A 56,974-nucleotide genomic window follows, 5' to 3' on the forward strand; every position below is an offset into this window, starting at 1 on the left:
CAACGGCCCCGAACCCGGACCCGCATACATCCGACCGGAATTAACCTCCGGCGGTAACGCCCCGAAGTCAAACACCTGTTCTCCTCAGTTGGCCGCGATCGCTGGCGGTCGCGGCAGTCGCATCGGATCAGTGGTGGCCGTGGTCACGGCTTCGTAAGCAATTGCCACCCGTAGGTCGCTGACCGCCCGGAATCACCGACTCAGACCTCACGGTCTGCCACCCCAGTCGGCGGGCTGGCCGGCGCATTCCGCCGATCCCTTGTCCGGCGTCCAAATGTGGTCTCGTACCACGCTTCTCGGACACCCGGGTCAGGAACAACGTGCACCTTTAGCCTCGATTGATCCCCTGCTGTCAGCAACCGAGCGACAGTTCACGGTCTTCCCGAACTGTCGCTCGTCCATGAGATTAGTTCGTTATCGTGGGCACGCCGATACGCGACGCCAACTGTTCATTCCAGGCCAGCCACTGTTCACTCCCAGTCGACTGCCGTTCATTTCGACGAACTGATTGTTCATCCGCGGTTTGCTTTCAACGCGGGTCGGATGTCAGTCCTCTTCGAGAACCAATGCCATTTCCGGGCAGGAAGCCACACCGTCACGAGTCAGCTGCTCGTCCTCGGGCCGCACCTCGTGCTCTTCGAGGATCGAATAGCCCGAGTCGTCGATCGGGAACAGCTTCGGATCAACGGCGTAGCACTGGGCGTGGCCAACGCATTTGGATTGTTCGAGACGAACCCTCATCAGGTTTCCTCCCTACCCGGCTCGGCTGAGTGATCGAGACGGAGATCAGCCGCTCGCTCGAGTGTAGAAGATCCTCGCGGAGCGCGACCGGCCGCCGTAAACCGGCCAGCGGTCGGATTCGTGTCCCTTTGCGACACATGCGATATTGGGGTTCAGCGAAAATCGGTGCCGACGACGTCCCCGCCGCTTCGGTTGCCGAGATCAGACAGACATGCGGAGAGCCCATGAGCACTCCTGGCGAAGGCCAGCAAGCCACGTTCCACCTGCCACGGCTCGATTTCGAGAAGTTGCCCATGGCCCTGGACCGGGGCGTCGGGTGGAAAACGCTGCGGGACGCCGGGCCCGTGGTGTTCATGAACGGCCACTACTACATCACGCGCCGCGAAGACGTGCTGGCCGCGCTACGCAATCCCAAGGTGTTCTCGTCGACGATCCTGCAGCCCCCCGGGCACCGATTACCGGTGCTGCCGCTGGCGTTTGACCCGCCGCAGCACACGCGTTATCGGAAGGTGCTGCAGCCGTTCTTCAGCCCGCTCGGTCTGAGTAAGTCCCGCCCGGTGCTGGAGCGCCATGCCGCCGAAATGATCGCTGCGCTTGCCGCGCAGGGCAAGTGCGAAGTGATGGCCGACTTCGCACACCTGTACCCGTTTCAGGTCTTCATGGACCTCTACGGCCTGCCGCTGGAAGATCGCGATCGGCTGATCGATTGGAAGGACGCCGTCGTCAACGACAAGCCCTACATCACCCAGGATGACATCCAGAAGAGTGAGCTGCTGCTGACGTATCTGGCCGATGCGATCCAGCAACGCCGGCAGAACCCGGGAACCGACATGCTGTCGCAAATCATGAACAGTGACGGCGATTTCAGCGATCTGGAACTGCTGGGCATGAGCCACCTGCTGGTGCTGGCCGGCCTGGACACGGTGACGGCGGCGATCGGATTCTGCCTGTTCGAGCTGGCGCGCCGACCACAGCTGCGCGAGTTGCTGCGCGACAACCCAAGGCAGATCCGGGTTTTCATCGAAGAGATCGTCCGGCTGGAACCTTCGGCGCCGGTGGCGCCCCGGATCACCACCGAATTCGTCAACATCGGCGGGATGACTTTGCCCCCTGGGACGTCGGTGCGGTTGTGCATGGCCGCGGTCAACCGAGACGACAGCGATGCGACGTCGGTCAACGAATTGGTGATGGACGGAAAGGTGCACCGGCACTGGGGGTTTGGGGGCGGGCCGCACCGCTGCCTGGGGTCCCACCTGGCCAGGATCGAACTGACGGTGATCGTCGGGGAATGGCTCAGGCAGATTCCCGACTTCGACGTTCCCGCGGACTATGTTCCCGCGATCAATTACCCGTCAAAAAGCTTCGCGCTCAAAGAATTACCGCTGCGCTGGGGCTGAATCCAGCCAGCCCCAACGCAGCGGTATTCCGTCTTACTTGCGCAACTCCGTCGCCGCCACCTGTACGAACACGCCGGTGTCCTCGGCCATCAGTAGGCCTCGACCGCGGGGCAGCGGGCCACCCTTCATCTTTCCGCGGATGAATCCCTCGTCCGGGTCGGCGTCCATCACCAGCAACGGCGCGTTCGCCTGGGCCAGGGCCCGCAACATCGGATCGCTGCCCGCCGAAGACCAGCCACCGAAGGTGCGGGTCACCAGAACGTGCAACCCGACGTCGGCGGCCCGGGTCACCCACGGCGCGGCCTTGTGCAGCGGCGAATCGAATCCGGCCGGCAGCTGCTGGATGTCGTCGACGATCAGGAAGATCTCCGGGCCGCTCCACCACGACCGCGACAACAACTCCTCCGCGGACAGGCCGGGCGGCGGCTCGCGTCCGGCCAGGACGGCGGCCAGCTCGCCCATCATCGCCTGGACGCCGTCGAGGTTGTACGCGAACTTCTCGACGTAGTCCGAACCCAGGGTGGTCAGCAGCTGACGGCGTGGGTCGACCAGCCACACCTGTGCCGACGGCTGGCCGGCCGGTGGCGGTGGTGCGCTGCTGGCTCCCGGTGCGTACAGCCGGCCGATTTCGCTCATGATGGTGGCCAGCGTGGTGGTACGCCCACATTCGCGTCGACCCGTCACCATCAGGTGCGCATTCTCGGCGAAGTTGAGGTACACCGGCGACAAGTCCAATTCGGAGATGGCCCAGGCGATTCCGCCCGCGCCGACACCCTGCCGGGTGTCCCGCGCGGCCAGTTCCCGCAACTGCTCCACGTCGAACCGGGCGGGGAGCCGGCGCACCGGCGGGGCCTGGCCGCTGGTGAGACGGCTGACCGCGTCGATGACGCTGTCGGACTCGAAGACGTAGTCGGGCGTGGTGGCGAGCGCGGGCCGGGCCACCAAAGTGTGCAGACCGGCCTGCGGGTCGGAGTCCAGTCGGACGTAGTTGACCGCGACCATGCCGCGGCCCGGCTTGACCGGAACGTCCTTGGCGAACCGGGACCGCACCAGCTTGGCGTCTTCCACGGCCGCCAGCCGCAATTCGACCCGGGAGCCGAAGCCGCTGCGCACCGGGGGCCGCAGCTCGGACTCGCGGTCGGCGGTGACGATCACGTGCACACCGAACGACGGGCCCTGGTTGATGATCAGGTTCACCTGCTCGATCAGCACCTCGTTCTCTTCGGCCAGCGCCCGGTAGTTGTCGACCACCAGGTAGACGTCGCCGAACCCGTCGTTGGGGACGGGGCCGGGCTCGCCGCCGAACTTGCGGCGCCGGAAGACCTCCATCGAGGCGATCCCGTACTCGAGGAAGGTGCTCTTGCGCTGACGCACCAGCGCCAGCAGCTCGGCCACCGTGCGGCGCACACCGTACGGGTCCGTCGGACCGGCCACCTCACCCACGTGCGGCAGCCGGGCGACGGTGGTCAGCGCGGTGCTGCTGTAGGCCAGGCAATAGAACTGGACCTGCTCGGGGGTGTGGGTCAGCGCGGCCGAGCAGATCAGGGTCTGCAGGGCCGTGGTCTTACCCGAACCACCGGCGCCCAGGATCAGCACGTTGGCGCCCGGACCCGAGGTGTCGACCGTCCACGGCGGCTGGTCGTGCTTGAACGGACGGTCGATGATCCCGATCGGGAAGACCAGGTCGCGCGCCGTGCCGTAATCCTCCTGCCACGGGTGGCCGAGGAACCGGTTGACCAATTCGTCGATCGGGATCGGCTGGTTGAGCGGCGGTTGCCACAACCGGTACGGCTCGAAGTCGATCTTGCGCAGCTGATCGATGATGACCGTGCCGACCTTCGGAACCCGGATGCCCTCGACGTCGTCGTCTTCGCGCGGCAGGCCGTCGGCCTCCAGCGTCTCACCATTCGTGATGGCGGCCGGCGTGAGCTCCGGTCCGCCCACGCTCACCTCGAGCGGGGTGAACGAGTTGGTAAACAGTTGCGGCCGAACGTAATCGATGCTGTGCACCAACGCGGGCGCTTCCTCGCCGTCATCGGTGAGCCCGCGGGGGAAGTAGTCCCGCCACAGGAACTCGGCCTGGAACCGGACGATGTCCTCCAGGCTGCGCCGGAAGTAGCCCAGGCCCGCCTGCGCCGGCAGGTTCACGGCGTTCGGCACACCGGCGGCCTGCGCCGCACCGGCGGTGCGCGCCTTCAGCACCAGCCGGTAACCCATGTTCTCCATGAGCTTTTCGGCACGGCTCTCGATGGTCTGCGACGCCATCATCAGGTGGATCCAGTAGGCGCGGCCCTGCCGGCCGATCGAGTCGAGCACGTCGACCGCGGTCGGCATGATGCGGAACCATTCGTAGAACTCGTCGATGACCACCACCAGCATCGGCAGCGGCGCCATGTCCTGGCCGCGCGCCCGCATCCTGAGGCGGACGGAGTTGTACTCCTTGGCGTCGTCGACACCGGCGCTGTCGCAGATCGCCTTGCGCCGGGCGATCTCGCCCCAGAGGGCGTCGAGGAAGCGCTCCATCAGCGCCTGGTCCTCTTCCAGGTCGGTGATGATCCGCGACACGTGCGGCACCCCGGCGAACGGCTTGACCGCCGATCCACCCTTGAGGTCGGCCAGCACGAACTGCAGCTCTTCCGGCGGGTGGCTGAGCATCAGCGACTCGATCACGGTTCGCACCAGGGTCGATTTACCCGAACCGGTCGTACCGGACATGACGCCGTGCGGGCCGTCACCGCCCTCGTCGAGCGACTTCATGTCCAAGAACAGCAGCTCGCCGTTGTCGGAACGAACACCGAACGGTGCCCGCAACCGCGACCGGCCCATCGAGTCGTTGCGGCTGCCCCACAACGACTCGAAGTCGATGCGGCCCGGATCGTCGATTCCGTAGTAGGCCATGATGTCTCGGGCGCCGATGTGGGCGACCCGCTGACCGATCTCTTCGTACGCCTCGGCGAGCCGCCAGCGGGCCAGCGCCTGAGCGAATTCCTCGGCCTCCGCGATGCTGATGTGGTCCGTGAGCGCGAAGAACCACGGCTTCTCGTCGATCACCATCCAGGTGTCGCGGTCGCGGGGCAGCGCCTCGATCACGCCCTTCTCGTCGAACCGCAAGGTGCGCTCGGGGACCGCCGTCCACATCGAGGCGCCGGTCAGGTCGAAGAACGTCACCCCGTCGACGCCCTCGGAGCTGATCACGTACTCCCACTGGGGGTCGACGACATCGGCGACGATCACCGTGTGGGGCGTCGGAGTCTGCGCCGACGAACTCGCGTGCCGCGGCGTGAAAGAGCCACGGCCGGCGAACAATTCGGCCTGCTCGGCGGCGAACTCGCGCACCGAGCTGTAGACCATCCGCGCGTTCCCCGCCGCGTCCTGACGTCGCGGGTCGCCGAAGTGCGGAAGCCACTTCACCCAGTCCCACTCGTCCAGATCCGAGGTGACGACGACCATCTGCACGTGGTCCGGGCCGTGCGAAAACGCCAGCTGGCAGATGATCGCCCGCATCAGTCCCAGGACCTGCTCCCGCTCCCCGTCGAGCGAGTACCAGGGTTCGACGAGCAGCGAGATCATCTTGGGCAGGTTGTAGACGACGCTTTGGTAGCGCCCGAATTCCTGCAGCGCCTTACCCGTCACCGGCTCCAGCTCGATGTCGGTCGGCATGTTCTGGGGCTCACCCCAGGTCACCTCGGGGCGCGTCATGCCGACGCCCACTCGCACCACACCGAAGTTGAGGTCCTTGCCGTCGGGCTTGCGTTCCCACATCCGCGACGACCCCACCGCGGCGGACAGCGTGGTGGGCGCCGGGTGGAACCACCGGTAGTTGGCGTCCATGCTGTCGGCCGACTCGTGGGCGGTCTCGCGCAGCATGTCCAGCATCAGCATGAACTGGGCGCGCATCGCGTCCAGCTTCGGCCGGCTCATCTGCTGCTGACCGCCGAACCGGCCGCCGAACATCATCATCGCGACGCCACCGATCATGAAGATCGGGAAGATGGCGCCGGCGCCGCCGAACACGTGCGAGCCGCTGGCGAAGGTCATGCCGACCATGCCGATCAGCAGGCCGACGACCAGGACGCCGACCACCACCAGCCACCAGGGCTTGCCCTCCGGCGGCGGAATGCTCAGGGGCGTCGGGAGGACGATGTTCTCCGGCTTGATGACCGGAGGCTTCTCCGGTGTCGGCCGAGCAAACCCGCGTTTCACTTAGGTACCGCCAATTCTCCTGGGGACATATCCATCGGTAGGGTGTCGTGCTCCACGAGCGCGTCCGCGCGCGACAGGGTCGGGCCTTGCGGGAGCAACCGCAGCGCCACCCACGGCGCCATGCTCGGTTTCGTCTTCAGGCCCAACGCCTCGCGCACGTCCCGGGTGTCGTCGACCCCGAACCGGGCGCCCGCGTCACTCAGCCACCACAGCGACTCCGTCGTCTTGGCCCCGGGGTCGTTGCCGGTGACGGCCACGAAGTTCCCATAGTCGGGACCGAAGAAGACCTGGTCGGCCTCGCGGCCGGTGGTGTCCGCCTTGACCAGCGACACCACCCTGTTCTCGTCCTTGGCCGCGACCGGAATGGTCGCGCCGGACACAACCTGGATGCGGGCCCGGTTCTCCCCGGACGTCTTCTGCCACCACCAGCAGGTCGAGGGGTTCTCGCGGATGTCCGCCACGTTGAGCGGGGCGTCCGGGTAGGAGGACAGGTCGAGCTTGTTGACCACGGGCATTTTGGCCAGGGCCGACGGTTCGACGGTCACCGGCTTGGTGTTGCCGGGCCCGGCGTTCTGCAGGATCTGCGCCACCAACGGGGGCAGGGTCTGCACTCCGTCAGCCAGCACCAGCGAATACTGTTGCGGCCCACTGATTTGCGGCGTGACGATCACGGTGCCGATCGGGCCGGGCGCATTCGGGAACGACGCGCCGGAGCCCGCGTTCTGCACCTGCGGCACGGTCAACTCGGGGCCCACCGGCAACGCGTCGAACAGGGCGCGGCTCATGGGCTTCGCCTGGCCCACCTGCTCGGGCGTCAGGCCCAGTGGCAGCAGCACCGAACGGTTCGTCGCGTCGATGCGCGACCGGCGCCCCTCGCGGATCACCCACGCGTCCCCGCCGTAGCTCAGCACCACGGCGTCCGACCCGGTCAGCACGTGCCGGTGGTTGCTGAGGTCGGGATTTCCGTCGATGACGGTCACCGTCACCCCGGACGGCGCGCTCACCCCGGTCGAGGTCCCGACGGTGTCGCATACCAGCCACGACGACGTGGACGGGCTCGAGGGATGGAAGTTCGACGGCGCGCCCGGGATGCCCACCAGCGGGCCGCGCGGCAGCGTGGCGATCTGGTTGGACTTGACCAGGTGCGGGTTGTCGGGGCGCCCGGTGATCAGCCGCGCCGACGCCAGGTTCAGCGCCGGGTACAGCTTGTCGCCGACGCGGACGTACAGCGCGCCGGAGTCACGGTCGGCGATGATCGGCGAGTCACCGACCTGGCCCGCCGGGCTGAGGAACGAGTAGAGCAGCGCGCCCAGGCAGATCACCAGGGCCGCCGACACCGACGCCACGACGGCCAGGGTCTGGCGCCGTCCCGGCTCGACCTCCATGCGGACGCGCCACCGGGTGAGCGCCATTGCGGTGCGGCGAGCGAGGAACTGGTAGCCGGTCACCTGGGTCCGCGTCGACAACCCGAGGCCATACCCCGACCCGCGTTGCCCGCGACTCTCTTCCGCCACGTTTATTCACCATCCGGTCTGCTAGAACGCCTGGATATTGTCCCTGAACATATCCGCAGCGCGAATTACATCGACAACGGTAAGTCACCCGTAGCGACCTCGCCACGCGACGACGTGCGTTCACATCTACATCACTTTGCGTACATCTATGCGGACGCCCTCGCCTCGCCGCGTGGGCCGACGCAGGCAATGCCCCAAGCGCCGTTGAACTGGCACTTTCAGGTTCCCCCGCCGATCCCGCCCGGACACTCACGTCTCCTCAGGGCATCGTAATGGCGAAAGGCCGGCTCGTCCTGTCGAGCGGGTGCGCTCAGCGAACGGAAGAGCGGCGGAACGGGCGACGGCGCGCGCCGCCTCTCCCCGATTGGTCGGTCGTTGAATTCTGGCAGCAAGATGAGCGGTATGAGTGAGCTCGCGCCGTCGCTGGTCGAACTTGCCAGGAGGTACGGCATCGCGACCGAGTACGACGACTGGACCGGGCGGCGGGTGCCGGTCTCGGCAACCACGCTGGTGGCGGTGTTGGCCGCGCTCGGCGTGGCGGCCGGCACGGAGCAGGAGCGCAACATCGCGCTGACCGCGAAGCTCCGGTCGTATTGGGCGCGGCGATTGCCGGCGACCATCGTCGGCCGCACGGGTGAGCAGACGCGGTTCTGGGTGCACGTGACCCACGGCGATCCCGCGGAGGTCTGGTTGCAGCTCGAGGACGGCGCGGTACGCGGCGGGATCCAACAGGTGGACAACTTCACCCCGCCGTTCGATTTGGACGGGCGCTGGGTCGGCGAGGCCAGCTTCATGCTGCCGGCCGATCTGCCCCTCGGTTATCACCGGGTGCACCTGCGTTCCGGTGGCACTGAGACCAGCAGCGCCGTGATCGTGACGCCGGATTGGCTCGGGCTGCCGGAGCGGCTCGGCGCCCGGCGGGGCTGGGGCCTGGCCGCCCAGCTCTACAGCGTGCGCTCCAGACAATCGTGGGGGGTCGGCGACCTGGCGGACCTGGCCGACCTAGCCGTCTGGTCGGCGTCGCGGCACGGCGCCGACTACTTGTTGGTCAATCCGCTGCACGCGGCGCAGTTTTGCGGACCGACGGGCCATATGGAGCCCTCGCCCTACCTGCCGACATCGCGGCGCTTCGTCAACCCCATTTACCTTCACGTCGAGGCGATTCCCGAGTTCGCCGAGCTGCCCAAGCGCAGCCGGGTGCGGCGGCTGCGATTCGACGTGCAACAGCGAGCCGCTCGGCTCGACGCCATCGATCGCGACAGCGCTTGGGCCGCGAAGTGCGCGGCGCTCCAGCTCTTGCACCGAGTGCCGCGGTCCGCGGGCCGCGAGTTGTCCTACGAAGCCTTCCGCGCGCGCGAGGGCAGCGCGCTGGACGACTTCGCGACCTGGTGCGCCCTGGCCGAGAAGTACGGCGACGATTGGCATTCGTGGCCGAAGTCGCTACAGCATCCCCGCGCGCCCGGCGTCGACCGATTCGTCGAGAAGCATGCGGAGGCAGTCGATTTCCATCGCTGGCTGCAGTGGCAACTCGACGAGCAACTCGCCTCGGCGCAGTCGCAGGCGATCCGGGCCGGGATGGCGCTGGGCGTGATGCACGACCTCGCCGTCGGCGTGCATCCCAACGGCGCCGACGCGTGGGCCCTGCAGGACGTGTTGGCGCTGGGTGTCACCGCCGGCGCACCACCGGACGAGTTCAATCAACTCGGCCAGAACTGGTCCCAGCCGCCCTGGCGGCCCGATCGGCTCGATGCCGAGGAGTATCGGCCGTTTCGGGCACTGATAAGCGCGGTGCTGCGGCACGCCGGCGGCGTGCGCATCGACCACATCATCGGGTTGTTCCGGCTGTGGTGGATCCCGGACGGTGCCGCGCCCACCGAGGGCACGTACGTGCGTTACGACCACGAAGCGATGATCGGCATCGTCGCCCTGGAGGCACACCGCGCCGGCGCGCTGGTCGTGGGCGAGGATTTGGGCACGGTCGAACCGTGGGTGCGCGACTACCTGCTGTTGCGCGGCTTGCTCGGCACCTCGATCCTGTGGTTCGAGTTGGATCGGGACGGAAACGGCGGGCCGCTGCCGGCCGAGCGCTGGCGCGAGTACTGCCTGTCCTCGGTGACCACCCACGATCTGCCGCCGACCGCCGGCTACCTGGCCGGCGACCACGTGCGGCTGCGCGAAGCTCTCGGGTTGCTGACCCGCCCCGCCGAGGACGAGCTCGCCACCGACCGGGCCGAGCTGGCGGCGTGGCTGGCCGAGTTGCGCCGGGTGGGGTTGCTCGACGACGGCGAAGACGACGCGGAGAAAGTCGTCGTCGCCCTTTATCGCTACCTGGGCCGGACGCCGTCGCGGCTGGTGGGCGTGGCGCTGACCGATGCGGTGGGTGACCGCCGGACCCAGAATCAGCCCGGCACCACCGACGAATACCCCAACTGGCGGATTCCGCTGACCGATCCCGCCGGGCGCCCGGTGCTGCTCGAGGACCTGTTCACCGATGTCCGCGCGGCAACCCTGGCCGAGGCCGTGCGCAGTGCGATCGCGCCGGCGGCCGTCGAGAGCGCGCCTGTTAGCTTCTGAGGCCATGAAGGTTTCTGTCGTGGCGCCGGTGGCCGACGGCGTCACCGCGGATCCCGAATGGATGGCGGCCTTCGCCGGCCACCTCGAGCAGTGCGGGTTCGAATCGATCGTTGTGGTCGAGCACACCGTGCTGGTCACCCGCTACGACAGCGTCTACCCGTATGACAGTTCGGGACGCGTGGGGCTGGCGGCCGACTGCCCCATCCCCGACCCGCTCGATCTGCTGGCGTTTTTGGCCGGCCGCACCACCACCCTCGGGCTGGCCACGGGCGTCCTGGTGCTGCCCAACCACCATCCGGTGGTCCTCGCCAAGCGCGCCGCAAGCGTGGACGCGTTGTCGGGTGGACGGCTGCGGCTGTGTGTGGGCGTTGGATGGCTCAGGGAGGAGCTGGAGGCGTGCGGCGCGGACTTCGAGAACCGCGGCAGACGCGCCGACGAGCAGTTGGCCGTCTTACGGGCACTGTGGGCCGACGAACCGCAGGGGGCTTCGCACCACGGTGAGTTCTTCAGCTTCGACAACGTCATGTGTTATCCCAAACCCATTGCCGGAGAGAGGCTTCCCGTTCATATCGGCGGGCACAGCCGGGCGGCGGCCCGCCGCGCCGGCCGCTTGGCGGACGGCTTCCAGCCGCTCGGGGTGGCGGGTCCGCAACTGGCGTCATTGATCGCGCTCATGCGCGACGAGGCGGCGGCGGCGGGCCGTGATCCGGCGGCCCTGGAAGTGTCATTGGGCCACGCGGTCAACAAGATTGACGCCGAACGGGCGGGCAGTCTGGTCGATCAGGGCGCCGACCGGCTCGTGCTGTCGATGCCGTCGACGGTCGACATCGAGCAGGCCAGGGACGTGCTCTCGGCGTGCGCGCAGCGGCTGTCGCTGATCGCGCGATCCCGATGAGCCTGTCAGCCGACGACCGATCAGCACTCAGCGACTTGGTGCACAGATACGCGGCGTACGTGGACGGGCGTCGGTTCGATTCCGTCGCAACACTTTTCACTGACACCGCCATGCTGGTGGTGCCCGAACCGCCCACGGCGCTGGAGCCGATCCACTCGCATCGTGGGCGAGGCGCCATCACCGCCGCGGTCGCTACCGTCGCGGCCGTCGCCCGCACCGAGCACGCCATCGTCGGCGAGGTCTACGAGGCCACCGGGCCTGGCACGGCCAGTGGGCGCATTGCGTGCATCGCGCACCACTGGGACCGACGCGGCGACGAATTCGTCGACATCGTCTGGCATTTGCGCTACGACGACGAATACGAGCTGACCGACGGATGGCTGATCGGCCGCCGCGCGTTGACCATCAACGCCCTTGAGACCCGTCCGGTCCGCCGGGTGCGGCCACACGACGCGAATTAGCGAGCATCCAGAAGACTTTGCGCAAACTCACAGCGACCCCCCATGAACCGAATCTGCGGCGCAAACGGGCGCATCCGTAAGCAGGTGCGGCTATTGCTTCCGGCACCGCGGTGGATTTTGCCCGCACCGGGCGCGAGCCGGCGGCCCCGCGCCCGGACGAGGCCGCGAGCCGCGCGCGTCTTCCTGATCGGATCCAATTTTTACAAGTCGATCCGTGTATTTTCGGCCGCGTGACGAACACCGAACATCGGAACCTGAACGTCAATACCCCCGGAGCCACCGGAGGACGGGAAGCGCCGAACGGCAACGTATCGACACTGGCAGTGGGCACGCCGCTGGACTCCTCCCCGGACTACCGCAACGAGATTCACACCGCCGAAGACATCATCGATGTCGAGACCTACGGCGGCGGTTTCGATCTCACGAGGCGGGCGACCGCACCGAAGCTGCGCATCGGCCGCGACCGGTGGTTCAACCTGCTCTGGCTGATCCCCATCGGCTTTGCCCTGCTGATCGCCGGGGTGGCGGTCGGCAAAGGCCTGCACAACATGCCGGCCGTCCAGTCGTTCATTCAGCGTCACCCCGGGACGGACAGCGCCAATGTCACCCCCGGCCTGCCGGCCTGGATCGGCTGGACGCATTTCTTCAACCTGTTCATGATGATGTTCATCATCAGGACCGGCATCCAGATCCTCTGCGACCATCCCCGGCTCTACTTCAGCCGCAACGCCACCCCGGGTAAGGACGAGTGGCTGCGCGTCGGCCCGCCCGTACCGGACGACGAGCTGTGGACCGCCAACGCCGACACCGTCGCCCTGCCACCGCAATTGGGCTTGCCGGGATTCCGGCACTCCATCGGGCTGGCCCGGTGGTGGCACCTGGGCGTGGACGTGCTGTGGCTCGTCAACGGTGCGGTCTTCTACGTCTTGCTCTTCGCCACGGGACAGTGGCGGCACATCGTCCCCACCAGTTGGGACGTCTTCCCCAACGCCGCATCGGTGGCCGTCCAGTACCTGTCGCTGGACTGGCCGACCGACAACGGCTGGGTCGCCTACAACGGCCTGCAGTTGTTGTCCTACTTCACCACCGTGTTCATTGCCGCGCCCGCGGCGTTGATCACCGGGCTGGGCATGTCGCCCGCGCTGTCGCAGCGCGTGCACTGGCTCAGCAAGCGGCTGAGCATTCAGCACGCGCGGTCACTGCATTTCGTGGTGCTGGTCTACTTCCTGTTCTTCATCCTGGTGCACGTCACGATGGTGTTGACGACCAGCGCGCTGCGCAACCTCAACCACATGTTCGCTTCCCGCGACGACAACAGCTGGGTGGGCTTCGGAATCTTCGCCGCGGCCATGGTGTTCACGGCGATCGCGTGGGTTTGGGCCACGCCCTTCACCATTCGCCATCCGCGGGTGATTCAGCGGGTCGGATACGCGCTCGTCGGCCCGTTCCAGCGGATGCTGGAACAGCTCGACCCCAAGCCCGGCGCCTTCACCGAGAAGGACATCTCGCCGCACCACTGGCGCAACGGCAGGCTGCCGGAGACCGTCGAGTACAAAGAGCTGGAAGCAAACGACTTCCGCGACTGGCGGCTCAAGGTCTACGGTCTGGTCGAGCATCCGATGGAGTTTTCGCTCGAGGACTTGATGGCGCTGCCGTACCACGAGCAGATCAGCCAGCACTTCTGCATCCAAGCCTGGTCGGGAGTCGCCAAATGGGGTGGCGTGCAGATGAAGACGATCATGGACATCGTCAAACCGCTGCCCGAAGCCAAGTGGGCGGTGTTCTATTCGATGGGCCTGGGCGCGACGGGCGGCATCTATTACAACGCCCATCACATCGGCCAGATGGACCACCACATGACGATGCTCGCGTACAAGATGAACGACCAGCCCCTCCCCTACATGCATGGCAGGCCGCTGCGGCTGCGCAACGAGCTGCAGCATGGCTTCAAACTCGTCAAGTGGATCAAGGGCATCGAATTCGTCGCCGACTACCGCGACATCGGCAGCGGCTACGGCGGTTACAGCGAGGACCACAAATACTTTGGGCGGCACCAGACGCTGTAGGGCGTAGCGCCGAACCCTCGGCACCGACGCCTCAGGTCGTTTGTCCCGACGGCAATCCGGGTAGCTCCACGGAAGCAGCCGAACGGAAGTGACCAGAGGAGAGACGCCCATGCGCCACAGCGCTGTCGACCATGATCGGGACCTCCGCACGGGTAACGCCGAGCCGCCGCATGACTTGGCGCGCACGCCTGGGCTGGTGATCGTCGGGGCCGCCGTGTTGGCGCTCGTGATGTGCGTGGCCACCTTCGCCCTCGGGGACGCCGGCGCGGGTGTCGCCGCCGCGATCGTCGCCATGCTCGCGTTCGGGGCCGGGCTGGCGTGGCTTGGCATGGACCGCAGGCGGATTCGGCAGGCGGAACGAGACTGGCCTATCGGCCACGCGGCGCGGTAGCGCCGCCGGTTCCAACGCCTACTGCAACGAGGCGAGGTTTTTCACCGACTTCTCTACATCGGAGCGCAGCACCCGGGCGACCAACCCGCCGATGGGGCCGCTGAGCAGCCCGCCCCGGAGGTCGGCGGTGAGGTGGAAATCGGTTCCCGGCTCGCGGTCCGTGACGGTCATCGCCACCCCGAGGCGGATCCCGCCGCGGCCGCGGCCTTGCAGTTCAATCGATTTCGGCTCGTCATACCGGGTGACCGTCCAATGGATGACATTGCGGAAGCCCTTGACCTTCACGCACGACGAGACGCACGTGCCCTCCTCGATCTTGTCGGGGACGGGTCCGCGCCATCCGGCGAATATGGTCATCCACTCGTCGAACCGGCTCAGGTCGGACGCCAGCTTCCAGGCGGCCTCCGGGTCGACCTCCGAGGACACCGAAACATCTACTCGTGCCACGCCCTGTCGCTCCTCCCCATGCTTGCGGCTGGCGTCGGCTCGGCAGCACAGACGTCCAACGCGCAACGCGCACTGAGTACCCCGGCGGGGCCGGGCTTACGCGTTAGCGGCGCCTTTAGGGCCAGGCTTCCTGTAGTTGCTTCGCCACGTCGATGATCTGCGCGGCCTGCGACTGGGGCGCGTCGATCTCCTCGGCGACGTACTGCGCGACGAACCGGCGGATCTCGCCATCGACGCCGGCGAGGATCCGCAGCACCTCGCCGCGGAAGGACTTCGACGACACGTTGACGGTGATATCGGAGGGCCGCGGTTTCGCGACATCGACGATCAGCAGTAGCGGTTCGGCGGCGCGCGCCGTGGCCCGCAACGCGATGTCCCCGGACACGACGAACCGCTGCTTGTCGAGCCGAAGGTCGAGCAGCAGATCGATCGACAAGGGGATGTGGATGACGAACGTGATGCTGTCGCCCAGGCGGCGGGTGACCTTGGGTTCGTGGATCTTGACGTTGGCGCTGACCTTGGCGATCCCGCCGGGCCCCTGCGCGATGGGCTCCATGGCGAACTCGTTGCCGGCGATGTCGGCAAACGCGGCGGCGACACGCTCCGGGGTGACAGCGACCTCGAAGAATCTGCGTCCGAACTCTTCGTAGGTGACATAATCGTGAGTCTCCATAGGCTTATACCGTCTCACGTCGGCCGCCGGAACCGTCGCTGATCTGCTCGCGTCGCAGAAATCCGCGTTCGTCGCACTCTCCCGGGATCATCGGTGCTCCGGGTGCGCTGTGAAGCACGCCACAGGCCGGGCGCTTCGATTCGATCCGGCGGGTGGTGGCCTGGGAGGCTTGATGACTTGGGAGGTGTTTTTGATGTGCGCCCAGAAAATTCCCGAGCGGCGCTCGGACTTCTCGCCCGCGGGCCTACTCACCTGGCTTGGCGGCGGTCATCGGCTGGAGCTGAGTGAGCGCGACGAGCGGTCCACGCACGCCATCACCGGCGCGGTGGTGTTGTTCGGAGGGCTGCTGGCGTGGCTCGTCGCGGCCCTGGCGGTGAGCGAGTCGGCTCGCTGGCCGCTCTATTCGGTCGCGCCGCTGACGTTGCTCTTCGGTCTGCTGGTCGGCGCGGTCACCCGCGCCATCACGACCGGGACGGGCCGCGGTCGGGCCGGCCTCGCCGCACGCGCGCTGGTCGCGGCCGCCCTCGGGGTCACGGTGGGTGAATTGGCCGCAGTCGTCCTGCTCTCCGGCTCGATCGATCACCGTCTCGACGAGCGCGCCCTGCACAACGCTGGCTCCACGCCGGCGGTCGCGCAGGCGACGGCGTCCCTGCAACAAAGCCGGGACGCACGCACCGCGCTCGACACGGCCGTCGACCGCGCTCACCAGCAGCAGGACCAGGCCCTGGTCATCGCGCGCTGCGAATACCATCCCACCCCCACCTGCCCGCAAACCCGGATCACCGGTGTGCCCGGCGCCGGACCCGAAACGCGCACGGCGAACGAGATCCTCGCGGACGCCCAGCGTGAACTGGACGACGCGCTGGCGGCCCGGGATCGCCAGGCGCTGGGGTTGGACGCCGAGATCTCCCGCGAGGCGCGCGCGCTCGACGAGGCACGCCACGGCGTCATCGCGGGCGCCGATCGTGGCCTGGGCGCGCGCTGGGTCGCGATGAACGACCTGACCTCCGCCGACCTCGGGGCGCTGACGTTGCGGCTGCTGACCATCGCGTTCTGCGTCCTGGTCTACCTGCTGCCGCTGATCCTGGGGCGGTGGCGCGGCGAGACCAGCCACGATCGCCATGCGGCGGCGCGGGCGGAGCGGGAACGCGCGGAACTCGAGGCGGACACGGCGATCGCGATCAAGCGGGCCGAGGTTCGCCGGGAGGCCGAAATCATGTGGGCCGAGCACCAGCTCACCCAGGCCCGGCTTGCCATCGAGGCCCAGACCGAGATCGACCGCGAGCAGCAGCGCCGACGCATCGTGGACGCCTTCGATTCCCCGGTGCTGGCGCCGTCACAACGCACCTTCGAGCCGGCCGACGAAGACATCTACCTGCCAATCGCCGCCGAAGCCGAGGCCGCCACCCGCGCGGCCCTCGCCCCGCCCGTCCCGGCTGAGAGTGCCGGCGTGGAGAACCTGCCGGCGCCCGTCGGACGAGAGTTGGAGCCGCACCAAGAGCGTGGCACCCCGTCGATTCCGTCGATTCCGGACGCCACCAAGGCCGCGGCGCGCTGGATCCGCCCGCTGGTGCCGCCTTTCGTCGCCCGGGTGATCGACACCACGACCGCACCGTTGCGCACCGCGCGGCTGGTGTTCGAGGAGGTCGAGGAGATCACGTTCGCGTTCAGGCGCACCCACAGGGTGACGGTCGACTCCGAAAGCTCCGACCCCGGCGGCGGCGGCAACCGGCCCGCCGACACGAACGAATCCCCGTCCGGCACGGCGGGATTCATCGACTCGTCACGTGTTGACCGCGCGCCGGTGACCAGCCGGCAGGGCAGCCGAGGGCGGCACGGCCCGTCGCTGGGCGCATCGGAGCGCGGCACCGACCCGGAATTGACGCAGCGCGAGGGGCCGGCCGAACTGGATTCGCCCTCCGGACCGCGTCAGCTCCCGCCGGCTTGACGATCTGAGCCGTCCCTGGTGCGCTCGTAGTACCGACGGACCCGGGCCCTGTTGCCGCAGTCGGCCGTACTGCACCAGCGGCGGTTCTGCCGGTGGCTGGTGTCGAGGAACAGCCATCCGCACTGGTCGTCGCCACATCGCTTGATGCGCGAGCCCGGGACCTCGGTCAGGAAGGTCACCGCTTCGACCGCGAGCCGGTGCAGTGGGGTTTGCGCCGTCAGCGCGGACTCCTCCCAGTTCGCGGCATCCTGACCGACGACCAGGCGGCTGGCCCGCAGCGCGGATCGGTAGGCGTCGGCGACTTTCCCGGAATCTCCGGCCGAAGCGCACCCCGTCCAGATGCGGTGCAGGGCCTCCCTGAGCAGCTTCGTCCGATGCAGCGCTCCGGTGGCGGCAACGCGGTCCAAGACGACGTCCGCGGCGAGGGTGCGCGCCTCGCGAAGCGACAACACCCCTGCGTGATGCGCCCAAGCCACCAGGTCCGGATAGTCCGATAAATAGTCCGCACGGCGCTGTGGGTCACCTCGCCATGCCACCGTGTTGACCAAATCGACTGCGGGATGGCCTCCGCGCAGATCGAGATTGGCCGCTTCCGACCGCGCCATCAGGAACATGCTAATGGGTAAAAAATGATTTAACCATTAGCACGACGGGTATCCGCCCGACCATGAGCCGGATTCCCGCACACTCACTGGACCGGGCCGGGTTGGCAATCGGCGCCTTGTCCGTGTCGGCGTCAGCGGTGCTGCTCAAGCTGGCCGCCGCTACGCCGGCCACCGCCACGGCCGCGCGCTGTCTGATCGCGTTGCCCGTGGTCGTGATCCTTGCGATCCCCGAATGGCAACACCGCGGTGGCTTGCCACGGCGCGGGCTGCTGTCGGCGATCCTGTGTGGCGTGTTGTTCGCCGGCGACATGTTGCTGTGGACGCAGGCCATCCCGGAAGTCGGAGCGGGCTTGTCGACGGTCATCGTCAATGCCCAAGTCGCCGTTGTCCCGGTGCTCAGTTGGCTGGCCGATCGGGAGCGGATTTCGCGCCGATTCCTGCTGACGCTGCCCGCCCTGCTGGTTGGCGTGCTGCTCGCCGGTGGCGTACTCGAGCAAGGACTTTCGGGCTCCGATCCGACCCGCGGAACGGTGCACGCCGTGGGCGCAGCGGTCTGCTACTCCGGTTTCCTGTTCCTGCTGCGGCGCGGCGGCCAAGCCGGCAGGCCCATGCAGACTTATGGCGTCGTGCTAGCGACGTCCGGGATCGTGGCGGTGGCAGTCGGCCCGTGGTGGCATGGTCTGGACGTCTGGCCGGGCTGGCGCGCACTCGCGTGGTTGACCCTGGTTGCCATCACCGGGCAATTGTTCGGCTGGCTGCTTGTCGCGTTCTGCTCGGGCCGGCTACCCAGCACGGTGAGCTCCGCCCTCCTGTTGCTCACCCCGGTGGGCGCTGTCGCGCTCGGCGCCGTCGCGCTCGGCGAGCGCCCGTCTTCCCTTCAGCTTGCCGGTTGCGCACTCGTGCTGCTGGCGGGATATCTCGGAAGCACACGAATTGCCATGCCGGCCAATGCATCACAGGACACGGATGCGCCCGATCGTCCGGCGGTTCGCGCAGTGCGCCCGCCGTCGGGCGCCCAGGGCTAGGATCCGCCTATTCGTCGCCGAAGGCGGCATAGAGTTCCGGCAGGAAGGCCGCCAGGTGATTCATCTCCTGGGCGCAGTGGACCATCAGATTGCGAGCGCCGGCTTCCGCGTTACCGAGCACCCGCGAGGCGATCGGGCGCACCGCGCGTGATGCGACACCGGGGACGTTGCGCACTTCGATGTGCCGTCCGCCCATCCAGAATCGTGACCGCATCTCGGCCCCGTTCGGCGTCGACCGGACGTGGTGAATGAACCATCCGACGTCCACCGGGGCCTCGCTGGATCCCAGGCGGGCGCAGATCGCCACCGCACCGGCGCCGTCGGGCGGGCAGCCCATCGCCGCCGGATCGACGAATTGGATTGCGCCGTTGAGCATTGTCGAGCCGATGTACTCGCTGATCAGTGACCAGCGGCCGACGTAGCGTTCGGCGCCCCGGCGGCCGTCGTCTTCAACGCCCGAGCCGTCTTTCCAGGCGGCGTGCAGATGGGCCCGGGGATGCCACAGCTTGTAACGGCGGGTGTCGCAGCCGTGCCAGCCGAACCACCACGACCACATCTGCGGCGTGACGCCCGGCATGTCGGTGCGGACCGACACCTGGTAGCCACCGTCGTCGAGGACCCCATAACCGTTCTCGGTCCGCTGGTATCCGTCGTCGGCGACGCGCGCGGCCTCGTCGAACGACGACAGCGCCATGGCGCCTTGTGGGCCGTGTTCGAGTGCCTCGACGACATGGCGTGGCAGCGGGGCCATCTCGGGCGTGAAGAACTTGCCGAACGGGGTCTTCGCGTCGTCACCGCGATACCCCAGATACAGGTTGCCGGCCATCAGAGCCGCCCCATCCAGCTGTTGAACACTCCGTCGGGGTCGTACTCGGCGCGCACGCGGTCGAGTTTGGCCATCGCGGCGTCGCTGGCGAACCGCGCCGGACGCTGGCCGAGGTTCTCGTCGGCGAGCTGAATCCCGATGGCGAATTCGGACATCGCGGCCATGTTGGACCGCGCCCAGTCGGCGTACTTCGCCTCGTCGGCCGGGTCCTTCCACGAACCGTAGAGGGCCAGGTAGATGTCGCCCTCGATGCTGTAGGCCATGTCCTGGCGGGGAGGGCACGGGCCCCAGTTCAGCCACAGGAAATGCGCCGGGTGCGGGGGCATGGTGTCCAGGATCGTCCGGATGCCCGGCAGCAGGTCCTCGGCCGGCGCCGACGTCCACATGTTGTCGACCGCGTAGTAATGATCGGACAGATAGTGGCTCATCGCGACGTCGTACCAGGTCGCCAGATCGGTTGGCATGTAAGGGATTTTGACCAGCGCCTGATCGGCGACCGGGCAGGTGCCGAACAGGGCGAGCGCCTTTTCCGCCTCCGCATCGGAGTCCGCGAAGGCGGGCGACGCCAGCGAGATGACCGGGGTGCCGATGCCCATGTTCGGTTCGCCGCGGGATGCCACGGCCTGCAGCTCGACTCGGGGGTCCACTTCGGCACTGACCTCGCGGGTCCACGTGAAGACCTCGTCGGCGAGCTCGAACGGATAGACATAGACGCTGGTCCCGCAGGCGGCGGGGCGCGGATAAAGCTTCAGATAGAACGACGTGACCACAGCGAAGAATCCGGGTCCGGCACCACGGGCAGCCCAGTAGAGATCGGCGTTGTTGCTGGCGTCGCAGTGAATCCGTTCGCCTTCGGCGGTGACGACATCGAGGCCCACGACACTCTCGCAGGCCGGGCCCCAGATGCGGCTGTTCCAGCCGTATCCGCCCTGCAAGAGGTAGCCACCGAGGCAGACCCCTTTGCAGTGACCCCCGGGAAAGAACAGGCCCTGCGCCTCGAGGTCGGCCATGAGCAGGCTGCCGCCTTTGCCCGGACCCACTCGGGCGAGGCCCTTTTCGGCGTCGATGGAAACGTGGTCGAGACGGCTGACGTCGAGCAGCACGGAGCCGTCGCGCAGGTGGCTGGCCGCGAAGCTGTGGCCGCCCGAGACCATGCTGACCTTCAGCCCGTGGGCCTTCGCATGGCGGATACCGGCGACGATGTCGTCGGTGTCAACGGCCTGCACGATCACTTCGGGGTAGCGTTCGGGCACCCGCTGGTGCCAGACGGTGCCACGACGGGCCGCCTCGTAGCCGTCGTCGCCGCGGAAATAGTGCCGCCCGGCCGGTAGCCCGCTCATCTGGAATCTCCTCTGATTCGCATTACGGATCTTTACGATCCGCAATGCGGAACACTATAGTGGACGAATGGCGTCCTCGGGGGAAAACTTTGCAGCGGGACGCGACGAGGGGATCCAGGTATTGCGGCGCGCCGCCGCCGCGCTGGACGAGATCGCCGCAGAGCCGGGACGGTTGCGTCTGGTCGACCTCGGTGAGCGACTCGGGCTGGCCAAGTCGACGGCCCGTCGGCTGCTGGTGGGCCTGGTCGAGGTCGGACTGGCCAGTGTCGATCCACAGGGCCGTTTTTCCCTCGGCGACCGATTGCTGGCGTTCGGCAATTCCGACGGCGCGCACATCGCGGCGGTGTTCCGGCCAACGATCGAACGGGTAGCGCGCGCGACCGACGGCGAGACGGTCGACCTCTCGGTATTGCGTGGCCGGCGAATGTGGTTCGTCGACCAGATCGAATCGTCGCATCGGCTTCGCGCCGTGTCGGCTGTCGGCGTCCGGTTCCCATTGGAGTCGACCGCCAACGGCAAAGCGGCCCTGGCGGCGCTCGACGGCGCCGACGCCGAGGCGCTGATCTCTCGCTTGGATCCCGGGTCCGCCGGCCGACTCCGCGCCGAGGTGGCCGAGATCCGGCGCACCGGAATCGCTTTCGATCGAGACGAACACACACCGGGAATTTCGGCGGCCGCGATCGCACGACGCGCGTTGGGCGACAATCTGGTTGCTATCTCGGTGCCGGCACCTACGGAGCGCTTCCGGGAAAAGGAACAGCGCATCGTGGCGGCATTGCGCGCGGCCGGCGAATCGGCGGCCTGGCCGCGCTAGGGTCGGCCGCGCACGGTGACGCCGACTGGAGTTGGAGACGGCCGGGTTACCCCTCGAAAGCTCGGCCGTCCCAACGTCTTGATGCCCGCTCAGCAGGGCAATGCGGCGGAGGAGAACAGCGTTCCCCACTCGTGCCGGGCCGCCGATTGCGCGTCGGTGAAGCTCGGTGTCTTTTCGCCGTCGCCGGCCAGGTGTACCAGCGCCCACGCCATCGCGAATACCGGCACCTTGTGCCGCAATGCCGCGCTGTGCAATTCGTCCAAGGCAGCTTCCGACGGGCACCGGCGAAGGCCGATGAGGATGCCGCGCGCGGTGTCGAGGATGCGACCAGAGTGTGGGCCGCACGAGGTCTGGGCGGGAACCCAGTTCGTCGTCATGTTGTGGATACCTCCTGCGGCGCCGTCACGAATCCGCTACTCGCAAAGCGGACGAGGAATTCCTGCGCAACGCATCATCGCGGCCGCAAACCTCAAAGGCGCCCTGTGCCATGATTTGTCGATATTTCGCGTTGTGCCAGACAACCGCCGAGATCGATACCTGCCTGTGACCGTTCCGGGATCGGTTGCTAATCAACCAATCCGGTGAAGTGCCTGCCCGGTGCCGTAATCCATGAACTTCGGATCAGATTGCCAAAGACAATAATTCGTCGAAGCCGGCGACGATAGCGTCATGGAAGACGTCGTAGTCGGGTATCGCGGTGGTATCGACGTTCAACCCGAGACCACACGTGTCGACATAGGTGAGAAGCGTGACGTTGACCGCCGCACCGATGGTGGGCCCGAACGCGTACTGCGCCCGCACCGCAGCGCCGCCGAGGTAGACGGGCACCGGAACGCCCGGCACATCGCTGGCCACGAAATCGACATGGCGCAGCACCGAACCGATGTACCACCGGGGCACCAGGTTGAGCACCCCGGCGATCAATTGCGTGTAGGGCAGCGATCTTTCGTTCCGTACCGCCGCGGTGCGCTGCCGTATCGCCGCGATGCGCCTCGCCGGATCCGCCTCGCCGACGGGCACGTCGAAGCGCATCAGCGTGATCCGGTTCCCGCCAATGCCATCGGCTTCGGTCCGCAGACTGATCGGCATGGTGATGTGCAAGTCGTTCACCGCCACGCCGTGCTTCTCGTGGTAGAGGCGAAGCCCGCCCGCCACCCCGGCGACGAACGCGTCGTTCAGCGCCCCACCGCAACGGTGCGCCGCTTCCCGAAGCGGACGCGTCGGCACCTGATGCACCCCGAGACGCCGGATCAGGCCACGGTCCGTCGCAAGCGGTGACCCGGTCCGGCTGATCGGCCGGACGGTTCGGTAGACCGATGCCGCGGTGGTCGCCGCGGACCGGATGGTGGCGACGGGGCGCCGGACGCCGTCGTACATCAAACGTGGCACCAGGGAAACTGCCCCCGTCAGGGCGCTGTTGAGCAAGCCGGTGTCGTACCGCACGGCGTCGCGGTAGGGCCCGAGCAGCGCTGGGCCCACGACCTGCGGCTCGGGCGGCATGGGTTCCACGGGATACGGGTCTTCCGAGAGGTCGAACAGGTGCATCGCGATCTGGACCCCGCCGACCCCGTCGGTGAGCGCGTGGTGAAACTTGCAGATCACGGCCGCGCCGCCGTTTTCCAGACCCTCGACGAACGTCGTTTCCCACAGCGCGCGGGCCCGATCGAAGTCCTGCATCTCGGCCAATCGGGCCATCTCGAGCACGTCGTCGAGCGTTCCGGGGGCGGAGACTGTTGCTCGCCGCAGGTGGTAATCGAGGTCGAAGTCCCGGTAATACTCCCATCGCGGCGGGACCGGCGGAGGCGACTGCACCACCCGCTGCCGGAACATGGGCAACGTGCGGCTGATCAGGTCGAACCGCTTCCGCACCTCCCCCCAGTCCGGGGTCCGGTCCAGAAGTACGACGCTGACCACCGTCGATCGCAGCCGTGGGTCAGTCTCCATCGCCCAGGTGAACGCGTCGGTGGCGCGCATGAATGCAGTCATGTCGGTGCTCCTTGCACCGAACGTACGACTGCGGGCGCCCTAGGTCACCGGGTTATCGGCAGCCGATGACTTTGGTCCCCACAGTTAGCGCCTTTCGTCGACTGCCCGGCGCCCTACAGAATCGCCTTCCGATCCTTCGCCCTGGCGATGTCGTCCCAATCGGCGTCGAGCTCGAGCAGGATCTCTTCCGTGTGCTGGCCGTGTTCGGGCGCACGCGCGGGCGCCGGCGGAGTCTCGTCGAACTGGACGGGCGCGGCGACAATGCGGTACTTCTCGCCGTGGTCGTCGACGTTGGTCACCACGTACCCGTTCGGTTCGACCTGCGGATCGTTGAGCGTTTCCCGCGGCGTCGCCAGGGCGCCCCACACGCCCGGCTCCTCCTCGAGCGCCTTCTGCCAGTGGGCGAGATCGTGGCGGGCGAACGCGTTGGTCAGGATCTCCGTGGCCTCCGCGGCGTTGGCGATCAGGTTGCTCGACGGCACGAATCGCTGATCGGTGGCCAGCTCGGCCAGGCCGACTCGCTCACAGAACCCTGCCCAGAACTTGTCCGGCTGCAAGAACACCAACTGGATCCACCTGCCGTCGCGGGTCTTGTACCTGTTCACCAGCGGGTTGATGGCCAGCCCCGGCGGTGCGCCCGGGATCCCGTCGATGTCGAAGAAATCGGCCGCCGAGATGGACGGCGCTATCGCCCACATCGCCTGCGCCAGCAGCGAGGAGTCGACGATCGTCGGTTCGCCGGTGCGTTCGCGGTGGAACAGCGCGGCGCAAACGCCACCGGCGAGCGTCGCCCCACCTTGAAGATCACCGAACCCCGGACCCTGCACCGCGGGCGTGTCCGTGCCGAACGGCGTGAGCGTGTACGCGACCCCGCCGCGCGCCAGGTAGGTGGCCGCGTCGAACCCGCCACGGTCGCGGTCCGGCCCCCGCACCCCCAGCCCGGTGCCTCGCGCGATGATGATCTTCGGGTTGAACGAGCGGATGTCGTCCACGGTCAGCCGGGCCCGCTCGAGCGCACCCGGCAGCCAATTGGTAAGGAACACATCGGCACTGGCCAACAGGCGGCCGAACAGCTCGCGACCCGTGTCGGATTTGATGTCGATGGCGATGCTGCGCTTACCGCGGTTGCCCAGCTCGAGGATGAAGTCGGCGTCCGGGCGCGCCGCCTGCCGGGTGAAGCCGCCGACGACCAGCGCGCGCCCGGGGTCACCCGAGGCGACACCCTCGACCTTGATCACGTCGGCGCCCCAGTCCGACAGGGCTGCACCGGCCGATGGCACGTAGGTCCACGATGCCAATTCGACCACCCGCACCCCTTGCAGGACACCACCGCGCACGCCAGACATCGCCAACTCCCTCGGTCGACCCGTTCATTCCTTGCTATTTTAGATATTCTAGCTAGTCTAGGGCGTAGTGGTAGCCCAACCGCAGGTCAGAGCAGTTTTTCGTGGAAGAGATGCGATGGATCCGACCGTTGGCCCGATTCCGACGCCCCCCGCATATCCCGGCGAAAACGTGCGGCCGACGGAGTCGTTGCGGCCGCACCGGCGGCGACGCCGACCAATGCCGTTGGGCCCCAACGAGGGTCGCGATGCAGATACACGGACGAAGGACGGGCGATGGGCAGGGTAACCGGCAAGGTGGCCGTGATCAGTGGCGCCGCGCGAGGCCAAGGCCGTTCGCACGCGCGGATGCTGGCCGCCGAAGGCGCGGACATCATTGCGGTGGACCTGTGCGCCGACATCGAGACCAACGAGTATCCCCTGGCCCGGCGGGAAGACCTCGACGAGACGGCCCGGCTGGTCGAGAAGGAGGGCCAGCGCGCGTTCACCGCGGTCGCGGACGTTCGCGATCGGGTGGCCCTGTCCACCGCGATCGATGAGGGCGTCGCCGAGTTGGGGCATCTCGACGTCGTCGTCGCCAACGCGGGCATCTGCCCGCTCACCGCGGGCCTGCCGCCACAGGCCTTCGCCGACGCCGTGGACGTGGACCTGGTCGGAGTGCTGAACCTGGTGCACGCGAGCCTCAAACATCTGCAGGCCGGCGCGTCGATCATCGTGATCGGTTCCAATGCGGCGTTCATGTCGTCGATGAACACCACCGGCATCGACGGGGGCCCCGGCGGCGCGGGGTATGCCTTCGCGAAACTGGCTGCCGCGCACTACGTCAACGACTTCGCCCTGGCGCTCGCCCGATTCTCCATCCGGATGAACGCGGTGCACCCCACCAATGTCAACACCGACATGCTGCACAGCCCGCCCATGTATCGGGCCTTCCGGCCGGACCTGAAGGATCCGACGCGCGAGGACGCCGAACCGGTTTTCCCGCTCGTGCAGGCGATGCCGATCCCCTACGTCGAGCCCGAGGACATCAGCGAGGCGGTGTTGTTCCTGGCCTCCGACGCGGCGCGCTACATCACCGGGCAGCAGCTCCGTGTCGACGGCGGCGGCTTCCTCAAGGTCAAGCCGTGGTCGGGTGCGTGACATCGATGACCGACTCCCCCGACGTCGAGCGCCGGCTGTACGAGCTGATGGTGCTGATGAAGGCGGCCGATGACCGGCTGTCCAAAGGCATTGGCACGGGCGAGTTCATGTGCGTCTACTGGCCCTCGCGCGGCCAGGAGGCCATCGCCGCCGCGATGGGCGTGGCGCTGCGCCCCGACGATCAGCTGGTGACCACCTACCGCGGCCTGCACGACCTCATCGGCAAGGGCGTCCCGCTCGAGGAGATCTACGGCGAGATGATGGGCCGCACCGTCGGCGCCAGCCGGGGCAAGGGCGGCACCATGCACATCGCCAATCCCGTTATGGGCGTGATGCTTTCGACCGGGATCGTCGGGGCCGGGCCACCGGTGGCGGTGGGACTGGCGATGGCGGCCAAACGCAAGGGCTCCGATCGCGTCACGGTGGTCAGCTTCGGTGACGGCGCCACCAACACCGGGTCGTTCCACGAGGCGGCGAACATGGCGGCGCTGTGGGACCTGCCGATGGTCTTCGTCTGCCAGAACAACCAGTACGCGGAGATGACGCCCACGGCCGACACCATGAAGCTTGAACGCGTCGCCGACCGGGCGGCCGGCTATGGCATGCCCGGGGTGCGGGTCGACGGAAACGACCCGCTGGCGGTCAAATCCGCACTCGAGGACGCGCTGCGGCGGGCCCGCGCCGGTGACGGCCCCAGCTTCATCGAATGCGTCACGTTCCGCTTCAGAGGCCATTACTTCGGCGACCGGATGCCCTACATTCCCAAGGATCAACTTGCCGCCGCGATGGAAGCCGACCCGGTCCCCCGGTTCCGCAGCCACCTCGCCGACACCGGCATCTGCGCTTCCGACGAACTCGACCGCATCGACGGCGAGGCGCTGGCGGCGGTGGAAGCGGCGCTGCAAACCGTGATGGGCGCCGATTCCCCGTCCATCGACGAGCTGGACCGGGATGTGTACGCGACCCCGATCGGGTTCCCGGTATGAACACGCAGGAGCGGGAGATGACGATGCGCGAGGCGCTCAACCTCGCGCTGGATCAAGCGCTTGCCGCCGACGACCGGGTGTTCCTGCTCGGTGAGGACATCGCCGACCCGGGTGCGTCCGGACCGACCGCGGGCCTGTCGACGAAGTACGGTCACGACCGTGTCCTGGACACCCCGATCTCCGAGGCGGCGATCGTCGGCGCGGCCATCGGCGCCGCCATCGACGGGCTGCTGCCGGTGGCCGAGATCATGATCATGGACTTCATCGGCATCGCGGCCGACCAGCTGATCAACAACGCGGCCAAGCTGAGGTTCATGACCGCCGGACGTACAACGGCACCGATCACCATCCGCACCCAGGTCTACGCCGGGCTGGCCACCGGTGCCACGCATTCGCAAAGCCTCGAGGCATGGTTCATGCACATCCCGGGCATGAAGGTGATCGTGCCGTCCACACCCCGCGACGGGAAGGGCCTCCTGACATCGGCGATTTTCGACGAGGATCCCTGCCTGTTCGTCGAAACCATTCGGCTGCAAGGCAAGAAAGGTCCCGTCCCCGTCGATCCCGCGTTCTCGATCCCGCTGGGCCGAGCCGACATCAAGCGGCCGGGCACCGACGTGAGCCTGATCGCCTACGGACGGTGCGTGCACGACGCCCTCACCGCCGCGGACACGCTGGACGAACAGGGCGTGAGCGCCGAGGTCGTCGATCTGCGCACCCTGGTGCCGCTCGACGTCGAGACCATCGTCGACTCCGCCCGCCGTACCCGCCGTGCCGTCATCATCCATGACGCGGTCCAATTCGCCGGCCCCGGAGCCGAACTCGCCGCGATCCTGCACTCGGAGCTGTTCTCCGAGCTGGCCGCGCCCGTCGAACGAGTGGCCGCCCGATTCGTCCCCAACCCGGCCGCGGCGGCGCTCGAGGCGCAGGTATACCCCTCGCCGGCACGAATCGTCGCGGCGGCGCTGAAGACCTTCGGGAGGACGCTGGCGGAGGCGAAAGCGCGTGGCTGATTTCATCATTCGCATTCCGCGCGTCTCGGTGGCCGTGTCGGAGGCCGAGCTCACCGGGCTCCTCGTCGACGCCGGCCAGCACGTGGACGCGGGCACACCCCTCTACGTGATCGCCACCGAGAAGGTGGAACAGGAGATCGAAGCGGGGGCCTCGGGCACCGTGCAATGGACGGGCCGGGTCGGGACCACCTACGACATCGGCGCCGAAATCGGCGTCATCACTTCTTGAACCAACGAAAGGTGAAACGCATGGATCTCAACGAGACTCGCGAGAGAATCATCTACCAAAAAGAGGGGCCCATCGCCCGCGTCACGCTCAACTGGCCGGAGAAGGCGAACGCCCAGGACCAGAAGCTGGCCGAAGAGGTCGACGCCGCCCTGCTGGACGCCGACCGCGACTACGACATCAAGGTGCTCGTCCTCAAGGCCAACGGCAAGGGCTTCTGCTCGGGACACGCCATCGGTAACAACGCCGTCGACTACCCGTCGTTCGTGGAGAACGCCATGGTGACGGGCCACCCGTGGAAGGCGCAATCCGATCTGTTCGTCAAGCCAACCCTGAACCTGTGGGAGTTCTCCAAGCCAACGATCGCTCAGGTGCACGGCTACTGCGTCGGTGGCGGCACGCACATGGGCCTGACCACCGACATCGTCATCGCCGCCGAGGATGCCTACTTCTCGTATCCGCCGCTGCAGGGTTTCGGCATGCCTTCCGGCGAATGTTCCATTGAGCCTTGGGTTTTCATGAACTGGCGGCGGGCCGCCTACTACCTGTTCACCGCGGAGGTGATCGACGCCAAAAAGGCGCTGGAGGTTGGCCTCGTCAACGAAGTGGTCCCGCGCGACCAGCTCGACGATCGTGTCGAGGCGATCGCCCGGCATATCGCCCAGGCGCCGTTGACGACGCTGATGCTCACCAAGGCCAATCTGAAGCGGGCCTGGGAGCTGATGGGCATGCGGGTGCACTGGCAGAGCTCGAACGACCTCGTCGCGCTGGCTTCCATTAGCAAGGACGTCCAGGAGCTGATCCAGACGGTGTTCCGGGACAAGGTGCTGCCGTCCGAGCACGCACGGCGCCAGGCCGCGGCGGCCGCAACGACCGATGGCGCGTCACCTTCATAGGCGCCGCCAGTGAACCTCGCCGATCACGCCAAGAGGGCCGGACAGGCGCCGGCCCTCATCGTCGCGGACGGTGGCACGATCTCGCACTCCGAGCTGTACGCCCGCAGCCGGCGCGTCGCGGCGGTGTTGCACGAGGCTGGACTGCGCCCCGGCGACGGCGTGGCCCTGATCTTGCCGAACCGGCCTGAGTTCCTCGAAATCACCTGGGCCTGTCAGCTTTCCGGCCTGTATTACACCGCGGTCAACACCCACTTCACCGCGGACGAGGTCGCCTACGTCATCGGGGACTCCGATGCGCGGACGGTCTTCGTCGACGCGACCATGCCCGAGCTTGCCGCCCACGTCCGCGCGGCCAACCCTGCCGTCACCATTCGCCTCGCGGTGGGGGGAGCCCTGCCCGGCTGGCGGGATTACGAGGAGGCGCTCGCGACGGCCGGTGCCGCGCCGCCCGCGTCGGACGGGTCGGAAATGCTGTACTCGTCGGGCACCACGGGTCGGCCCAAGGCGGTCCGCCGGCCCCTTCCGACCGACGGCAACGGCTCCTGGGCTCAGGCGGTGCTGGAGCTAGCGCTGACTCACAAGTACGGAATGAGCATGTCCAGCGTGTACCTCTCCCCCGCACCGCTGTACCACGCCGCCGGAGTGAACTACACCATGGCGGTCAACCGCGTCGGCGCCGCGGCGATTCTCATGCGCAAGTTCGACGCCGAGACCGTCTTGCGATTGATCGAGACCCACCGCGTGACGCACGCCCAGTTCGTGCCCACCATGTTCGTGCGGATGCTCAAGCTGCCCAGGGCGGTTCGGGAAAAGTATGACGTGTCGAGCCTGCGATGTGTGATCCACGCGGCCGCGCCCTGCCCGGTCGACGTCAAGCACCACATGATGAAGTGGTTCGGGCCGATCATCCACGAATACTACGGCGGCACCGAGGGATTCGCGGGGACGACCATCGGTCCCGAGGAATGGCTGGCCCACCCCGGTTCGGTGGGCAGACCGATGACACCGGTGCACGTGATCGGAGAAGACGGCGCCGAGTTGCCCGCCAGGCACGCCGGTGAGCTCTTCTTCGAAGGCGGACCCGACTTCGAATACTTCAAGGACCCCGCCAAGACCGCCTCGGTGTACAACGACCGCGGCTGGCGCACCCTGGGCGACATGGGGTACGTCGACGACGACGGCTACCTCTATCTCACCGACCGGTCCACGTTCATGATCGTTTCCGGCGGGGTGAACATCTACCCCCAGGAGGTCGAGAACCTGCTGATCATGCATCCCAAGCTCGTTGACGCGGCCGTCTTCGGCGTCCCGAACGACGAGTTCGGCGAGGAGGTCAAGGCCGTCGTACAGCCGGTCGACGGCGTCCGTCCAAGGCCCGACCTCGAGGCGGAGCTCATCGAGTACTGCCGAGCGCACCTGGCCGGCTACAAGTGCCCGCGCACCGTCGAATTCGTTCCGGAATTGCCACGGGACCCGAACGGAAAGCTGTACAAGAGACGCATTCGCGAGCGTTACTGGCAGGGGCGGACAACGCGAATCGTGTAACCGAAGAGGGATGGCGAGATGGCTTCCAAGACAGACTCAGCGACAAGCCCGGTGGGCACGGACAGGACCTGGACACCGCTGCCGGTGCCGTGGGCGGTCCAGACCGTCGATCGCATTCCCAAGCAGCGCTACTACGACGCCGAGTTCTTCGCGCTGGAAGCGGCGGCCTTCTGGCCGCGCGTCTGGCAGATGGCATGCCGGCTCGAGGAGATTCCCAAACCCGGCGACTTCGTCGAATACGAGATCCTCGACCAGTCGATCATCGTGGTGCGTGTCGACGCGGACACGGTGCGGGCCTACCACAACGCGTGCCGCCATCGCGGGGTGAAACTCGTGGAAGGCGGGGGTTCCCGGCGAACTTTCGTTTGCCCCTTCCACGGCTGGTGCTGGGGCCTCGACGGGCGCAGCACATTCGTGTTGCGGCCCGAGGCGTTCGCCGACGAAAACATGAATCCGCAAGACCTGCAGCTGGTTTCGGTGCGATGTGAGACCTGGGGCGGGTGCGCGTGGATCAACCTCGACGACGGGGCCCCCGCGCTGCGTGACTGCCTGGAGCCCTTCGCGTCGACCTACGACGCCTGGCAGGTGGAATCGCTGCGGGTCGAGTGGTGGCAGTCCTGCCGGCTGCCGGTGAACTGGAAGCTGGCGGCGGCGGCGTTCATGGAGGGCTACCACGTCCCCCAGACCCATCCGCAGCTGCTGCCCTCCGCGCAGAACGGCGGCCCCGTCAAATCGGTGCACCCCGTCGTCGCGAGCAGCCTGTACTTCATGCGTACCCTCGGCACCGGCATGGGCGGCATGACGCACGACAACGACATCCGAATCGCCGAGGGACTGCAGAACATTGAGCTCCCCGCCGATCCCGCCGCGGCGATGAATGCCTGGCGCGGCGCCCTCAACGACGCCGTCGTCAGCTGGCACCGGGCCCGGGGCAGCACCATGCCCGACCTCAACGAGCTGGTCCGCCGCGGGATCACCGACGCGATCGGGTTCTGCTTCCCGCACTACTTCATCCTGCCCACCTACAGCAGCGCGTCGTCCTACCGCATCCGCCCGCTGGGCCCCGAGGACACCCTGTTCGAGATCTGGTCCCTCACCCGGTTCCCCGACGATGTTTCCGCGGGCAGGCCCCAGCCCCCGGAGCCGATGGCGCCCGACGACCCGCGCTGGCCACCGATCCCAGCGCAAGACTTCTCCAATCTGCCGAGGCAGCAGAAAGGGTTGCACTCCAAGGGCTTCGAGTACATGCGCCTGTCGGACCAGATCGAGGGCCTGATCTCCAACTTCGAACGCGTCGTCGACGGCTTTCTCGCCGGCCTGCCGCACGAGGCGTTGGTTCCCGCGATCCAGAAGACCAACACCACCATCGACGTACCGGTCGCCGACCTGGCCTTGCGCGCGGAGGCACGATGACCACCCGGTGGGACCGCTCCGTGGATCTGCTCATTGCGGGCAGCGGCGGGGGCGGCATGGTCGCGGCGCTGGCGGCGCTCGACTCCGGCATCGAGCCGCTGGTGATCGAAAAGCAGGCCCTGGTCGGCGGTTCCACCGGCCTCTCGGGCGGCATGGTGTGGCTGCCGAACAACCCGCTCATGCGCGCCGCGGGCATCCCGGACTCGCACGAGGACGGTCTGGCCTATTTCGACGACGTCGTCGGTGACATCGGTCCGGCCTCCTCGCCAGCGCGCCGCGAGATGTTCCTCAGCGCGGGCTACGAAATGATCGACTTCCTCACCCGCAAGGGTGTTCGGTTCGTGCGGTGCCCCGGCTGGAGCGATTATTACCCGAACCACAAGGGGGGCAACGAAGCCGGTCGTGCTATCGAGTGCGTCCCGTACGATGCCGCCGCTCTGGGGACCTGGCGGGACAGGGTCCAGCCTTCGATGGCCAAGGCGTATGGCGGGTTCGTGCTCAAGACCAACGAGCTGCGTTCGGTGCAGTACTTCAATCGGTCGCCGCGAGCCTTCGCGGTGGCGATGCGAGTGTTCGCGCGCACCAGGGCCGCCCGGCTGCGCCGTCGGGAGATCCTCACCAACGGAGCGTCGCTCATCGGTCAGATGCTCAAGGTGCTGATCGATCTGCGCGGCGAGCCGCCGATCTGGACGGGCGCGGCGATGGATGACCTGATCGTCGAGGATGGCCGGGTCGTAGGCGCGCGCGTCTCACGGCACGGCGAGGCGCTGAACATCGAGGCGCGCAAGGGCGTCCTGCTGGCCGCGGGCGGGTTCAGCCGCAACGCGGACATGCGCCGCCGCTACAGCGGGGACCAGCCGAACGAGGGGCTCTGGTCGATCGCGAACGCCGGCGACACCGGCGAGGTGTTGCAGACCGCGATCCGGCTGGGCGCCAAGACCGACCTGATGGACGAGGCCTGGTGGCTGCCGTCGGTTTTCATCGCCGACGGGGGCGACGCCGCGAAGGCGCTGGGCAGCGGGCGGCAGCGCCCCGGCGCCATCTACGTCGACGGAACCGGCCGGCGGTTCTGCAACGAGTCCAACTCGTACGTCGAAGTCGGCAAGGCGATGTATGCGAACAAGGCGGTGCCGTGCTGGATGGTCTTCGACGAGGGCTACATCGGCCGGTACGTTTCGGGGGCGAACCCGTTCAAGAAGCGTCGCCTCCCCGAAGAACTCATCACACGGGGCGCGGTGATGCGCGGTGAGACCATCGGCGAGCTGGCGAACCAGATGGGGGTCCCGGCCGACGCGCTGGAGCAGACGATCAGGCGCTTCAACGGTTTTGCGGCCAAGGGCCTCGATCCCGACTTCGGGCGCGGTCAGTCGGCGTACAACGACTGCCTGGGTGATCCCGGGCATCGCCCCAACGCCGCGCTCGGTCCGCTCGAGCGGTCACCGTTCTATGCCACCAAAGTCGTTCCGGCCGATGTCGGCACGTGCGGCGGCGTGATCACGAACGAGCACGCCCAGGTGCTCGACGAGGACGACCGCGTGATCGGCGGACTGTACGCGACCGGCAACATCACCGCGACGGTGATGGGCCGCAACTATCTGGGCGCCGGCGGAAGCATCGCGTACACAATGGTGTTCGGCTACGTCGCGGCTCGGCACGCCGGGCGCCGGGGTGGCGCCGGCGAGCCAGGCGGCTAGGCCCCGGCATCCTTCTCGTCGCGGCCGATGAATTCGCGTGGCTTCATGCCCGATTGCTTCAGCTCGGCCCGCCGCGCCTGGACGTCGGAGGCGGCGCCGACCATGTTCGTCAGGATGTGGCTGACCTGCAGGTGCACCCGCATGCCCATCAGTTCCCACGCGCGCTTCACGTTGTTCTTCACCGCCATCAGTGTGGTCAATGGGATTTGAGCGATCTTGCGCGCCATCTCCTCGACGACTTCGTCGAGGTCTTCGCGCGGCACCACCTTGTTGAGCAGGCCCCAGTCGAGGGCTTCCTGCGCGGAGAGCGTCGGGGCGAGCAGCAGCCAGTCCATGGTCCGATGCCAGTTCATCAGCAACCACGGCTCGATCATGGTGTGCCCGCCGGGCTCGCCAAGGCTTTGAGCAAGCGGCATTTGAAAATACGCATCCTCGGACGCGACGCAAAAGTCGGTCAGCAGACCGAGATAGATCCCGCCCCCCATGCAATAGCCGTGAATCGCGGAAATCGTCGGCTTCGGAAACTCCCACAGGTACAGCGTCGGCCACAGGAACAAGTCGGCCGTGCCCTTGTACAGGTCCTCGAACGTCTCACCGAAGTCCGGATACGGGTTTTCGTCAGGGCCCCAGCGGGCCACATGCCCGCCGCAGAACCCTTTTCCGTTGGCCTTTAGGATGACGACCTTGATCTCTTTATCCCGGTCGGCTTCGTGCAGGCATTCGTCGACTTCGGTGACCAGGACCGCGTCCTTGGTGTTGGCCTTGTCCACCCGGTTCAGGATGATCCGCGCGATCGGCGGTTCGCGCTCGTAGATGACCGCTTCGAGAACGCGCCGCTCCATCTGCGTGACATTACCCGGCTGGGAGCCGAAATGGCAGCGCCAAACGCCATTTCGGTGAGCACCGATTCACGCGGTGAAAACGCTTGCCGTTCAGCGGCCTTCGCGTCCCGCGCGCGCAAGCAGCCAGGCCTGACCCTCGCCTTCGCCGGCGGCCAGCTGCTCGAGTTCGGCGAACGCCGCGGGTAGCTCGCCGGCGGCCGCGCGATACGGGCCTGGGGCGGCTCCCACTTCGCTCAGCACGGTGATCGCGAGCAGCCCGCCGGGCGCCAGGCGTTCGATGATCAACCGGTCGAGGCGGCGGTCCCGGAATCGATGGCACAGGACGAGGTCCACGGGCGGCCCGGCCGGCAGGCCGTCATCGAGGTCAGCGACCTCGAAACGGCACCGATCGCTCACGCCGGCGCGCTGAGCCAGCTCCCGCGCCTGACCGACCGCCACCGGCGAGACGTCCACGCCCACCACCTCGAGCCCGCGCAGCGCGAGCCACACCGCGCTCGGTCCGGGTCCGCATGCGACATCGAGAGCCCTTCCCGCAGTGGGCAGTACGTCAAGGTGGGCTGCCAAGAAGCCTGGTGGTCCCACCGCGTCCATCGATGGCGGTGCTTTGGTCGCGTACCGCTCGTCCCAGCGCTGCCGGTCCGCTTCGGCCATAGCCGCCACTCTAGGGGCGCCCAGCTGTTCTGGACAGCTGTCTGTAAATCGCCGTCGGCGGGTACCGGACCGCCGTTCGCCGGTGACGCGAAACAACAGCGCGTAGCGCAGATCCGCCGCCGGGCAAGATTCGGAAGACGGTTGTTCGCGCTCTCGGCGCCTTCCTACACTGGACCGGTGTCCAAAGATGCGGCTCGTCGGTCCGACCGCCGGCCCGGACAGACGATCCGCAAGGTCCTCGACGCCGGGCTCGAGGAGCTGCGCGCGTCGTCGTACGCCAATCTGACGATGCGTTCGGTGGCGAGTCGTGCCGGAGTGTCACCGGCCAGCGCCTACACCTACTTTCCGTCGAAAAGCGCACTGGTCGCGGCGGTGTACCTGCGCTTTCTCCGCGAGCTGCCGCTGCATACCGATGTCAACGACACCACCAAGACCCGGGTCAGCTCAACCCTGCGAGACATGGCCGTCGTGGTAGCCGACGAGCCCGAACTGACCGCGGCGTGCGGCGCGGCCCTGATGGCAGATGACCCGGCGGTGAAGCCGATTCGTGAGCAGATCGGCCAAGAGGTCGCCACCCGGATCGGTGCCGCGCTGGGACCGGGCTGGCCGCGCGCCGTGAAATCGACGCTGCAGATGACTTTCTCCGGCGCGCTGATGACCGCCCGGTTCGTCAGCTTCGACGAGATCGCGGGACAACTCGACGAGGCCGTCAACCTGATTTTGGGTGCATCCGTGGCGTAAGCCGTTGCCCGGCAACGGTTAAGCGACCGGCGTCAAGTTCCTGGATGTCTGGCCCGCCCGCAGGAAGCGGCCGAACTTCTGCTTGCCCAGCGCCGGCGCGGCCTCGCCGGCACCGAACGCCAACCGTCCACCCACCAACACGGCGCTGACGGTGTCGTCGTTGCGGTTGACCATCCGGGACAAGCCGCCGTAGGACTGCACCGGATGCTCGGCGTAGCGATCCAGCGAATCGTCGAGCTTGTCCGGGTTGATCACGACGATGTCGGCACGGTCCCCTTCGCGCAGGGTGCCGGCGTCGATTCCGTACCAGGACCCGAGCTCGCCGGTGAGCCGGTGCACGGCACGCTCGACCGACATGAACGGGGAGCCGTGCTTGTCCGCCTCGTGCACGTGCCGCAGCAGACGCAGTCCGGAGTTGTAGAAGGCCATGTTGCGCAGGTGTGCGCCGGCGTCCGAAAAGCCCATCTGGACGGTTTCGCTCCGCGCCAGCTTCTTGAGCACCTCGGGGCGATGATTGGAGATCGTGGTCCGCCAGCGCAGGCTTTCGCCGTGCTCCACCACCAGGTCGAGGAATGCGTCGACCGGATGCAGCCCGCCGCGGTCCAGGCCCACTTGGCCGAAGGACTTGCCGACCACCGACGCGTCCGGGCAGGCGACGATCTCGGCGTCGAAGAAGTCCCGGTGCCACACCCGGGGCCCGAACCTCTTGTCGTAGTCCTCGCGGAACCACCGGCGGTAGTCCTGGTCGCGCATCAGCTGATTGCGCTCGATCTCGCCCTGCAGGTGCAGCGCCGCCGCGCCTGCGCCGAACTCTTCGAACACCACCAGCGAGATCCCGTCGGCGTAGACCTCGAACGGGACCGGCAGATGCTGCCACCGGAAGTCACCGCCCAGAGCGTTCACCGCTCGGGCCAGGGAGTCCATCAGGTGGATCACCGGCGGTATGGCCTTGATGTCGGCCGCCGAGAGCAGGCTGGTCTTCAACCGGGGCCGGCCGAATCCCAGCGACGTCGCCAGCTGGGACACCACCGACAGCGGGTTTTTGATGTCGGGCCCCGACTGCAGAATCTTGTTGCGCCGCCGCAAGATAGCGTTCAGCCGGCGCAGTTCGCGGGACGTCGCGTACGTCGACGGCAGGGTTCGCGACCGGCAGACCTCGCCGTCGAGTTTGTCGAACAGCAGTTGCTGCGATGACATCCCAACGAAGCCTTCGTCGAGCGCCTCGTTCAGCATCGACTCCATCCGCGCCAGCTCGGCGGCCGACGGCCGGACGTCCTTGCGGGTTGCGCGGTCCAGCCCCATCGTTGCGGCACGCATGTCGGAGTGGCCCATGAAGGCGGCGACATTGGGCCCCAGCTTTCGCCGCTCGAGTTCGGCGACATACTCCGCAGGATTGGTCCATGAGCGGGCCGCGTCCAGGTGCTCGATGACGTAGCGGCGGGGAATCGCCTCGACGCGGCCGAAGATATCGCCCGCGTCCACGTTGTCCAGGTAAACCGTGGACAACGAACACGATCCCAGCATCACGGTGGTCACGCCATGCCGCAGCGATTCGGAAAGCTCGGGCTCACAGAGTATTTCGACGTCGTAATGCGTGTGGATGTCGATGATCCCTGGGATCACCCACTGGCCCGTCGCGTCGATGACATCGGCACCCGCCGTGTCGAGTGGTTCTGGCGTGATGGTGGCGACCCGGCCGTCGCGCACACCGATGTTTCTGCGCGCCGACGGCGCACCCGTCCCGTCGAACCAGCGACCGTTGGTGATCACGGTGTCGTAGTGCAAAGTTCGGCCTTCCTGCCGCGCGGCACCCCCATGGTCCGCAGTGAGCATACATAATGGCGGAAGTGTCCGCCCGTGTTAACCAGCCACGATCGCCTGCTCCCAGCCGCTATGATCCGGCTGTGGGGATCACCGACTACGGGTTTGCCGCCCGCTAAATGCGCAGTCACGGTTGGGCAGGGAACACGCCCGCCTCCGACGAGGAGGCGATCGGGCGCATCCTTGATGCCGCCGACAAGATCATCGCCGAGCCCGGCTCGGCGCTGCGGATCGCCGACGTGGCGCGGGCGCTCGGGGTCACCCGGCAGACCGTGTATCGATACTTCCCCGGGACGCAGGCGCTGCTGTTGGCGTCGGCGATGCGAACGGCCGACGGCTTCCTGGATCGGATGGCGGCCCACCTCGAGGGAGTCACCGACCCCGTCGTGGCGATCACCGAAGGAATTGCGTACGCCATCGAAGAGCTGGCCTCGGACAACCAGGTCGAATTCGTGCTCAACCAACGCCATCGCGGCGGGCAGAAGGTCTCCATCATCTCGGACACCGCCCTGGCGTTTGGCCGCTCGATGCTGCATCGCTACGACATCGATTGGGAGAGGTACGGTTTCGACGAAGCCGGCCTCGATGAATTGAACGAATTCAGCCTGCGGGTGCTGCATTCGTTCCTCGCCGACCCGGGACGCCCGGCGCGCAGCGGTGCCGATCTGCGGCGCTATCTCACGCGTTGGCTCGGACCGGCGATCGCCTACCCGCAGATGATGCGTGCGATGGACGCGCTGCACAGCCCCGAGCCCCCGCGAACGCGACGGCGCCCGTTCAAGGCATCCTGACCCCCGCCGACGTTGACCACGACCGTTAAGGAGCGGGCATGACGGGTCTCGGACAGATCGCTCTGAACAGCGCGCCCGTGTTCGGCGGCGCGATGCTTGCCGTGGCCGCCGGGCAATTCCGGGGCCCGGATTATCGGGGGCTGATCAAACAGGACATGGACTTGCTCGACCGGCTGCCGCCGGAGGCCGCCGGGAGGCGCGCCGAGCTGCAACGCACCATCGACGCCCGCATCGACGACCTGATCGACACCGCGGACCGGGGCCGGGCGCTGCGCAAGGCGGCGCTGTCTTACCGGGGCAACTGGCGGGACGTGGTGCTGCTGCTCTGTGTCGTGCTGTTCACCATCATCTGGTGGGAGGTCGACCACAGTCGGGGCAACTGGCTGCCCATGTTCGTGCTCCTCATCATCTTGACCGTGGTGACCGCCGCCTACGCGTTTCGCGGCGTGCTCCGGGCCGCCGGTTCGTTGGTGCACCGGCAAGCGCGGTAGCACGCCGGCGGCCGCGACCGCATAACGCGCGCACTTAGTCACCCTGTGACAAAATCACGCTGTGCAGGCGCATCGTCTCGGCGGTTTGATTTGTGCTGTGCTGGCAGCGTTTTGGACGCTCCCGGCCGTTCCGGTCGCGGCAGCCGGGCCGTGCCCCGACGTCGAGGTGGTGTTCGCGCGGGGCACCAACGAGCCGCCCGGCATCGGCCGGATCGGACAGAGCTTCGTCGACAGCCTGCGGCCGCGCGTCGGCGGCAGGTCCGTGGGCGTGTATCCCGTCGACTACCCGGCGACCACTGACTTCCCCAGGGCCGTGGATGGAATCAGCGACGCGGGCGCGCACGTCGAACACATGGCGGTCTCCTGCCCCCGAACCAGGATGGTGCTGGGCGGGTACTCCCAGGGCGCGGCCGTGATTGGTTTCGTCACCGAGAGCGCGGTGCCGGACGGGGTGCACCTGGTCCAGGCGCTGCAGCCGATGCCGGCCGAGGTTTCCAACCACGTGGCCGCGCTCGCGCTCTTTGGGAAGCCGTCGAACCAGTTCATGAGCATCCTCAACGAACCGCCCGTGACGATCGGCCCCCCTTATTCGGCCAAAACCATCGAGTTGTGCGTGCCCGGCGACCCGGTCTGTTCGGACGGGGGCAACCCCGTCGCGCACCGCCAATACGTCGAGGCCGGTTTGGTTGACCAGGCGGCCGATTTCGCCGCCGGACGCGTGTAGACCGGCGCTCGAACCGAGCCCCGAGGCAACCGGCGAGCGGGCGGCGTCAGCGCGGTCCGGCCCCGGCATCGAGGACCTCGATGGCCGCATCGATGTTCGGGATGATCGTTGGGCCGTAGCCGGTCACCAGCTGCCCGAGGGCGCGGGCGATGTGCGGTCCGACGGCAGCCGCGGCGAGGACCTCTTCGCCCAGAACGATGCCGTTCACCAGGTGGGCGGCGCTCAGGCGGCCGTCGGGGGTGACTTCATAACGCCAGTGGCCGATCTGCACCCGTTCCGGCTGCGACCGGAAGAAGCCGCGGCGCGCGGCAGTGGAAATCACCCCCGGTACGCCGGAGAACACCCGAAGGACCAGCCCGACTCCCCCGGGACCCGACAAGGCCGCTCCGATGGACTGGCCGACCCGCTCGTGATCGAGGCTCGTCATCAATCGCTCATGGGCAGGACGAACGACGGCGTCACCGGCTGCGCCGCACCGCCGCGACGCACCGCGGTTCCCGCGACGTAGAACTCCACGGTGTGATGGCCCCAGGCGTAGTTGGAGATGGCGAAGTGCACCCCGACGACGCCGCTTCCGCCATCGCGCTCGGCCTCACTTTGCATGCGCGACATCGCCAGCTCTCTGGCCTGGTAGCTGCCTTGCGTCCACTGGGGCATCTCGGCGTTGCGCCCCACCTGGCCGAGCGTGCGCAGGAACCCTTGCACGGCGATGTGGAACACGCAGTTGCCCATCACGAACGCGACCGGGACGAATCCCGATCGCAGGAGGGTGGTCAGGTCCTGCCCGGACAGGTGACTGGTGAACGCCTGCCCGTTGGGACGGCGATAGGCTCCGGGCTTCTCCGTGTATCGCACCGCGGTGCCGACCGCGATGAACTCGAGATGCTCGCCCTCGCCCTGATGGCGCCATTCGAGGCGGACACCCACCACGCCGTCCGCGCCCAGCGAATCGGCCTCCGCCTGCATCCGCGACATCGCGTTCCAGCGCGCCCGGTAGGTCGCGTCGGTGAGCACGGGCAGCTCGGATTGTTGCCGGATCCCGGTGAACTGATAACCGACGTGGTAGACCGAGACGCCCATCACCAGCTCGATCGGCTCGAACCCGGCCCCATGCAACAAGGCGAATTCGTTGATCGAGAGATCAGAGGTGAACACTTTGCCTGCGTGCGACAGCCGTTCGCTGGCAACTGGGTCGAGCGGGTTCGGTTGCATTGTCAAAACGCCCTCCTGCGGTTCGCAGGACAGCGTAGGCCGCCGGGCCGCCCCGCACACCCACAACGTGCGACTTTCCCGTGCATCAGTGGTGAAATCAGGGCGCCCGGGGGCGCCGCTCCCGGCCCGTGGCGACACCGCCACGGCGTCGACCAGATCGATTTGCTGCCGCCCGGGTCGATCAGTGCGCGGCTTGCGCGGCGCCGATCATCGCGTGCAGATCGTCGAGCGACCAGGGTTCGCCGTCGCGGTGGTCGCGGTAGCCCAGCACCCGCGGCGTCGGCCGGTCGAAGCCGCCGACGAATCCGCCTGCCGCGACGAAGATCTGGCCCGTGACGGCCCGCGCCAGGTCGCTCACGAGATACGCGTAGAGCGGAGCCACGAAGGCCGGCGGCGCGCTGTCGAGCGAGGCGCGCATGGTCATCTCGTCCAGCAGCCCGCGCCGGTGCAGGTCTTCGATGTGCTTCTCGTACTCGGCACCCGTGGACAGCCGGGTCCGGGCGCCGGGACACACCACGTTGGCTCGCACGCCGTGGCCTTTCAGTTCGGCGGCGATGGCCATCGTCAGCGCGTTCACGGCGCCCTTGCCCGCGGGATAGCCGGTGCCGCCGTAGTCGCCCAGAAACGCGACCGAACTGGTGTTGACGATGGCGCCGTGCCCCTGCGCGGCCATGACGGGAGCCGCCGCCCGGCAGGTGTGAAAAGCGGTGCCGAGGTGAGCGCTGATCAAGCGGTCGAAGTCGCCCGGCGAGATGTTCAGAATCGAGGAGCCGGGTGGTTCGGCGATCCCCGCGCAGTTGATCAGCCCATTTAGTCGTCCATACCTGCGCACGCAGTCATCGACAAGGACGCCGGCGATGCGCTCGTCGTCCGCGGGTCCGACCACCGCGCTGGCATGCCCGCCGGACGCCGTGACCGCGGCGACCGTCTCCTCCACCGCCTCCGCGTCGCGCCCGTTGACGATCACGCCCGCGCCCAGGCCGCAGAGCAGCTCGACGACCGCCCGCCCGATCCCCCGGCTGCCGCCGGCCACCACCACGCCGCGCCCGTCCAGCGAGCGCCCGCCGGCATTCATCGCCGTCATAATGCGTTGTGCGCGAACGGCTCTCGGCTAGGGTCGAGAGCAAGTCGCGGGAAATCGGTCACGAACATTAGGCGAACAGTACCCAGCCGGGCCAGAAATGAGAACCGTAGCCGGCGCCTTCCGACACGCGCGGAATGTGATGGGCGCGGTCGACTCCGGTTAACCTGAGAAATGCCGCTCCGCTTTGCCGGCGGCCGCCGGTTCGAACCGGAGTAATCCCGACGGTCCATTTCGCGCGGTGAAAGTGCTGGCCCGGGCAAGCGTCAGGAGGTTTGCTGCGATGCGGTTTGTTTGTTCGGTGCAAACGGGTGGGACAAGGGCCGGGGCCGACTCGGGGTGAGCGATCGCGGGCGCACGCAATGGGGCGTATAGTCGTAAACGAAGTCCGTTCTGGACGTGTCGCCGTTTAGCCCAAAGCGGCCAGTCAGCCGCATGGCTACTGAGCTTGGCATGGCTCCGGCGACAAACACCTGAGTCATCTCCCGCCGGTAACCCGCGCGTTCGATTACCGACCAGTCCTGCGGATACAGGTGCAGTGAGGCGACGTGCGCATAGCTGCCAGTCTCGTTGCACACGACTCAGAGGAGTGAGTCAGTAATGCAGAAATGTTTGTGCACCAAAGTTTTCAGGATCAGCCGCGCCGCGAACGGGCGCGTGCGCCTATGACCAATGTGATTGCTCCCGCCCGTCCTGCGTCCACCCCGCCGTGCCGTGACAAGAAAGCCGACGATTCGTACGACGACGTGGTCGAGATGTTCGTGCTGCTGCGCCGGATGCCGGCCGAGTCGCACGAATACCGTCGCCAGCGCGAACGGATCGTGACCCGATGCCTGCCCCTGGCCGACCACGTGGCCAGCCACTTCGCCCGCCGCGGCGAGGGGCTCGATGACCTCATCCAGGTGGCGCGACTGGGCCTGATGAACGCCATCAACAGGTTCGATCCCGATAAGGGCCCGAGCTTCATCGGCTTCGCGGTGCCGACCATGATGGGCGAGGTTCGGCGTTACTTCCGCGACTACAGCTGGGGCATGCGGGTCCCGCGGAGATTACGTGAACTGCACGTGCAGATCAGCAGGACGACCGGCGATCTGGCCCAGAAACTGGGACGCGCACCCACCGCGGGCGAGTTGTCGCAGGAGCTGGAAGTCCCGCGCGAGGAGATCGTGGAATGCCTGGTGGCGGGCGACGCCTACCGGCTGGATTCCCTGGACGCGCCGGTGGGCACCGACAGCTCGGGCACACCGCGACTGGTCGCGGACGCGGTCGGCGGCATCGACCCGCAGATCGAACACATCACCAACCGGGAAGCGCTGCGCGTCCTGGTTGCCGGACTCCCCGAGCGCGAACGCGAGGTCTTGCGCATGCGATTCTTCGAATCGATGACGCAGAGCCAGATCGCCGAGTGCATCGGGGTGTCGCAGATGCAGGTCTCGCGCATTCTGGCCAGCACCCTGCGCTGCCTACGCGACCAACTGGATTAGCCCCTCATCTCTTTCGGGGCCTTCGGCGCCACGGTGGCGCCGCGCCGCAATGTACTGTGCGATTCGGGAACGAACTCGACGGTGGCGCCGAAGGCGGCCTGGAAGGGAGCTCGAGCGATGAGGACTTCACGGACGGTGGCCGCGGGCGTCGCGGTGACGGCGGCGCTGGCGGTGGCGATAGCGGGGTGCGGCAAGAATTCGACGACCTCGACGCCGTCGAAGTCGGGGTCGTCCAGCTCGGCCACCAGTGCGCACAGCTCGGCTCCGACGTCGTCGGCCGCCGCGCAGCCGAGCGAGTACACCGGACTGCTGATCCAGGCGAGCGACATCAACGCGCCGATACCGTTCACCGCCACCCCACCGACCCCGAACCCGAATGGCCAGCCGGGCGTCGCGACGACGTTCAAGGACGAGGACGGCAGCCACGTCATCAAGGACACCATCCAGGTGTTCGCGGACCCCGGCGCCGCCACCGACGCGTTGAACACGGCCAAGGGCGCCCAGGGTGACGTGATCAAGAACCCGACGACGCAAGCTGCCAACGTCGGAACCGGCGGAACGACCTTATTGGGCAACAATCCGGACAAGAGCAAGGGCGTGACGATACTGCTGTTCACCGAGGGCAGGGCCTTCGTCACGCTGCAGTTCGACGGCCCGCCCGACACCCTGGCCCCCGCGGATTTCGTCAACGACGTTGGTCAGAAACAAGATGCCGCCATCAAGAAGGGCCTCGGCGGCTGAGCGCGAACTGACCGCCCACCACCAAGGAGCCCGATGACCATCATCAACGGCATGCCAGCCCATGCCCTGCTGCTGCACTTCGTGGTCGTGCTGGTACCGCTGACCGCCCTGCTGGAGATCGTGTGCGTGTTTTGGCCGACGGCGCGTCGGGGCCCGCTGTTGTGGCTCGCTCTGATATTCGCGGTCGCCACCATGGTGTTGACGCCGATCACGGTGAACGCCGGGGAATGGCTTTACGACCTGAGGGCCAAACCCAGCGCCATCCTGCAGAAGCACGCCACTCTGGGCGCGACGATGACCTACTTCGCCGCCGCACTGCTGGCGGCCGCGCTGGTGCTAGTGGTGATGCGCGTGATCGAACGCCGCTCGGACAAGAGCCGCGTGGTCGTCCGGGCGACCATCGCGATACTCGTTCTCGCCGCTGCCATCGGGTCGACGGTCCAGATCTATCGCGTGGGTGATGCTGGTGCGCAGTCGGTTTGGGGCGACGAGATCGCGAAGCTGAAAAAGTCGCATCCGGGTTAGTCCCCGCCGCGTCGCGATGGGATCTGCGGCGTGAGGAGAAACAGGCGGAACTGGCGCCCGCCCGCGCGGTCTTGGGCTAATTGATAGTTCGGCCAGTGCGCCAGCGCCTCTGACCACGCTTTGTCCCGCTCCTCGCCGGTGAGTAACCGTACCGCCGCGACGAAGCGCTGCCCGCGCCTGCGGACGGTAACCCGCTGCGTGGCTTTCAGATTCGCCGACCACGACGGGTGGCGGTCCCGACCCCAATTGGAACCGACCAGCAACAGCCCATTGTCGACGGGCACGTACTGCACCGTCGCCGTGCGGGCGAGGCCCGTTTTGCGTCCCGCCGTCGTGATCCGCACGTTCGGCAGGCCGGCCAGGTCCAGCACGCCGAGCCGCCCACCCGTCACGAACCGCATCAGCGCCTCGACGGCTTCCGCGACCGGCCGGCCATTGAGGACGAGCCGGCGGTAGGCCGTCGGATTGGCGGCCAGCCGCTGGAGCGGATTCATACGGCGACTGTATTCCCGTGCGGGCCGGCCCGGGCGTCGCAGCAATGAAATCACCTTGACGGAACGGGATTCCAATGCGGACGCGTAGCACACCGCCCGGCGACCAAACTATTAAATAAACTGCTTGATTTAATCAGGCACGCGGTGTTCACTGAGGCGATGACCGCCGAGCGGATGGCCCGGTCCGTCCGATCGACGGGTACGCGGGACGCGATCCTGTCGGCCGCGGAGGTGCTGTTCGCCGAACGCGGCATGTATGCCGTATCGAATCGGCAGATCAGCGAGGCGGCAGGGCAGGGCAACAACGCCGCGGCTTGTTATCACTTCGGCACCAGGACCGACCTGCTCCGGGCGATCGAGAGCAGGCATCGGGAACCCATCGAGGAGCTCCGGGCGCAGATGTTGGACGCCGTCGACGATTCGATCGACCTGCGCGACTGGGTGGGCGCGTTGGTGCGACCCCTCACCGATCACCTGCACGCGCTGGGTACGCCCAGCTGGTACGCGCGGTTCGCCGCCCAGGCCATGGCCGACCCCACCTACCGCCACGTCGTCACCAAAGACGCGCTCACGTCGCCGCTGCTGGTGCGGACCATCGACGGCATCAATCGCTGCCTCCCCGAGCTGCCCAAGCGGGTGCGTTCAGAACGCATGGTCATGGTGCGCAACCTGCTCATGCACACCTGCGCCGAGCACGAAGGCGCCCTGGCCGAACACGGGCCACGGTCGCGTTCGGCCTGGCCGGTCGCCGGCGAAGGCCTGATCGACGCCATCGTCGGCCTGTGGCGCGCACCGGTCCACGTGGGTGCGGCATCCGGCTAGTCCGGCGAAAACCAAAGCAGGCCAGCAGCAAGGAGAACGATGACCGACGTCTCGACCGCCACCGATATCCCGGAGTTCCCGATGTCGCGGGCCCCGGGCTGCCCGTTCGCCCCGCCCCCAAAGGTGTTGGAGCTCAACGCCGACAAGCAGCTCAGCCGGGTGCGAATTTGGGACGACAGCACGCCGTGGCTGATCCACGGCTACGAGGCGATCCGGGAGTTGTTCACGGACTCGCGCGCCAGCGTCGACGACCGGCTGCCGGGATATCCACATTGGAACGAGGGCATGCTCGCGACGGTGCACAAGCGCCCGCGATCGGTGTTCACCTCCGACGCCGGAGAACACACCCGATTCCGGCGGATGCTGTCAAAGCCCTTCACGTTCAAGCGGGTTGAGGCGCTGCGCCCGGCGGTGCAGCAGATCACCGACGATCACATCGACGCGCTGCTGGCCGGCCCCAAGCCGGGCGACATCGTCAGCACGTTGGCGCTGCCCGTCCCATCGCTGGTCATCAGCCAATTGCTGGGTGTGCCCTACGAGGACGCCGACTTCTTCCAGGCCCAAGCCCAACGGGGCATGGGCCGCTACGCGACGGAGGAGGACACGGCCCAGGGCGCGGCATCGTTGGCGAAGTACCTGGCCAATCTGGTGCGGGCGAAAATGCAAAGCCCCTCGGAGGATTTGGTGTCCGACCTCGCCGAGCGGGTCAACGCCGAAGAGCTCAGCGTCCGCGAGGCCGCGCAGTTGGCCACCGGCGTCCTCATCGCCGGTCACGAAACCACCGCCAACATGATCAGCCTGAGCGTCGCGGCCCTGCTCGACCATCCCGACCAGCTGGCGTGGATGCGCGACAGCGACGATCCGAAGGAGATTGCCGTCGCGGTCGAGGAATTGATGCGCTACCTGAGCATCATTCAGACGGGCCAGCGCCGCATCGCGGTCGAGGACATCGACGTGGGCGGCGAGACCATCCGCGCCGGCGAGGGCATCATCCTCGACGTGGCGCCGGCGAACTGGGACTCCCGCCAATTCCCCGAGCCCGAGCGGCTCGACCTGCGCCGGGAGGACGGCCCGCACGTCGGCTTCGGCTACGGCCGCCACCAGTGCGTCGGGCAGCAGCTGGCCCGGATGGAGCTGCAGATCGTCTTGCCCACGTTGCTGCGTCGCGCCCCGAGCCTGCGGCTCGCGGTGCCGGTGGAAGAGCTGCCGTTCAAACACGACGCGCTGGCCTATGGCCTATACGAGCTTCCGGTGACATGGTGAGTAAACGATGATGTCGTCGCAAACCCGCACCCTTGAGATCGGAATCGACAACGTGACGTGGTCGTCCGACTGCTCGCACCACTTGGGTATCTGATGACGAATTCACTCACCCACGGCTCGGTGATCGACATACCCGACGAACCGGACCGGGCACGCATGCGTACGGAAATCGGGGCGCGGCTGCGGTCCGCGATGGCCGACCATGGTGTCGACGCGCTGATCCTGTCGATGAACGGCTACGTCGGGTATGCGACGGGCGCCAGCTGGCCGCTGCTGGACGCGGGCCTCTCGCATGTGGAGCGCCCGGTCGCGGTCGTACTCGCCGACGACGAACATCCGCACCTGTTCATGCCGTTCCGCGGCGGAGCGTCCGCGGCACCCCCGGTGTCCGACGACCACCTGCACGGCCCGGTCTACCTCGAATTCGACCACGGCGTAGGGCAATTCGCGCGCGAGCTGGCCGGGCTGATTCCGCCGGGCGCGAACATCGGCGTCGACGAGCTGACCGGGGCGATGCGCAGGGCAGGCCCCAACCTGTTCCCCGCGGGCGCGCCGACGGACGCGGCGATCGTGGTTGGTGCCGCGCAGCTGGTGAAGACGCGAGATGAGCTGTCCTGCCTTCGCCGGGCGGCCCGCATCACCGAAGAGGCGATGGTGGACGTGCAGGCGGCCCTGGCCCCGGGCGTGCGTCAGACCGAGCTTTCGGCCACGCTGGTGCGTCGCGCCTTCGAGCTGGGCGCCACCACCAACATGCTGGAGGCCATCTGGCAGGTCATGCCCAGCTCGCGCGAAACCGGAGTCTGGACGACCCACGGTGACCTTGCGTTGCCGCTGCTGCCCACCGATCGTGAACTCGCCGCCGGTGATGTGCTCTGGACCGATATCAGCATGACCTACCTCGGTTACTGCTCCGATTTCGGCCGTACCTGGGTTGTCGGCGAGCAGCCCACGCCCCGGCAACAGGATCAGTTCCGGCAATGGCGGGCCATCATGGATGCGGTGCTCGCCGCGACCAAAGCCGGTGTCACTTCCGGTGATCTGGCGCGGGCGGCGATCGCCGCCAACGGTGGCCGCAAACCGTGGTTACCGCATTTCTACCTGGGCCACGGCATCGGCACCTACCCCGCCGAAGCGCCCATGATCGGAACGGATCTCGGCGAAGAATTCGACGACAACTTCGTCTTTGCGCCCGGGATGGTTCTGGTTCTGGAACCAGTGGTGTGGGAGGACGGGACAGGCGGCTACCGCAGTGAAGAGATCGTGGTGATCACCGAAGACGGCTACCTGCCGATCACCGACTACCCCTACTCCCCTTATGGCGACTGAGGTTGTGCCCGACCCCCACCCATTGCGGATGGGCCGTCGGGAACGGGCACTGGCCCAAATGGACGCCCACGGGCTCGACGTCCTGGTGCTCGGGCGGCAGGCCAACATTCGTTATGTCACCGGCGCACCGCAGCTCTGGATCGCCGGGACGCGGCCGTTCGGTCCCATGTGTGTGGTGGTGCGCGCTTCCAGGGACATCTACCTCAACAGCACTGACGACGAGGGGGTTCCGGAGGAGATCGGGCACGATCACCTCTACGGACTGGCGTGGAACCCGATGACGCTCATCGACGTGCTGAAGAAGATCGACGGTGCCGAGACGGCGCGCCGCGTCGGATCCGATGCGATCACACCCACTTTCGCCGCGCTGCTGCCCGAGGCGTTCCCCAATGCCGACCTCGTCGACGCGGAGCCGGCGATGCGCGCGGCGCGGCGCATCAAGACACCTGACGAAATCGCGGCCATGGACACCGCCCTGCGCGTCGCCGAACGCGGACTCGCCGCGGCTTTGTCCGAATTCGCGCCGGGAGTCTCTGAGCGGACACTGGCCGCTGCCATGATGCAGGCCATGGCCGCGGGCGGGGTGAGCACGCCGGCCACTCAGGACGCCGCCTGGGTGACGTCGAAGGAACACCCTTGGCGCCGTGCCGATTCCGGCGAGGCTCGGCCGGGCGACCTGGTGGCGTTCGCCGCCGGGGCACTGGCGAATGGCTATGTCGCCGAGGTGGGCTGCACCCGGCCGGTCGGTGACGCTCCCCGTGAGCTCTTCCGACGGTCGGACGCGTTGCACGACAGCATGCTTGGGGCCTGCCGCCCCGGCGCACCCACCTCCGACCTGCTCGCCGCCTATCAGTCGGCCGGCGAGCCAATACCGCCGATGCCGATCGCGCACGGATTGGGGTTGGGTTTCGATCCGCCGGTGGTGTCCGAGCCTTTGCTCGCCGCGGGCGAATACGACGAGCTGGAGGTCGGCATGGTGTTGGCGATCACCGGCTATGTGTGGCAGGAGGGAATCGGCGCGGTATTCCGGCGGGACACCGTGCACATCACCGAGGACGGCGTCGATGTGATGACTACCAGCCCGCCGTGGACTGGCTGATTAAGATTTGACCTTCTGCAGCCGCGGATGCCGATGCCGATGCCGATGCCGATGCCGCAGTAAAGAAGGCGCGCCCTCTGCTGAAACCACTTGTGTCACTTTAGCTTCAGCGGTCTCAACGGCGGGTTTTTTGTCGGTGGGTGCCGATAGTTTCGCAGTGTGGCTATAGATCGCGACGCTGTGCTGGCAGCATTCGACACCATCGACGCTGCCATGGGCGACCTGGTCGGCTACGACGGTGACGATCTGGCCACTCCCGAGCAATTAGCGATGTTGAAGCGCTGCGAGAAGGTGCGCCGCCAGCTCCCGGCTATCGAGCATCCGCTGATCAACAACTTGGCCCGCCAGGCCACGGCAGAGGAGTTGGGCGGCAAGCTCTCCCATGCGATCGCCGAATCGACTTCGATCAGCCGCGCCGAAGCGTCGAGGCGCATCCAGGAGGCGGCCGACCTGGGGCCGCGGCGCGGGCTAACCGGCGAGCCCCTGGCGCCGATCCTTGCCGCAACCGCCGACGCCCAACGAGACGGAAAGCTGGGCACCGGGCAGGTGGCGGTGATCCGCAGGTTTTTCCGTCAGCTGCCCGGGTGGGTGGACTTCGCGACGCGTCAAGCCGTCGAAGCCGACCTCGTTACCCACGGAATGAACTATCGCCCCGAACAATTGGCCCAGCTCGCCGATCACGTCGCCGATTGCCTGAACCCCGACGGCACCTACACCGACGAGGACCGCGCGCGGCGGCGTGGACTGACCCTGGGCAAGCAGCAAGCCGACGGCATGTCGGAGTTGCGCGGCGTGATCAGCCCGGAGCTGCGGGCCACCATTGAGGCAGTTCTCGCGAAGCTGGCCGCACCCGGCATGTGCAACCCGCTCGACGACGTGCCATGCGTAGACGGCGCACCAAGCCAGGATGCCATCGATGCCGACGCCCGGTCGGCGGCCCAACGCAATCACGACGGGCTGAATGCGGGCCTCAGAGCCCTCCTGGCCTCGGGAAAACTGGGTCAGCACAACGGCTTACCCGCCTCCATCGTCGTCACCACGACGCTGCAAGAGCTGGAGGCCGCCGCCGGGCGCGGCCTGACCGGCGGCGGCACCATCCTTCCGATGAGCGATGTGATCCGCTTGAGCCGCCACGCGCGTCATTATCTGGCGATCTTCGACAAAGGCAAAGCCCTGGCCCTGTACCACACCAAACGACTCGCCTCCCCCGGCCAGCGAATCGTGCTGTACGCCAAGCATCGCGGGTGTTCCGCACCGGGTTGCACCGTGCCGGGTTACTACGCGGAGGTCCATCACGTCATAGAGTGGGCCAAGTGCCGGCGCACCGACGTCAACGACCTCACCTTCGCGTGCGGACCGCATCACCACCTGCTGAAGCCCGGCGGTTGGACGACACGTAAGAACGCCAAGGGCGACACGGAATGGATACCGCCACCGCATTTGGACCGCGGTCAGCCGCGCACCAACACTTTTCATCATCCCGAGAAGCTGCTCCGAGACGAGGACGACGAAGAGCCTTAGCTCAGGTGTCTCATTCCGCGAGCGCGGCGTCAAGCAGCTCCCCCACGCGATGCCGATCCCACAGGAACAGCAGGTTCGACAGCATCTGCAGCGGCGCCCGCACGCTCTCGTCGTCCCGGATCAGTGGATGCAGCCGGCTGTCCGGTATGGCTTCGAATCGCTTGCGGATCAACGCCGGTACCCCCAGCAGCCAGGCGACGCCCATCGCCGCCGCGTACAGCAGTGTGTGTCGGCGCAACCGAACCGGATCGAGCTCCGGACCGCCGCAACAATGGAATTCGGTGACGAACAGCTGCAACAGCTCGTCGAAATGCAAGTCCCACAAGTCGGTTTCGGCGCCAGACATGGCTCCCCAGACCGCCATCCCGAGGTTCATCTGGCCGACGCAGCCCCAGTCCATCAGGCCGCAGCGCAGAACGCCTCCGGGGTCGCGCCAGAACCATGCGTTGTCGATGTTCGCGTTCCAATGGCACAGCGCAACGTAGTCGGAGTCCGTCGACAAGAGGGCCGCGACAGCCTGCTCATAATGCGCGAACCGGGGCACGTCCGCACGCAGGCGCGCCACCAACTCGGGTGAACAAGCGGGCAGCAGCCCGGGGCGGGTCTCGGCGAAGTCGGCCAGTTGGTCAACGCGGCGCTCGAGCTTGGCCGGGGACAGCGCCGCCCGATCCCCCACCGTCGCGGTCGCCACGTCCAGCGGGAAGGGCGCGGTCAGCTCGGCCGGCAGCCGGCCGGATCGATGGGTGCCGGCGAGCCGGGCCAGCGCGGTGATCAGCGCTCGGTAGTGCTCGAGGGGTTCGGGCATCTCGTAGTCCAGGCATTTGTGATACTTCGGTTCGATCCCGTTGCCGCCGAATCGGATCCGCTCGGTGACCAGTATCCCGGTGCCGGTCCGGCGGTGATAGTCGGCGAACAGCACCCGGGGTACGGCGATCGGAAATCCCGCCGCACCGGACAGCGCGGCGAATCGCACTTCGGGTTCCATCTGGGTTCTGCCGCGGTCGCGCGCGGGGTCGTCGAAATCGCGCGAGAACTTGACGAACAAGTCGGCGGGCAGACCCGGGGCCGGATGAGCGTATTCGACCGAGAGCATCGCCTTGCGTCCCGTGCTGCCGCCGGCAACCTCAGCGAACCCGGTGACGCGGGCGATACCGTTGTCCCACAACGCACCAGAGGCGACAAGCGTCTCCGTGAGGAACGCCGCCGCACCGCTTTTCAGCGCCGCGGGGTCGGCCGGAAACGCCAACCCGTACCGGTCGCCCACGGCCCAATGTGAAGTCAATTGCTTACCAGGTTTGTTCGGCCGCGCGCACCAGCATGTGGTTGACGGCCACCCGGCGGTCCCGGGTCACCATGAACAGCACCGCGTCGGCGATGTCTTCGGGACGCAACTTGACCATGCCGGCGGTCTGGCGCTCGATCGCCTCCCGCGACGATTCGGCGAGGTGGGTGAAGATTTCGGTATCGACCGTTCCCGGGCCCACCACGCCGACCCGGACGCGCTGCCCGAGCACCTCCTGCCGGATGCCCTCGCTGAAGGCGTTCACGCCGAACTTGGTCAGCGAGTAGACCGCGGTGTTCGGTCGGGCCACCCACCCGGCGGTCGAACTGATGGTGACCAGGTCGGCGACACCGCGCGGCGAGTCGGCGGCGGCGGCGATCAGGTGCGGGAGCGCCGCCCGCGTGACGTACAGGACCCCTTGCACGTTGACCGTCACCATGGCGTCCCAATCCTGCAGCGACGCCTCGGCCGCCGGTCCGGATTGCATGAGCCCGGCGTTGTTCACCACGGTGTCGAGCCGGCCGAACTGCGCGACGGCGCGCTGCACGGCCGCCGATACCTGCTCGGCGTCGGTGACGTCGGCCGCCACCACCAGTGCTGTGCCGCCGGTGGATTCGATCTCGGCTTGCAATTCGGCGAGCCGGTCCGCGCGGCGAGCGAGCAGGGCCACGGCCGCGCCTTCCGCAGCGAGCGCTTTCGCCGTCGCGGCCCCGATTCCGCTGCTGGCACCGGTGACCAGGGCCGCGGTGTGTGCAAGTGTCCCCGTCATGCGCCCAGTATCTCGTGTAGCACGTAGCCGGTGTGCTCGCCCAGGTCCGGCGCGCCGCGGGCGATACGTGCCTGGCCGCGAGCCATCCGCCAGGAGGGCCCGACAATCGGGCGCTGGCCCTCACGATGGTCGCTGACGAACCGGTAGAGCTCGCGGTCCCACAGCCGTTGATCACCGATCACGTCGAGAGCGGTCGCACTCTTGCCGGCCGGGACGCCCGCCGCGCGCAGGCGGTCCGCGAGTTGCTCGGCTTCATGGCACCGGGTGAGTTGCGTGAGGCGGGCGTCGAGCGTCTCGGCATCGCACCGTCGCCCCTGCATGGTGGCGTAGCGGCGTTCTCGGGCCAGCGATCCCGCGCCCAGCACGTCGCACAACCGACGCCACTGCGCGTCGTCGGCGACGGCCACCGAGATCCAGCCACCGTCCGCGCAGGGATAGCAGCCATGCGGGCACAGGTCCGGATGGTCATTTCCGTTGGGCCCGAGGGCCTTTCCGTTCAGGGCATGCTCGAGCAGGCAGTCGCCGATCATCGATGACAGGGTTTCCACGGCCGACAAGTCGATGAACTGCCCGGCGCCGCTGACCTCGCGATGCAACAACGCGACCACGGCGGCGTATGCGGCCGCCGCGCCGACGGTCGAATCGCCGTAGCGCATGCTCGTCCCGAGCGGCGGCCCGCCGCGATAGCCGACCAGCGAAGCGAGCCCCGCGAGCGCGGCGAAGCATGGCGCGTAGCCGGTTTGGTGACCCAGCGGTCCGTCGTTGCCCCACATCTTGATCGACACGGAGATGATGTCCGCCTTGATCTCGGTCAGCTGATCATGGCCGAGACCTTGACGTTCCATCGCGCCCGGGCGCAGGTTGTTGATCACGATGTCGCTGCGGGCGATCAGCTCACGCAGCTGCGCCATGCCGTCGCTGGACTTGATATCGAGGTCCACGCTGAGGATCTCGGGGTTGATGCTGAGGAAGTAGGGCGCGTGGTTGATGTCGGTGCCGCCGTAGGCGCGCATCTCCTCGGGGCTGCCCGCGGTCTCGACCTTGATGACCTCGGCGCCCAGCATCGCCAGCAGCTTGCCCGCGTAGGGCCCGGCCCACACCTTGGTGAGTTCGACGACCCGAACCCCCTGCAGCGGTCCGCCGCGCGGATCCTTGGGCGGCTTGAGTTGCGCCGACCTGACTCGGGACCGCGGGCGCGGGGCATCGATGCTGCCCAGGACCTGTCCGGTGTGCTCGCCGAGGGCCGGTGCGGCGGAGGCGATTCGCGCCGGGGACGCGCTGAAGGCGTATGGCACCGTCGGGTACGCCGCGTCACCCAACACGGGGTGCCGCACCTGCTGGAAGAAACCGCGATGCCGGTACTGCGGCGAATCACGCAGGTCCGCGGCGCCGTTCACCGGCACCAGCGGCACACCCAGGTGTTGGGCTCGATCGGACACTTCGTCCTTGGTGAGGTCCCGGATCCACGCCGCGAACCCCCGATGGAACGCGGCCACCTTCTGCGGGGTGACGGAAAACTCCAGCCAGTCGTCGTCGAACTCGTCCAGCCAAGCCGGGTGGCCAACAAGTGCTTTCAGGCCAAGCCAGTGCGTTCGGCTCGTCATGTACAGGTACACGAAACCGTCGGCGCACGCGAAAAACGCTGCCGGGCCTGCCTGGTCGTAGTCGCTGCGGTGGCCTTCGGCGGTCACCTCACCGGTGATGAACCGGCCGATGATGCAGTCGGCGCGGGAGGCCAGCACGGCGTGCGCGGAGATGTCGATGGAATCGCCGTGGCCGCTGTGCAGGCGCCCGAAGAGCGCCGCCGTCACGCACAGCGCGGCGTCGAGTCCCGCTTCGTAGTCGGCCAGGAACCGGCCGGGCCCCTGCAATGGCGGCTTGGCGGGGTCGGGGTGGCTGGGAGTGTGGTATCCCCAACCGCTGGCATGGAAAACGTTGATGCTCTCGGCATTGCCGAACTCGGCGGGCGCGTCCCGCCCGAACGGTGTGATCGAACAGAAAACGACGGACGGATGCCGATCGGACCCGCCCGAGTCGCGGTCTTCGATGACCGCGTCGGCCGAAGCGATCAGCTCCTGCAGGCGGTCGGGATCCAGCACGACGGACTGCTTGTTGGTGTTGAGGTACGCGAACAACCCGCTGCCCTCGGGACCGTCGGCGAGGATGGGAGCCATCGCGCGCGTCGGGCTGCCGCGCCCCGGCTCCTCGACCTTGAGGACCTCGGCACCGAAGTCGGCCAACAACTTTCCGCAGTACTCCCCCGCCACGGACCCGGCCAGCTCGACGACCCGGAAACCCGCCAGCGCCGACATGCGAGATCAGACGGTCAGGGCTTCGCACGTCCCGAACGGCTCAGGCGCCACTCCGGCGGGAAGTTCAGGTCATTGTCCTTCACCACGTTGTTGAGGCCCTTCTCGAAGGTGCCCGCGGTCAGGTCCACTTCCTCGGCGTCGTTTTGGATCATCGGCAGCATGCCCTCGACCATGCCGGTGAGCAGACTGCCGAAGTATTCACCCTTGTGCTGTTTGTAGAGCTCCAGGAAGGTCTTCTGCACCGCGACGGTGTCGGTCGGGCGGGAGCGGGAGCACGCCATCGCGTACTTCAGGGTCTCTTCTTCTAGCTTCTCCCGGGGCACCACGCTGTTGACGAAGCCGCATTCATACATCTCCTTGGCGCTGAACGGCCTTCCGGTGAACAGCATTTCGGAGAACTTGCGCAGCCCCATCGTCTCGGCCCACCACCACAGCCGCGGTCCCCAGCCCACGTAGCGAAAGGCCGGGTGCCCGAACAGCGCATCGTCCGAGGCGACCACCAGGTCGGCGTCGCCGGCCTGGTAGAAGTGCCAGCCGTAGCAGTAGCCCTTGGCCTCGATGATGCTGATCTTCCGCAGCTCCTGAAGCGGGCGGTTTCCCGCTCGGGCCTTGGCATAGAAATCGGTGACGGTCGACAGGTAGCGATACGATCCGCCGGGCGGGTACTTGACGTCATCATCGTTGATCGCCAGCTCGTGCAGCAGCGGCATCCCGGGGTTCTCCAGCATTCCCCGCTGCTCGGGCAGGTCGCCCCCGCTGCCGAAATCCTCGCCCTCGCCCCGGATCACGACGACCTTGACGTCGTCGTCGACGTTGCACT

The 56,974-nt window shown here is 67.4% G+C and carries 52 protein-coding genes (1 of these 52 cut by a window edge); 29 read left to right on the forward strand and 23 right to left on the reverse strand.

The annotated features are described in order from the left end of the window. Positions 1–75 (reverse strand): PPE domain-containing protein (locus A5711_RS26735; protein WP_156622491.1); only part of this gene is annotated, 75 nt, incomplete at its 3' end. A 471-nt stretch (positions 76–546) separates the two neighbouring features. Then, positions 547–741, reverse strand: coding sequence for a ferredoxin (locus A5711_RS02215; protein ID WP_067943630.1), 195 nt, complete (start codon positions 739–741; stop codon positions 547–549). Positions 742–965: 224 nt separating this feature from the next. On the opposite strand from A5711_RS02215, the gene A5711_RS02220 reads away from it, so the two are divergent. Further along, positions 966–2,138 carry a cytochrome P450 gene (locus tag A5711_RS02220; protein WP_067943632.1) on the forward strand — a complete coding sequence of 391 codons (1,173 nt, stop codon included), beginning with the start codon at positions 966–968 and terminating at the stop codon, positions 2,136–2,138. Positions 2,139–2,171: 33 nt separating this feature from the next. On the opposite strand, the gene eccCa is transcribed toward A5711_RS02220, so the two are convergent. Both eccCa and eccB read right to left on the reverse strand, forming a co-directional pair. After that, complete coding sequence (eccCa, locus tag A5711_RS02225) at positions 2,172–6,341, reverse strand: type VII secretion protein EccCa (protein ID WP_067943633.1); 4,170 nt, start codon at positions 6,339–6,341, stop codon at positions 2,172–2,174. Beyond that, a complete protein-coding gene (gene eccB, locus A5711_RS02230) occupies positions 6,338–7,855 on the reverse strand; it encodes a type VII secretion protein EccB (protein WP_067943634.1) in 1,518 nt (505 codons plus the stop codon). Before eccB ends, eccCa begins: the two co-directional genes overlap by 4 nt. Positions 7,856–8,257: 402 nt before the next feature. Here eccB and malQ point away from each other — a divergent pair, with 402 nt between their 5' ends. The 5 genes from malQ to A5711_RS02255 all read left to right on the forward strand — a co-directional run bounded on the left by malQ (position 8,258) and on the right by A5711_RS02255 (position 14,242). Beyond that, complete coding sequence (malQ, locus tag A5711_RS02235) at positions 8,258–10,429, forward strand: 4-alpha-glucanotransferase (protein ID WP_067943635.1); 2,172 nt, start codon at positions 8,258–8,260, stop codon at positions 10,427–10,429. A gap of 4 nt (positions 10,430–10,433) precedes the next feature. Further along, complete coding sequence (locus tag A5711_RS02240) at positions 10,434–11,324, forward strand: LLM class F420-dependent oxidoreductase (RefSeq protein WP_067943636.1); 891 nt, start codon at positions 10,434–10,436, stop codon at positions 11,322–11,324. After that, on the forward strand, positions 11,321–11,785 hold the full coding sequence (locus A5711_RS02245) for a nuclear transport factor 2 family protein (RefSeq protein WP_067943637.1): 465 nt from the start codon (positions 11,321–11,323) through the stop codon (positions 11,783–11,785). Before A5711_RS02240 ends, A5711_RS02245 begins: the two co-directional genes overlap by 4 nt. A 323-nt stretch (positions 11,786–12,108) precedes the next feature. After that, positions 12,109–13,851: a molybdopterin-dependent oxidoreductase gene (locus A5711_RS02250; protein ID WP_067943744.1), complete on the forward strand. Its 1,743-nt coding sequence runs from the start codon at positions 12,109–12,111 to the stop codon at positions 13,849–13,851. Positions 13,852–13,960: 109 nt separating this feature from the next. Further along, positions 13,961–14,242: a hypothetical protein gene (locus A5711_RS02255; RefSeq protein ID WP_067943638.1), complete on the forward strand. Its 282-nt coding sequence runs from the start codon at positions 13,961–13,963 to the stop codon at positions 14,240–14,242. An 18-nt stretch (positions 14,243–14,260) separates the two neighbouring features. Here A5711_RS02255 and A5711_RS02260 read toward each other — a convergent pair whose 3' ends face one another. Both A5711_RS02260 and A5711_RS02265 read right to left on the reverse strand, forming a co-directional pair. Continuing rightward, positions 14,261–14,689, reverse strand: coding sequence for an SRPBCC family protein (locus A5711_RS02260; RefSeq protein WP_067943639.1), 429 nt, complete (start codon positions 14,687–14,689; stop codon positions 14,261–14,263). Positions 14,690–14,804: 115 nt separating this feature from the next. Further along, complete coding sequence (locus tag A5711_RS02265) at positions 14,805–15,362, reverse strand: hypothetical protein (protein ID WP_067201090.1); 558 nt, start codon at positions 15,360–15,362, stop codon at positions 14,805–14,807. Between the two features lie 193 nt (positions 15,363–15,555). Between A5711_RS02265 and A5711_RS02270 the strand changes: the two genes are divergently transcribed. Continuing rightward, positions 15,556–17,310, forward strand: a complete 1,755-nt coding sequence (locus tag A5711_RS02270; RefSeq protein WP_067943746.1) for a DUF4407 domain-containing protein — start codon at positions 15,556–15,558, stop codon at positions 17,308–17,310. Here A5711_RS02270 and A5711_RS02275 read toward each other — a convergent pair. Further along, entirely contained in the window at positions 17,292–17,915 is a 624-nt protein-coding gene (locus tag A5711_RS02275; RefSeq protein ID WP_067943748.1) for a CGNR zinc finger domain-containing protein, read from the reverse strand. The two genes, A5711_RS02270 and A5711_RS02275, sit on opposite strands and share 19 nt — an antisense overlap. Positions 17,916–17,977: 62 nt before the next feature. Between A5711_RS02275 and A5711_RS02280 the strand changes: the two genes are divergently transcribed. Then, positions 17,978–18,940: a DMT family transporter gene (locus tag A5711_RS02280; RefSeq protein WP_067943640.1), complete on the forward strand. Its 963-nt coding sequence runs from the start codon at positions 17,978–17,980 to the stop codon at positions 18,938–18,940. A gap of 7 nt (positions 18,941–18,947) precedes the next feature. Here A5711_RS02280 and A5711_RS02285 read toward each other — a convergent pair whose 3' ends face one another. Both A5711_RS02285 and A5711_RS02290 read right to left on the reverse strand, forming a co-directional pair. Continuing rightward, entirely contained in the window at positions 18,948–19,766 is an 819-nt protein-coding gene (locus A5711_RS02285; RefSeq protein ID WP_067943641.1) for a DAPG hydrolase family protein, read from the reverse strand. Further along, the gene (locus tag A5711_RS02290; protein ID WP_067943642.1) at positions 19,766–21,106 is read right to left on the reverse strand and encodes an FAD-binding oxidoreductase; all 1,341 of its coding nucleotides are present in this window, start codon (positions 21,104–21,106) and stop codon (positions 19,766–19,768) included. Before A5711_RS02290 ends, A5711_RS02285 begins: the two co-directional genes overlap by 1 nt. A gap of 67 nt (positions 21,107–21,173) precedes the next feature. Between A5711_RS02290 and A5711_RS02295 the strand changes: the two genes are divergently transcribed. Next, complete coding sequence (locus A5711_RS02295) at positions 21,174–21,920, forward strand: IclR family transcriptional regulator (protein WP_067943643.1); 747 nt, start codon at positions 21,174–21,176, stop codon at positions 21,918–21,920. 89 nt (positions 21,921–22,009) lie between these two features. On the opposite strand, the gene A5711_RS02300 is transcribed toward A5711_RS02295, so the two are convergent. The 3 genes from A5711_RS02300 to A5711_RS02310 all read right to left on the reverse strand — a co-directional run bounded on the left by A5711_RS02300 (position 22,010) and on the right by A5711_RS02310 (position 25,252). Next, on the reverse strand, positions 22,010–22,297 hold the full coding sequence (locus A5711_RS02300; protein ID WP_067943646.1) for an ANTAR domain-containing protein: 288 nt from the start codon (positions 22,295–22,297) through the stop codon (positions 22,010–22,012). A gap of 244 nt (positions 22,298–22,541) precedes the next feature. Then, complete coding sequence (locus A5711_RS02305) at positions 22,542–23,906, reverse strand: wax ester/triacylglycerol synthase domain-containing protein (protein WP_067943649.1); 1,365 nt, start codon at positions 23,904–23,906, stop codon at positions 22,542–22,544. A 113-nt stretch (positions 23,907–24,019) separates the two neighbouring features. After that, on the reverse strand, positions 24,020–25,252 hold the full coding sequence (locus tag A5711_RS02310) for a CaiB/BaiF CoA-transferase family protein (RefSeq protein ID WP_067943651.1): 1,233 nt from the start codon (positions 25,250–25,252) through the stop codon (positions 24,020–24,022). A 273-nt stretch (positions 25,253–25,525) separates the two neighbouring features. Between A5711_RS02310 and A5711_RS02315 the strand changes: the two genes are divergently transcribed. From A5711_RS02315 to A5711_RS02350, 8 genes are read left to right on the forward strand one after another with little or no spacing between them, the layout of a single operon-like run. Beyond that, positions 25,526–26,389 carry a mycofactocin-coupled SDR family oxidoreductase gene (locus A5711_RS02315; RefSeq protein WP_067943653.1) on the forward strand — a complete coding sequence of 288 codons (864 nt, stop codon included), beginning with the start codon at positions 25,526–25,528 and terminating at the stop codon, positions 26,387–26,389. Positions 26,390–26,394: 5 nt separating this feature from the next. Next, positions 26,395–27,375, forward strand: coding sequence for a thiamine pyrophosphate-dependent dehydrogenase E1 component subunit alpha (locus A5711_RS02320; RefSeq protein ID WP_067943751.1), 981 nt, complete (start codon positions 26,395–26,397; stop codon positions 27,373–27,375). Beyond that, entirely contained in the window at positions 27,372–28,388 is a 1,017-nt protein-coding gene (locus A5711_RS02325) for an alpha-ketoacid dehydrogenase subunit beta (RefSeq protein WP_067943655.1), read from the forward strand. Before A5711_RS02320 ends, A5711_RS02325 begins: the two co-directional genes overlap by 4 nt. Next, entirely contained in the window at positions 28,381–28,617 is a 237-nt protein-coding gene (locus A5711_RS02330; protein WP_067943657.1) for a lipoyl domain-containing protein, read from the forward strand. Before A5711_RS02325 ends, A5711_RS02330 begins: the two co-directional genes overlap by 8 nt. Positions 28,618–28,637: 20 nt before the next feature. After that, positions 28,638–29,510, forward strand: coding sequence for an enoyl-CoA hydratase-related protein (locus A5711_RS02335; RefSeq protein ID WP_067943659.1), 873 nt, complete (start codon positions 28,638–28,640; stop codon positions 29,508–29,510). 9 nt (positions 29,511–29,519) lie between these two features. After that, entirely contained in the window at positions 29,520–31,055 is a 1,536-nt protein-coding gene (locus A5711_RS02340) for an acyl-CoA synthetase (protein WP_067943660.1), read from the forward strand. A gap of 18 nt (positions 31,056–31,073) precedes the next feature. Next, positions 31,074–32,468 carry an SRPBCC family protein gene (locus tag A5711_RS02345; protein WP_067943663.1) on the forward strand — a complete coding sequence of 465 codons (1,395 nt, stop codon included), beginning with the start codon at positions 31,074–31,076 and terminating at the stop codon, positions 32,466–32,468. Beyond that, entirely contained in the window at positions 32,465–34,162 is a 1,698-nt protein-coding gene (locus A5711_RS02350; protein WP_067943665.1) for an FAD-binding protein, read from the forward strand. Before A5711_RS02345 ends, A5711_RS02350 begins: the two co-directional genes overlap by 4 nt. Here the strand turns inward: A5711_RS02350 and A5711_RS02355 are convergent. After that, positions 34,159–35,004, reverse strand: a complete 846-nt coding sequence (locus A5711_RS02355) for an enoyl-CoA hydratase-related protein (protein WP_067943667.1) — start codon at positions 35,002–35,004, stop codon at positions 34,159–34,161. The two genes, A5711_RS02350 and A5711_RS02355, sit on opposite strands and share 4 nt — an antisense overlap. A gap of 90 nt (positions 35,005–35,094) precedes the next feature. Then, positions 35,095–35,655, reverse strand: coding sequence for a bifunctional 2-polyprenyl-6-hydroxyphenol methylase/3-demethylubiquinol 3-O-methyltransferase UbiG (locus A5711_RS02360; RefSeq protein WP_067943669.1), 561 nt, complete (start codon positions 35,653–35,655; stop codon positions 35,095–35,097). A gap of 177 nt (positions 35,656–35,832) precedes the next feature. On the opposite strand from A5711_RS02360, the gene A5711_RS02365 reads away from it, so the two are divergent. Then, on the forward strand, positions 35,833–36,396 hold the full coding sequence (locus A5711_RS02365) for a TetR/AcrR family transcriptional regulator (protein ID WP_197520145.1): 564 nt from the start codon (positions 35,833–35,835) through the stop codon (positions 36,394–36,396). An 18-nt stretch (positions 36,397–36,414) separates the two neighbouring features. Here the strand turns inward: A5711_RS02365 and A5711_RS02370 are convergent, their stop codons facing one another. Beyond that, positions 36,415–38,181 carry an amidohydrolase family protein gene (locus tag A5711_RS02370; protein ID WP_067943677.1) on the reverse strand — a complete coding sequence of 589 codons (1,767 nt, stop codon included), beginning with the start codon at positions 38,179–38,181 and terminating at the stop codon, positions 36,415–36,417. A gap of 155 nt (positions 38,182–38,336) precedes the next feature. Here A5711_RS02370 and A5711_RS02375 point away from each other — a divergent pair, with 155 nt between their 5' ends. The 3 genes from A5711_RS02375 to A5711_RS02385 all read left to right on the forward strand — a co-directional run bounded on the left by A5711_RS02375 (position 38,337) and on the right by A5711_RS02385 (position 40,223). Next, complete coding sequence (locus A5711_RS02375) at positions 38,337–39,008, forward strand: TetR/AcrR family transcriptional regulator (RefSeq protein WP_067943678.1); 672 nt, start codon at positions 38,337–38,339, stop codon at positions 39,006–39,008. Positions 39,009–39,046: 38 nt separating this feature from the next. Continuing rightward, entirely contained in the window at positions 39,047–39,499 is a 453-nt protein-coding gene (locus tag A5711_RS02380) for a hypothetical protein (protein ID WP_067943679.1), read from the forward strand. Between the two features lie 88 nt (positions 39,500–39,587). Beyond that, positions 39,588–40,223 carry a cutinase family protein gene (locus A5711_RS02385; RefSeq protein WP_369827332.1) on the forward strand — a complete coding sequence of 212 codons (636 nt, stop codon included), beginning with the start codon at positions 39,588–39,590 and terminating at the stop codon, positions 40,221–40,223. A gap of 46 nt (positions 40,224–40,269) precedes the next feature. On the opposite strand, the gene A5711_RS02390 is transcribed toward A5711_RS02385, so the two are convergent. The 3 genes from A5711_RS02390 to A5711_RS02400 form a co-directional block, all read right to left on the reverse strand. Beyond that, positions 40,270–40,650: a DUF5073 family protein gene (locus tag A5711_RS02390; RefSeq protein WP_067943683.1), complete on the reverse strand. Its 381-nt coding sequence runs from the start codon at positions 40,648–40,650 to the stop codon at positions 40,270–40,272. Next, positions 40,650–41,435, reverse strand: a complete 786-nt coding sequence (locus A5711_RS02395; protein ID WP_067943685.1) for a heavy metal-binding domain-containing protein — start codon at positions 41,433–41,435, stop codon at positions 40,650–40,652. The genes A5711_RS02390 and A5711_RS02395 overlap by 1 nt, the downstream gene beginning before the upstream one ends. A 181-nt stretch (positions 41,436–41,616) precedes the next feature. Then, complete coding sequence (locus A5711_RS02400; RefSeq protein WP_156744729.1) at positions 41,617–42,510, reverse strand: SDR family NAD(P)-dependent oxidoreductase; 894 nt, start codon at positions 42,508–42,510, stop codon at positions 41,617–41,619. Between the two features lie 671 nt (positions 42,511–43,181). Between A5711_RS02400 and A5711_RS02405 the strand changes: the two genes are divergently transcribed. From A5711_RS02405 to A5711_RS02415, 3 genes are all read left to right on the forward strand, one after another. Further along, positions 43,182–44,000: a SigB/SigF/SigG family RNA polymerase sigma factor gene (locus A5711_RS02405; RefSeq protein WP_067943689.1), complete on the forward strand. Its 819-nt coding sequence runs from the start codon at positions 43,182–43,184 to the stop codon at positions 43,998–44,000. A gap of 117 nt (positions 44,001–44,117) precedes the next feature. Then, positions 44,118–44,741, forward strand: a complete 624-nt coding sequence (locus A5711_RS02410) for a hypothetical protein (protein WP_067943691.1) — start codon at positions 44,118–44,120, stop codon at positions 44,739–44,741. 33 nt (positions 44,742–44,774) lie between these two features. After that, the gene (locus tag A5711_RS02415) at positions 44,775–45,266 is read left to right on the forward strand and encodes a DUF2231 domain-containing protein (RefSeq protein WP_067943692.1); all 492 of its coding nucleotides are present in this window, start codon (positions 44,775–44,777) and stop codon (positions 45,264–45,266) included. On the opposite strand, the gene A5711_RS02420 is transcribed toward A5711_RS02415, so the two are convergent. Beyond that, positions 45,263–45,760, reverse strand: coding sequence for a nitroreductase family deazaflavin-dependent oxidoreductase (locus tag A5711_RS02420; protein WP_067943693.1), 498 nt, complete (start codon positions 45,758–45,760; stop codon positions 45,263–45,265). The genes A5711_RS02415 and A5711_RS02420 overlap by 4 nt on opposite strands. 144 nt (positions 45,761–45,904) lie before the next feature. Between A5711_RS02420 and A5711_RS02425 the strand changes: the two genes are divergently transcribed. From A5711_RS02425 to A5711_RS02445, 5 genes are all read left to right on the forward strand, one after another. Beyond that, positions 45,905–46,582, forward strand: coding sequence for a TetR family transcriptional regulator (locus tag A5711_RS02425; protein WP_067943694.1), 678 nt, complete (start codon positions 45,905–45,907; stop codon positions 46,580–46,582). Positions 46,583–46,621: 39 nt separating this feature from the next. Continuing rightward, positions 46,622–47,845, forward strand: coding sequence for a cytochrome P450 (locus A5711_RS02430; RefSeq protein ID WP_067943696.1), 1,224 nt, complete (start codon positions 46,622–46,624; stop codon positions 47,843–47,845). 93 nt (positions 47,846–47,938) lie between these two features. After that, a complete protein-coding gene (locus A5711_RS02435; RefSeq protein WP_067943699.1) occupies positions 47,939–49,171 on the forward strand; it encodes a Xaa-Pro peptidase family protein in 1,233 nt (410 codons plus the stop codon). After that, entirely contained in the window at positions 49,161–50,270 is a 1,110-nt protein-coding gene (locus A5711_RS02440) for a Xaa-Pro peptidase family protein (protein ID WP_067943701.1), read from the forward strand. Before A5711_RS02435 ends, A5711_RS02440 begins: the two co-directional genes overlap by 11 nt. A gap of 213 nt (positions 50,271–50,483) precedes the next feature. Then, positions 50,484–51,791: an HNH endonuclease signature motif containing protein gene (locus tag A5711_RS02445; RefSeq protein ID WP_082974025.1), complete on the forward strand. Its 1,308-nt coding sequence runs from the start codon at positions 50,484–50,486 to the stop codon at positions 51,789–51,791. Positions 51,792–51,801: 10 nt separating this feature from the next. On the opposite strand, the gene A5711_RS02450 is transcribed toward A5711_RS02445, so the two are convergent. The 4 genes in view from A5711_RS02450 to A5711_RS02465 are tightly spaced (at most 14 nt apart) and all read right to left on the reverse strand, a layout consistent with a single transcriptional unit that may run on beyond the window. Further along, positions 51,802–53,073, reverse strand: coding sequence for a hypothetical protein (locus A5711_RS02450; RefSeq protein WP_067943705.1), 1,272 nt, complete (start codon positions 53,071–53,073; stop codon positions 51,802–51,804). Positions 53,074–53,077: 4 nt separating this feature from the next. Beyond that, complete coding sequence (locus A5711_RS02455) at positions 53,078–53,842, reverse strand: SDR family NAD(P)-dependent oxidoreductase (RefSeq protein WP_067943707.1); 765 nt, start codon at positions 53,840–53,842, stop codon at positions 53,078–53,080. After that, positions 53,839–56,154 (reverse strand): CaiB/BaiF CoA-transferase family protein, encoded by a 2,316-nt coding sequence (locus A5711_RS02460; protein ID WP_067943709.1) that lies wholly within the window; start codon positions 56,152–56,154, stop codon positions 53,839–53,841. The genes A5711_RS02455 and A5711_RS02460 overlap by 4 nt, the downstream gene beginning before the upstream one ends. A gap of 14 nt (positions 56,155–56,168) precedes the next feature. Continuing rightward, on the reverse strand, positions 56,169–56,974 hold the 3' portion of the coding sequence (locus tag A5711_RS02465) for an enoyl-CoA hydratase/isomerase family protein (protein WP_067943712.1). It continues 163 nt past the right edge of the window; only the last 806 of its 969 coding nucleotides appear in the window; its start codon lies off the right edge, out of view; it ends in the stop codon at positions 56,169–56,171.

It is taken from the genome of Mycobacterium sp. E2238 (assembly GCF_001672665.1).
Taxonomy (GTDB): domain Bacteria; phylum Actinomycetota; class Actinomycetes; order Mycobacteriales; family Mycobacteriaceae; genus Mycobacterium.

What these genes read in the sequence shown, in the direction of transcription:
- A5711_RS02215 (WP_067943630.1), bottom strand. Translation starts at nt 741, where the DNA reads ATGAGGGTTCGTCTCGAACAATCCAAATGCGTTGGCCACGCCCAGTGC.
- A5711_RS02220 (WP_067943632.1), top strand. Translation starts at nt 966, where the DNA reads ATGAGCACTCCTGGCGAAGGCCAGCAAGCCACGTTCCACCTGCCACGG.
- malQ (WP_067943635.1), top strand. Translation starts at nt 8,258, where the DNA reads ATGAGTGAGCTCGCGCCGTCGCTGGTCGAACTTGCCAGGAGGTACGGC.
- A5711_RS02240 (WP_067943636.1), top strand. Translation starts at nt 10,434, where the DNA reads ATGAAGGTTTCTGTCGTGGCGCCGGTGGCCGACGGCGTCACCGCGGAT.
- A5711_RS02245 (WP_067943637.1), top strand. Translation starts at nt 11,321, where the DNA reads ATGAGCCTGTCAGCCGACGACCGATCAGCACTCAGCGACTTGGTGCAC.
- A5711_RS02255 (WP_067943638.1), top strand. Translation starts at nt 13,961, where the DNA reads ATGCGCCACAGCGCTGTCGACCATGATCGGGACCTCCGCACGGGTAAC.
- A5711_RS02265 (WP_067201090.1), bottom strand. Translation starts at nt 15,362, where the DNA reads ATGGAGACTCACGATTATGTCACCTACGAAGAGTTCGGACGCAGATTC.
- A5711_RS02270 (WP_067943746.1), top strand. Translation starts at nt 15,556, where the DNA reads ATGTGCGCCCAGAAAATTCCCGAGCGGCGCTCGGACTTCTCGCCCGCG.
- A5711_RS02275 (WP_067943748.1), bottom strand. Translation starts at nt 17,915, where the DNA reads ATGGCGCGGTCGGAAGCGGCCAATCTCGATCTGCGCGGAGGCCATCCC.
- A5711_RS02280 (WP_067943640.1), top strand. Translation starts at nt 17,978, where the DNA reads ATGAGCCGGATTCCCGCACACTCACTGGACCGGGCCGGGTTGGCAATC.
- A5711_RS02285 (WP_067943641.1), bottom strand. Translation starts at nt 19,766, where the DNA reads ATGGCCGGCAACCTGTATCTGGGGTATCGCGGTGACGACGCGAAGACC.
- A5711_RS02290 (WP_067943642.1), bottom strand. Translation starts at nt 21,106, where the DNA reads ATGAGCGGGCTACCGGCCGGGCGGCACTATTTCCGCGGCGACGACGGC.
- A5711_RS02295 (WP_067943643.1), top strand. Translation starts at nt 21,174, where the DNA reads ATGGCGTCCTCGGGGGAAAACTTTGCAGCGGGACGCGACGAGGGGATC.
- A5711_RS02300 (WP_067943646.1), bottom strand. Translation starts at nt 22,297, where the DNA reads ATGACGACGAACTGGGTTCCCGCCCAGACCTCGTGCGGCCCACACTCT.
- A5711_RS02305 (WP_067943649.1), bottom strand. Translation starts at nt 23,906, where the DNA reads ATGACTGCATTCATGCGCGCCACCGACGCGTTCACCTGGGCGATGGAG.
- A5711_RS02310 (WP_067943651.1), bottom strand. Translation starts at nt 25,252, where the DNA reads ATGTCTGGCGTGCGCGGTGGTGTCCTGCAAGGGGTGCGGGTGGTCGAA.
- A5711_RS02315 (WP_067943653.1), top strand. Translation starts at nt 25,526, where the DNA reads ATGGGCAGGGTAACCGGCAAGGTGGCCGTGATCAGTGGCGCCGCGCGA.
- A5711_RS02320 (WP_067943751.1), top strand. Translation starts at nt 26,395, where the DNA reads ATGACCGACTCCCCCGACGTCGAGCGCCGGCTGTACGAGCTGATGGTG.
- A5711_RS02325 (WP_067943655.1), top strand. Translation starts at nt 27,372, where the DNA reads ATGAACACGCAGGAGCGGGAGATGACGATGCGCGAGGCGCTCAACCTC.
- A5711_RS02335 (WP_067943659.1), top strand. Translation starts at nt 28,638, where the DNA reads ATGGATCTCAACGAGACTCGCGAGAGAATCATCTACCAAAAAGAGGGG.
- A5711_RS02345 (WP_067943663.1), top strand. Translation starts at nt 31,074, where the DNA reads ATGGCTTCCAAGACAGACTCAGCGACAAGCCCGGTGGGCACGGACAGG.
- A5711_RS02350 (WP_067943665.1), top strand. Translation starts at nt 32,465, where the DNA reads ATGACCACCCGGTGGGACCGCTCCGTGGATCTGCTCATTGCGGGCAGC.
- A5711_RS02355 (WP_067943667.1), bottom strand. Translation starts at nt 35,004, where the DNA reads ATGGAGCGGCGCGTTCTCGAAGCGGTCATCTACGAGCGCGAACCGCCG.
- A5711_RS02360 (WP_067943669.1), bottom strand. Translation starts at nt 35,655, where the DNA reads ATGGCCGAAGCGGACCGGCAGCGCTGGGACGAGCGGTACGCGACCAAA.
- A5711_RS02375 (WP_067943678.1), top strand. Translation starts at nt 38,337, where the DNA reads ATGCGCAGTCACGGTTGGGCAGGGAACACGCCCGCCTCCGACGAGGAG.
- A5711_RS02380 (WP_067943679.1), top strand. Translation starts at nt 39,047, where the DNA reads ATGACGGGTCTCGGACAGATCGCTCTGAACAGCGCGCCCGTGTTCGGC.
- A5711_RS02390 (WP_067943683.1), bottom strand. Translation starts at nt 40,650, where the DNA reads ATGACGAGCCTCGATCACGAGCGGGTCGGCCAGTCCATCGGAGCGGCC.
- A5711_RS02395 (WP_067943685.1), bottom strand. Translation starts at nt 41,435, where the DNA reads ATGCAACCGAACCCGCTCGACCCAGTTGCCAGCGAACGGCTGTCGCAC.
- A5711_RS02400 (WP_156744729.1), bottom strand. Translation starts at nt 42,510, where the DNA reads ATGAATGCCGGCGGGCGCTCGCTGGACGGGCGCGGCGTGGTGGTGGCC.
- A5711_RS02405 (WP_067943689.1), top strand. Translation starts at nt 43,182, where the DNA reads ATGACCAATGTGATTGCTCCCGCCCGTCCTGCGTCCACCCCGCCGTGC.
- A5711_RS02410 (WP_067943691.1), top strand. Translation starts at nt 44,118, where the DNA reads ATGAGGACTTCACGGACGGTGGCCGCGGGCGTCGCGGTGACGGCGGCG.
- A5711_RS02415 (WP_067943692.1), top strand. Translation starts at nt 44,775, where the DNA reads ATGACCATCATCAACGGCATGCCAGCCCATGCCCTGCTGCTGCACTTC.
- A5711_RS02420 (WP_067943693.1), bottom strand. Translation starts at nt 45,760, where the DNA reads ATGAATCCGCTCCAGCGGCTGGCCGCCAATCCGACGGCCTACCGCCGG.
- A5711_RS02430 (WP_067943696.1), top strand. Translation starts at nt 46,622, where the DNA reads ATGACCGACGTCTCGACCGCCACCGATATCCCGGAGTTCCCGATGTCG.
- A5711_RS02435 (WP_067943699.1), top strand. Translation starts at nt 47,939, where the DNA reads ATGACGAATTCACTCACCCACGGCTCGGTGATCGACATACCCGACGAA.
- A5711_RS02440 (WP_067943701.1), top strand. Translation starts at nt 49,161, where the DNA reads ATGGCGACTGAGGTTGTGCCCGACCCCCACCCATTGCGGATGGGCCGT.
- A5711_RS02445 (WP_082974025.1), top strand. Translation starts at nt 50,484, where the DNA reads ATGGGCGACCTGGTCGGCTACGACGGTGACGATCTGGCCACTCCCGAG.
- A5711_RS02455 (WP_067943707.1), bottom strand. Translation starts at nt 53,842, where the DNA reads ATGACGGGGACACTTGCACACACCGCGGCCCTGGTCACCGGTGCCAGC.
- A5711_RS02460 (WP_067943709.1), bottom strand. Translation starts at nt 56,154, where the DNA reads ATGTCGGCGCTGGCGGGTTTCCGGGTCGTCGAGCTGGCCGGGTCCGTG.